Raw genomic sequence first — 48,328 nt, 5'->3', positions numbered from 1 at the left:
AAGGCAAAAGGCAAAAGGCAAAAGGCAAAAGGCAAAAGGCAAAAGGCAAAAGGCAAAAGGCAAAAGGCAAAAGGCAAAAGGCAAGAACAACAGACAAGGTTTTAGTGTTGGGATCAACCACTGTATCCCATTGCGATGAAATAAATATGACTTTTCACTCATATTTTCTCTACTATGAAGGCAATTAATCCTTATGGGTTAATTATAAAATCGAAATCACTCTTATTAACCCCTTATATTAGCGTAATGATATTTACAAAAACGCCTACAAGCTGCTATTCCTTTATCCTGCTATTTGGTTATTTGGCTATTTCATCAACTAATGTAAAGAGTAAATTATGAGTAAAGGCACAGTAAAGTGGTTCAATGCAGATAAAGGTTTTGGATTCATCACCCCTGAAGATGGCACAAAAGACCTTTTTGTACACCATTCAGAAATTAGAAACGGTGGTGGTTATGCCACGTTAAATGACGGTCAGGCCGTTGAGTTTGAAGTCGGCCAAGGACAAAAAGGTCCCTGTGCAAATAATGTGGTCGCCGTATAACCTTAGGCGGTTACCTGCAAATAAATGTCATGCCACAAACAGTAACAGGCTATTTGTGGCACTGCTCTATCCATCTTTGTCTTGCGATTTAAGAACAATAATTTAAGAACAATCATTTAAGAGCAATAAGTTAAGAGCAATCATTTAAGAGCAATAAGTTAAGAGCAATAAGTTAAGAGCAGCAATCACGTCGCCACCAATTTTTAGGCAATTTAGCCAGTAACACTCTTAACATTAACACCGCCAAAATCATTCCTGAACCATAAACGATCCAATCAGGTAACAAACGATAATGCTCACCAATTTGCGGTTCAACGATAAAACCAAAGTGTGCCACTAAAGCATCCACTAGCATGCCAAATGCTAAGGCCACTCCCAATACGCCGCCTATATAACCCAACAAGGCCCTTTTACCTAGCTCTTTGCTCACCACACCTAAAGTTGCAATATTGGTTGCAGGCCCCGCCAACATAAATACCAAAACAGCCCCTGGAGAGACGCCCGCCAGCAATAAACCCGCTGCAATCGGCGTGGATGCGGTCGCGCAGATATACATAGGAAAAGAAATGATCACCATGACCAACATAGCCAATAATCCGTTACCCCAGGTCACAAGAAAGTCGCTGGGCACATAGGTTTGCACAGCAGCGGCGAACAATAATCCAATTAATAACCAGATCGTCGTGTCACGCACTAAATCCGTTGCAGCGTAATTTAAGCCTTTCACAATACGTATTAATATTGGGCTGTTTAACATTGAACTGTTTAATACAGAGCTTTGCTGCAATGTGGGACTAACTTCATCTTTTTGACTGCAACATGCCTCACTCTTACTGCTGTTACTCTTGCTAATATCATTCTTGCTGTCGCCATTTAAACAGGTCTCCTTCGCTGTCGCTTTACTCACATCAGGCTTGATCACAGAAAAGCCATCACTGGCACAACAGCTCTGTTTGCCCGTTTCAGTTTGCGAGCTTGAACCACAACCCGCCTCATTTTTTGGCATAACAGCCGCTTTCCCTTGAGAGCTGCAACATGAACTTGCTTGCCCTGTATCTTGCTGTGCGTCAGTTACGAAAGACTTAAGCACCTCCTCATCACGCCCCACCAGCATTCCGGCCACAATGGCACTCATAATGGCTGCTATCGGTCTAATTATCGCCATAAAAGGCCCCAGCAACACATAAGATACAGTGACGGAATCCACTCCGGTTTCAGGCGTGGATACTAAAAAAGAGGTGGTCGCCGCTTTTGACGCACCAGAGCGCCTCAGTCCCACCGCAGCAGGAATGACACCACAAGAACATAGCGGCAAAGGCGCTCCTAACACGGCAGCTTTTATCGTTGATTTCAATCCATGACCCCCTAACTGCTTTTGCATCCAAGTCATAGGAACAAACATTTTTAACATCCCCGCCAGCACTAAACCCAATAACAACCAAGGCGCAGACTCTAAAAATAAATCGATAAAATTGACAAATAACATTCTTATGGTTCACCTAATGTAAAATGACGACAGGAGTCAAGAATAACGCATCTTATTGAGGGGATGATTATTTATGAGTATTACAATGCTTAGTATATTGCTTAGCATCATGATGGTGCTCAGGATTTTCACATTGTATTGTTGTGCTACTCGATTCTAAAGCTTCGAGAATAGAACAATGTTCAGCGCTTTCAGGTCCTCCACAGCAGGCATTAGATAATCGCTGCAAAGAGAGCTGAAAATGCAACAATTCATTAATTTTATTATTCACACTTTCCAGTTTATCATCAACTAACGCTTTCACATCAACACAAGCCCAATTGGATTTATCCAATTCAATTGACAATAAATCGATAATTTCAGATAAACTAAAACCCACCGCTTTTGCCCGCAAGATAAAACGTAAACGCTCGGCATCGGGCTCGGTATACATTCTATAGCCCGCTGTACTGCGAAATGAAGGCGACAATAAACCGTGCTTTTCATAAAAACGTAAGGTATCTGTTTTCACTTCACATAATTTGGCAAGCTCACCAATTCGGTACATAGGCCATTTATCCTTCACCCCAAATGATAACCTCATTATACTCAAGCAAGTCTCAGATGCGAATTCAGATCATGTTATATCTCTATCGTTGTTCTGATTTACGTATTGTGAATACACGTATAAAAAACAGTTTTGATGATCATTTTACGATAGAATACGCGCGCTTTTAAAAATAGCCTGCGCTAAGTGGTCCCCGAAACAACTTATGCAAACACCTTAGGTAAACCACTTAGGCAAAAAACTTGGCCAAATAATTTAAATAGCGTATTGAGAACACGAGGCTCATCATGATTAAGCGGTTACGATTGATTTGAGGGGCTTTTGGAAAACAAGATAAAAGACTATTCTGCTCCTTTGATGCTTTTTTTCCTAAAGATCCTTAAAAAATAACCACTGGACCTCTATCCAATGAATGATGTCAAACCGATCCGCCGCGCACTATTAAGTGTTTCAGATAAAACAGGGATCCTTGAGTTCGCTCAAGCCCTTCACGCTCAAGGTGTCGAACTGCTGTCTACTGGCGGTACGGCTCGTTTACTCGCAGCAAATCATATTCCTGTAACAGAAGTCTCTGATTATACTGATCATCCAGAAATAATGGATGGGCGTGTCAAAACACTTCACCCCAAAATTCATGGCGGTATTCTGGCTCGCAGAGGCGTAGATGAAGCCGTTATGAGTGACAACAATATCAACCCCATTGATTTAGTCGTCGTTAATTTATATCCTTTTGCCGATACTGTGGCAAAAGAAAATTGCAGCCTTGAAGATGCCATTGAGAATATTGATATTGGTGGCCCTACTATGGTGCGTGCCAGCGCAAAAAATCATAAAGACGTCACGATCGTCGTCAACAGTAAAGATTACACCAAAGTACTGGCCGAAATGGCAGAAAACCAAGGCAGCACTTATGCTAACACTCGCTTTGATTTAGCCATTGCCGCTTTTGAACATACTGCAGCCTATGATGGCATGATAGCTAACTATTTCGGTACTATGGTCCCTGCTCACCATAGAGGTGACACTGCAGTTGAATCAAAATTCCCTAGAAGCTACAACACGCAACTGATTAAAAAACAAGATTTGCGCTATGGCGAGAACAGTCATCAAAGTGCCGCATTTTATGTCGACACACAAATTGATGAAGCCTCTGTCGCCACAGCCACACAGCTTCAAGGTAAAGCACTGTCTTATAATAACATTGCCGACACGGATGCGGCCTTAGAGTGCGTTAAAGAATTCCAGCAACCCGCCTGTGTCATAGTCAAACATGCTAATCCTTGTGGTGTCGCATTAGGTGACAATTTGCTTGAAGCCTATGAACGCGCATTTCAAACTGATCCCACTTCCGCTTTTGGTGGCATCATAGCCTTTAACCAAGAATTGGACGCCGATACTGCAAGCGCCATTATTAAACGTCAATTTGTCGAAGTCATTATTGCGCCTTACATTAGCCAAGCGGCACGTGATGTTCTCGCTGCAAAAGTCAATGTACGCGTTCTTGAGTCTGGCTTGTGGAAGACGAGAACCACCAGCTTAGATTACAAGCGTGTTAATGGCGGCTTATTAATTCAAGACAGAGATCAAGGTATGATCAATCTTGATCAAGCCAAAGTGGTATCTAAACGTCAGCCCACTGCGAGCGAAATCAAAGATCTGCTGTTTTGCTGGAAAGTGGCTAAATTTGTCAAGTCCAATGCCATTGTTTACGCCAAAGATGGCATGACTATTGGTGTAGGGGCGGGACAAATGAGTCGAGTCTACAGCGCTAAAGTCGCCAAGATTAAGGCGGCCGATGAAGGTTTAGTCGTCGAAAACTCTGTGATGGCATCGGATGCCTTCTTCCCCTTTCGAGATGGTATTGACGCCGCTGCAGAGGTAGGGATCAGCTGCATTATTCAGCCCGGTGGCTCTATACGTGATGAAGAGATTATCGCTGCAGCCGATGAGCATAACATCGCCATGATTTTCACTGGCATGCGTCATTTCCGCCATTAACAATACTGAATACATAAAGCGCGAAGCCTAAACTTATCGACTTTAGGCTCGTCTTCAGTGTGGTAATGAAGGACAAAAGATAAGGTTATTGAAATGAAAGTATTAATCATTGGTGGCGGTGGCCGCGAACATGCCCTTGCTTGGAAAACCGCTCAATCCAAACAAGTTGATACCGTTTTTGTTGCACCAGGCAATGCGGGAACGGCTCTTGAACCTAAAATAGAAAATGTGCTCATCGATAACAAAGATATCGACGCCTTAATTCAATTTGCAAAAGACAATCAAATCTCGCTCACCATTGTCGGCCCTGAAGCGCCGCTTGTGGCGGGCATAGTCGATGCCTTTAATCATGCCCAGCTTGCCATCTTTGGCCCAACCCAAGGCGCGGCACAATTGGAAGGTTCAAAAGCATTTACCAAAGATTTTCTTGCTCGCCATCACATTCCTACGGCAGCTTATCAAAATTTCACAGAGATAGCGCCAGCCAAGGCTTTTGTCAAACAAATGGGCTGCCCTATTGTGATTAAGGCCGATGGATTAGCTGCTGGCAAAGGCGTTATCATCGCACAAAATCAAGCTGAAGCTGACAGTGCTATTGAGGATATGCTTGAAGGAAATAAATTCGGTGAAGCGGGCGCGCGCGTGGTCATCGAAGAATTTCTTGTTGGCGAAGAGGCGAGCTTCATTGTGATGGTAGATGGTAAAAATATCTTGCCTCTAGCCACCAGCCAAGATCATAAAGCACGTGATAATGGTGATAATGGCCCAAATACAGGTGGAATGGGCGCTTACTCCCCTGCACCTGTGGTTACACAAGCGGTACATGATTGGACCATGGAGCATGTCATTCGCCCCACGGTAGATGGCATGGCAGCAGAAGGCCATACTTACACAGGTTTTTTATATGCGGGTCTGATGATCTCCCCCGATGGCAGCGCAAAAGTATTAGAATACAATTGCCGTTTTGGCGATCCTGAAACTCAACCTATCATGATGCGATTGCAATCTGACTTAGTGGAGCTTTGCTTAGCCGCTACGCGAGGAGAACTCGATACTGTCACTGCAGAATATGACCATCGCGCCGCCGTCGGTGTTGTACTTGCTGCTGGAGGCTATCCAGAAGCATATCGTCAAGGTGATATCATTCAAGGCCTTAGCTTAGGTGATAACAATGCCAAAGTCTTTCATGCGGGTACCGCATTGCAAGATGGCCATACAGTGACAAAAGGGGGCCGAGTATTATGCGCAACCGCACTTGGAAACACTGTCACTCAAGCGCAAGCAAATGCTTATCAATTAGTTGAGAGTATTCATTGGAACGACGTCTATTATCGTACCGATATCGCTCACCGCGCCATTAAGCGCGAACAATCCAAAGAGTAACACCGCTTAAACAAGACACACAAACCATACTTATAGTTTGTGTGTCTTAAGTTTTACTGATGATATTGCACTGACAACTGATTTACGGCTTTAATAAAAGCGCCAGCGTGCTCTGGATCCACATGTTGATGAATACCATGACCTAAATTAAAGACATGGCCTGTGCCATTGCCGTAACTGGCTAAAATTTGAGCCACCTCTTGTTCAATACGTTCGGGCGAAGCATAAAGCATTGACGGATCCATATTACCTTGCAGCGCCACTTTATGCCCAACACGGCGACGCGCATCCCCAATATCCACAGTCCAATCAAGTCCTAGTGCATCACAGCCCGTTTCAGCCATGGCTTCAAGCCATAATCCCCCCCCCTTTGTAAATAGCGTTACAGGCACTTGGCGACCGTCCGCAAAACGCGTTAACCCATCCACAATTTTTTGCATATAACGCAGTGAAAACTCACGATAAGCATGGTGGGATAAGGCTCCACCCCAAGAATCAAAAATCATCAAAGATTGGGCACCATTGGCTACTTGTGCATTTAAATATAAAATCACCGAATCGGCTAACTTATCGAGTAACATATGTAATGCAGCGGGTTCGGCGTAAGCCATTTTTTTAATTTTTTCAAATGTTTTACTGGATCCACCTTCCACCATATAAGTGGCAAGAGTCCAAGGTGATCCCGAAAAACCTATGAGTGGTACTTCACCTTTTAACTCTCGTCTAATGGTGCTAACAGCACGCATGACATAACCCAGCTCATCTTCTGGATCAGGAATGGCTAATTTCTTAATTGACTCAATGGTATCGGTAGGACGTTCAAAACGTGGGCCTTCTCCCGTTTCAAAATAAAGTCCTAACCCCATGGCATCGGGAACGGTCAGAATATCAGAAAACAAAATCGCCGCATCTAAGTCATAACGACGCAAAGGTTGTAATGTTACCTCACAGGCTAGTTCTTGATTTCGACATAAAGACATAAAATCACCAGCCTGTGCTCGAGTGGCTTTATATTCAGGAAGATAACGACCCGCTTGACGCATCATCCACACAGGCGTTCTGTCTACTGGCTGCTTCAATAAAGCACGTAAGTAACGATCATTCTTTAATTCTGCCATTTGGCTCTATTCCTAAACTAATTATGGGATCCACTATGTGTGCTAGTTTAGCATTTACGCAGATAAAGTAACCTTTCTCAACGAATTTATGTGATAGCTATCGATTAATCCAGCCACATAAAAGCGCTAAATTAGAATATGCTCAATATTAAGTCAATGTACGAAAATATTACAAAAAGGTTGCACGAAGCTCTCAGCTTTGATATAAACTTTCTGCGCTAGCAAAAACAATCAAGAGCTCGTTACATCGAGCCATTACAAAACTTACTCGCCCAGAGATAGCTTGCTACCTCTGGGCATTTTATTTCCCTTTCGGCGCTATAACTTTTCGATATAATTCCAATAACAATTTCGACTAAAAAATAATCAAAAAACAGTTGATAAACCTTGTAGATCTCTCTACATTAGAATTTATGGAAACCGTGTAAAATGGGAACGAAAATGTTAAAAAAACTCGAAAGAGCCCAAAAAAAATGGGGTGGTTCCAATACACTCATAGATCAATGGCTTAATAACCGTAGAAATTTATTAATTAACTATTGTAAAATTGCAGGGCTCCCTCCCTACGATCCTATTGAAAACACACTGCCCACTTTTGGTTCCATTAAAGCATTTTGTGATCTATTGATGGACTATGTATCCGAAGGGCATTTCGAAATTTTCGATCAAGTTGTCACCGCTTGTGAAAAAAATGGCACTTCAAGCCAAGCCCTTGCCCAGCAATTGGTTCCTCAAATTAGTGAAACCACAGATACCGCTTTAGATTTTAATGATAAGTATACCGAAGCTGTCGATGATGATGATAATGTGCTCTATCATCTAGACAAAGATCTGTCTTCTTTGGGTCATGCGATGGAAACACGCTTTGCACTAGAAGATAAATTACTCGAAGTGTTACACACAAAATATTCTTAATATTAAAATTGCTTTGGCTCTGCTCTCAACTCATCCATAAAAAAGCCATAAAAAATCACCCATAAAAAGCCTATAAAAAAGCCTGCTAGATAGCAGGCTTTTTACATCACACCATCAATTAGACGGCTGACTGAAAAATCACCTTGCCCGCTTTTTCAGTATAAGCAGGTAATTGATCGAAGTTTAAGTAACGATAAGTATCGGCAGCTGTGGCATCTAACTCTTTCGCATAGGTTTGATACTCTTCAGCTGTCGGTAAACGCCCTAACAATGCAGCTACAGCGGCTAATTCAGCAGATGCTAAATATACATTTGCCCCAGTTCCCAAGCGATTTGGGAAGTTACGAGTGGATGTCGATACCACAGTCGCTCCCTCAGCAACACGTGCTTGGTTCCCCATGCATAATGAACAGCCAGGAATTTCAATTCTCGCCCCTACACGGCCGAAAATGCCATAATAGCCTTCCTCTGTCAGCTGATCTCTATCCATCTTCGTTGGTGGAGCAATCCAAAGCCGAGTCGGTAAACTCGTCGCAAATTTATCAAGCATCTTACCAGTGGCTCTGAAATGACCAATGTTGGTCATACATGAACCCACAAACACTTCATCAATTTGTGTATTGGCCACATCAGACAGTAATACCGCATCATCAGGATCATTTGGCGCACAAAGAATAGGCTCTTTGATATCGTTTAAATCAATGTCGATAACCGCAGCATATTCTGCATCAGCATCGGCTTCCATTAACTCAGGGTTGGCTAACCACTCTTGCATAGCAATAATGCGACGCTCAATGGTTCGACGATCGCCATAACCTTCTTCTATCATCCATTTCAACATGACGATATTTGAATTAAGGTATTCAATAATTGGCTCTTTGCCTAATTTAATGGTACAACCCGCAGCACTTCGCTCAGCAGATGCATCTGAAAGCTCAAAAGCTTGCTCAACTTTTAATTGCTCAAGACCTTCAATTTCAAGTACTCTGCCCGAAAAGAAATTCACTTTGCCTTTCTTCTCAACCGTCAATAAACCTTGCTCAATCGCTTTATGTGGAATCGCATGCACTAAATCACGTAAAGTAATGCCTGGTTGCATTTCCCCTTTGAAACGCACTAATACAGATTCAGGCATATCAAGCGGCATCACACCAGTTGCTGCAGCAAAGGCCACTAAACCTGAACCTGCTGGGAATGAAATACCAATTGGAAAGCGTGTGTGAGAATCACCGCCAGTACCCACAGTATCTGGCAATAGCATGCGATTTAACCAAGAGTGAATAACGCCATCACCCGGACGTAATGACACGCCACCTCGATTCATAATAAAATCAGGCAATGTATGATGTGTATTCACATCAACAGGCTTAGGATAAGCCGCCGTGTGACAAAAAGACTGCATAGTCAAATCAGCACTAAAACCTAAACAGGCTAAATCTTTCAATTCATCACGAGTCATTGGCCCAGTGGTATCTTGTGAGCCCACAGATGTCATTTTAGGCTCACAATATTGCCCAGGACGGATCCCCTTCACACCACATGCTTTACCCACCATTTTCTGTGCAAGGGTAAAGCCTTTTCCTGTATCAGCCACATCTTGAGGACGGACAAATTCAGTGGATGCCCCCAAATTTAAGACTTCACGAGCACGGTCGGTTAAGCCGCGACCAATAATTAAGGGAATACGGCCACCTGCACGCACTTCATCCATTAATACATCGGTTTTCAATGTAAACTCAGAAATCACTTCGTCAGTATCATGACGCTTAACTACGCCTTCATAGGGATAGATATCAACAACATCTCCCATTTCCATCTGGCTGACGTCAAGCTCTATCGGTAATGCACCTGCGTCTTCCATTGTATTGAAGAAAATAGGCGCAATCTTGCCACCAAAACAGAAACCACCGCCTCGTTTATTCGGCACATTAGGAATATCATCTCCCATGAACCATAACACTGAGTTAGTCGCAGATTTACGAGAAGATCCCGTACCGACCACATCACCCACATACACCAATGGGAAACCTTTCGCTTTCAATGCTTCGATTTCTTTGATTGGACCGACAGTCCCTGCTACATCAGGAACGATTCCGTCACGAGCATTCTTTAACATGGCTAAAGCGTGCAGTGGAATATCTGGACGAGACCAAGCATCGGGAGCAGGAGAAAGATCATCAGTATTGGTTTCACCTGAGACTTTAAAAACCGTTAATGAAATTTTCTCAGCCAATTTAGGGCGACTCAAGAACCAATCAGCATTCGCCCAAGACTCAACCACTTTTTTAGCGGCTGCATTACCTGCTTGCATTTTTTCCACCACATCATGGAAAGCATCAAACATCAATAATGTTTTAGATAGTGCACTTACAGCCAAATCAGCCTGCTTCTCATTATCTAATTGCGCAATTAATGGCTCAATGTTATAGCCACCTTGCATTGTACCCAATAGTTCGACGGCGCGTGCAGAAGAAACAATGGGAGACTGCGCATCACTTCTTGCTAGCGCATCTAAAAAGCCCGCCTTTACATAAGCGGCTTCATCAACACCAGGGGGGATCCTATTTTCGAGCAAATCAAGAATAAAAGCTTCTTCACCTGCGGGGGGATTTTTGACTAACTCAACAAGTTCTGATACCTGTTGGGCATCGAGTGGTTTAGGGACTACGCCCTCTTCAGCACGTTCTGCGACGTGTTTGCGATATGCTTCTAGCACGGCAACATTCCTCTTTTTTGGCGTTCGAACAACGATACTGCATACGCTTTGATAATCTCTATCGATTTAGGCAGGCTCGCGCTCATTTCGAAAGCATTATACTACATTCCACTCAAAAAGTCGGTGAAGGAGTCGAAGACATTTCAAGCTAAAGTCAGCCCCCTTTATCGTACCAACCAATAAAAAGCAACAAACAAAAAACAATTTAGAGCAACAACAAATGCATACAACCCCATCTAAAACAGCACGTTAAACACAGCAAAACCATTAAATAACTTTTTATAAACAAAACACAATACTTTAATAAACATATAAAAAAGCGGTATTTAGGCCTACTATTCATCAAAGTTATAATGAAGATAACTCAGAACCGTCTGGCTATGTAACCAGCCATAATCAGAACATTGAACGTGCTAACTTAAAGAAAATGGATGCCATTATTCAATGAAGATTGATAAGATAAATTTAATCTATATGAGGGATCTTTAATCTCTAAATAGGACAATATTTAAACTCGCTGTGGTATCCTTACTTTCCGTCGCACATAGAGTCTAAATGCCACATAGACTCTAAATGCTAGGTATGGACTACTCTTTTTTCCAATAACGATAATAATAAAGGTTCACAGTGCTAGACAGTCATATTTCACCTCGATCATCTTCAGGTATTTCTTTTTTAAAGGGCCGCAAGCGATCCATAATATGGAAGATTTACTTTTATGCATTTCTGACTATGACACTCTTCAGTTACATCGGATTATTGGGAAAAGAAGCTCGTTTTATTGACGTCTTAGATACATTAACCACCAGTGCTATGTTGTTCGCTTTATTCAATTATACTTACAAAAAAAACCTACTTTCGGCTTATAGTTGGATTTTTATGGGAATATTTTGTCTCAGTGAAAATATTCTCTACACTTACTTAACAAACATCTTTCTGCATGAAAACTCACCAAGCACAAGCTACACATTTGGCACACTATTCATTTGGTTGATAAACCTACCCGCTTTAATCACTCTCTTTTTAAATGCCAGAAAAAATTAACCTTTTCATTCTAGAAAAAAATCAATTATTCTATATTTAAACCTTTCTTAACAAGGAGCCCAACTCAGTGAGTGGTTTTGGAATATTAACCTTACTTTACACCATTGCATGGATTGCACCAATGGCCTTTATTGCCTGCTCTTCTCAAATAACCAAATATGAAAAAATAGCTTGGATTATTGCCATCACTTTTATCTCTTGGTTTGCTTTTATCATTTACTTATTAGTCAGAAAAATAAAAATCAATCGACTCAAAATATCTTAAAAAACGATCATCATTTAAGGCAATGATATCGCTATAGTCAGCCCATTCGTTGCCATTAACAGCAAGGCAGCTCATGCAAAGCGGTTAATGATGAAAACTCACCATGACACAACATTGATCGTTATGGGTTAGCGATGTCGACACTCGATCTGGCATCATGCCTCTCAAGTAGATTTTTAACCCTTCGATAAACATCTCTTCATCTAAAATTTTTTCCATATTTACCGTCTGCAATGGCATCATTTTATAAGGGGCGCCAGTGTAAGATAAAGACACACAAAACTCGATGCTATTATCTTTTGCTTCAACAATAATATCACTCTCAGCCAAATTAGCATGGTGTATATCATGAGCTATTTCCTTTGCAATCAAAATGGTATCTTCCACTAAATCTTGCTTTAGCCCCCAGGAATTACCATAAGTGTGAATGTTTTCACGAATTTTCCTATCGGGATAATTTTCCATTCTTAATATAAATCGTGCATTTCTTCTTGAACCAATGGAAAAAAACATGTTCAACACCACAGCAGAAATCAGCCCTAAAGCTAAACTTGAGCGACCAAACACATTCAAAGGGGCAGGCAAAACTTGGTAAGCTTGAGGAATAATATAAATGCTAATCGCCACACAAAAAGAAATCCCAATGGTAAAAGCTTGTCTTATACCAAAAGATTGCGCCCCAATCGTTCTGATCCCTCCGGTAAAAATAAATGCTGCGTAATACAACAATAGGGCAGCCACAATAGGCAAAGGTGAGTTCGCAATATAAACCAGTAACCCTGTACAACAAGAAAGTAGAAGGAACACAATGCTCATTGCATAACTTAACACTACATCTGTACACCTAAAGGCTATCGCCATCGTCGTCGATGTAGGAGAAACATTGATACCATTGACCCCTAGCATTCCGGCAATCATAGCCGCCAAACCATCGGTTCTTATAGCGCGTTGAAGTGAAACGTAATTCGGTTTTCTCCATTGAGGATCATTCGCTTGTTGCACGCTCATGGTTAAACCTAAGCTTCGAATCGTAGCGGCAAATCCAACAAGAAAAAACGGTAAACTAAGCGACCAATTAAAACTAATACTTTGCTCTGTAATGGCACTTAATGGGGGAAAAGTAAAAAAAGCAAGATTAAACTCATTGACATTACCGACCCCCTGAAAATATAAAGTCGCAATAAAACCAGTAAATACGCCAATCATGCTACACACATGACGTATATAGCCTTTCCCCCAAACGCTTAGCACAACAATAGGCAATAAGGTCGCCAGCAAAATTGCACCATTAATAATATAAGGGGCCTTTGCTCCTGCTTGAATACTGGTGATGCCGAGCTCCAATCCCACCAATAGCAAAACCAAACCACAAATTTCTGGCGGAAAAATAATACGCGTTCGCCGTAGAATAAATGACAGAATAAACTCACAAAGTCCTGCGAAGATAGTCATACCAATCAACAAAGGTAATCCACCAATGGCGATAGCAAGAATAGAGGGCTGTACATAAATTGCCCCACTAATGGGCGGCAACATTAATCCCGTTCCTATACCGATTTTTTTCCAATATACAGCTTGTAATAAGGTGCCTATGGCATAAGCAATTAACACCCATTGCAGTTTTTGAACAATTAACTCGTCACTTAATCCACTTTCGCGAAAAATCACTACCGAAAACGCCAAGCCTAAAAAACCTATCAAAGACTGCTGTGCAGTCATACTCAACAATTTTGAACGTGAAAGCGTCATTGCACTCCATGCCTAAAAGTTTGTGGGTTTATAATTTGAAGACTCCAATATGGATCATCATCACTGTGATGAAAACCAAACATAACAAACCAATAAATATAAGACTTTTATTTTTATTTCAATAAATTAAATATCAAAAAACCTAATTTATTACTTCTAGTATAGCAGATATAAACTCATAACTTTGGTGTTAACTATACCCGTGATACTTCAAGGTACCTGTTTTCAGAGTGCGTAAAAGTACCTAATTCAAGGCGTACTCTTTTGCAAGAAAAGGGGCCGAAATGCTTATTGCCTTTTAGAATGATACAACGTAGAAATAGGGGCTTTTATACACTCCCAAAGGACTGACTCATATTAGTAAAGAGGAAAGCCTTTTATACTGTGTTATTAAACATCGGCTTAGAATAACTAAGCTCGATGATCATCAAGGATGATGGAAATGTCATTTATGCAGGAGCAATTAATGCCTCAAAGTAACCCTCTTTTATTAAAATATTGCTAAGATAAAATGAGTAACAAAATATTTAAACCTGCTTGCTCTTCCAACGAAAGTAGGGTATTGAATACTGTATTAGCATTAGACGCCGCTAAAATAATGACGAATGGTGGTTCAATGAAAGAAAAAATCTACTTGCTTCCAGGCACTATGTGCAATGCTAAATTATGGGACAAGCTTTCTGACCTCTTACATAAAGAATATGAACTACTTCATATTCCCATTTTAAGTGGCCTAGATTTGAACAGCATTACCGATTCATTAGAAGAAATTATTCAAGAGCAAAAAGTCAATATCGTAGGCTTCTCATTAGGTGGATATATTGCCGCCCACTTTTCGACTAAATTCCCACACAGAGTGAACAAAGTCTTTATTATATCCAACTCACCTTGCCCATTATCCTCCAATGAAATCTCGGGACGTGAGGAGACCTTAAAATATATCAATACTTATGGCTACAAAGGGATCACTCGCCAAAAAGCTAATAGCATGTTAAATACTCAAAATGAAGAAATTATTGACACTATTATGCGAATGGATATGGAACTTGGAGAAAAAACACTTAAAAGTCAGCTAAAATGGACCACCCATAGAGAAGACTTATTTGAAAAATTAGCCAAGCTTTCTATCAATATCACCTTTTTTTATAATACTCTCGATCCATTAGTTGACACAAAATGGTTGACCAAATTTGCCGACATTTATCATAATTGCACATTGCTGCCCAATGAAAGTGAAGGACATATGCTTCCTTTAGAAGAGCCGTCGATACTATCTAACCATCTTATGAATTGGCTCAAAATAACCTAACATCCTCCCTTACAACTGCTTTAGTATATCAGTCGCTTTTATCAAGGTGGCATCATCCTTGGCAAAACAAAAACGTAAATATTTTTCTTTCGTCGGTTGCATTGAAAAAACAGAAACAGGAATACCGGCTACTTTCTGATTGATGGTTAATGCTTTCGCAAAATCCACATCATTTTGTGTAGTAATCGCTGAGTATTCAAGTAGCTGAAAAAAAGTCCCTTGAGATGGTATCAAGGAAAACTTGGATCCAATTAATAATCGGCAAAACAAATCTCTTTTTTGTTGATAAAAATCAGGTAATGCCAAATAATGCTGCGGACAGCTTTTCATAAAGTCGGCTAATGCGTACTGTAGGGGCGTGGCAGTATCAAAAGTCACAAATTGATGTACCTTTCTAAACTCACTCGTTAACTTAGGTGGCGCAATACAATACCCCACTTTCCAGCCCGTCACATGATATGTTTTTCCAAATGAGAAAACAGCAAAACATCGCTGATATAAATCAGAATATCTGAGCACACTTTGATGCAATTTTTGATCAAAAATAATATGCTCATACACTTCATCTGATAATACAAATAAATCATTCATCTTTACGATTATAGATAGCTGTAACATATCTTCATTAGTGAGCGCTGCACCTGTAGGATTATGTGGACTATTGATAATGATCAGTCGAGAACGCTCATTCACCGATTTTTTTACCACTTCCCAATCAATATGATAATCGGGTGCGATCAGAGGTAAGTGTACCGCCTTTCCACCCGCTAATAGAATGGCAGGCTCGTAAGAATCATAACAGGGATCGAAGACTATGACTTCATCTCCTGGTTTTATGACAGTATGAATCGCACAAAATAATGCTTCAGTCGCACCAGAAGTCACAGTGACCTCATCAGATGGATTAATTTTTAATTGGTATAAATGACCAACTTTATCAGCAATCTGCTGCTGTAATGCAGGTAATCCTGCCATAGGCGCATATTGATTCTTCCCCTGTTTCATATAAAAGTAAACGCTTTCCATTAATTCACTAGGACATTGAAAATCTGGAAAACCTTGGGACAAGTTGATCGCATCATGCTCATTAGCCAATTGCGTCATCACTGAAAAAATCGTCGTGCCTACATTAGGTAACTTACTGTTCATTGCTCCCCCCATTAATAATATCCGCTGATAAAGCATAGCTTGATTTTATATCCACCAAAGGGTTAGTATTAATACCCTCTCAAACACACAGATGATGCCAAGATGAACAACTAAGCCTGTTATCCATTTTTGTTTTTTATTTGGACTAATAGGATTAGACGCGGTTTCATGATGATCTGTATGTTTATTTCATATCGATAGAAGCATCAGTTTAACTATTCTCTTAATGACACACTAAACTCAAACATAGAGTTTATCAATCAGCGTCTTATCCTCTATAACTTTGGAGGATGATTATGCCTTTATTACAAGCCAGTCAGCTTTCTTATCAATTTGAGAATGGCAACTACATATTCAGCAACATTTCTTGTAGCTTACAGGCTCGTCTAACGGGCTTAATTGGGCGAAATGGCTCAGGAAAATCCATTTTAACTGAGCTATTGTCCTTGCAGCGCAGCCCAACATCAGGCTCAGTCAATCTCAATACTCAAGTACACTGCTATCATCAATTTGCATTAAATGATATTGCTCCTCAACTCACCATTGCCCAATATCTGAATGTTGAGAGTATTCTTAACGCTCTTAATAAGGTTAAGCAAGGCCATAGTGAGAATAAATGGTTTGATATTATTGCCGACAACTGGCTTTTAGAAGATGAACTTTCACAGTTACTCCGCCAACTTAAACTACCCAATAATCCTCATATGCTTTGTTCACACCTCAGTGGAGGTCAACTGTCTTGTTTAAGATTATGGAAACTATTCCAATCCGATGCAGGCTTATTAATTTTAGATGAGCCGAGTAATCACTTAGACTCTAGCGCCAAAAAATGGCTCATCAAACAACTTCACCTCTTCACGGGATCAATTTTGCTGATCAGCCACGATCTTTTACTACTCAGAGAAATGGAACATATCTGGGAACTGAACTCTCTAGGACTCAAAGCATATGGCGGTAATTTCGACTTCTATTGTAAGCAAAAAAAACAACAGCAAGAATCAGTTGAGCGTCAATTATTCAATATTCGAAAACAACAACAGCAATTACAAGCACAACATCAATTTAATAAGGAAAAAGCAGATAAACGAGCCATTATGGGTAAAAAAATTCGACAAAAAGGCAGTCAACCCAAAATGTTACTCAATGCAAAAAAAGATAAAGCCACTTCAGGAACATCTAATCGCATGAAACAATACCAATCCCAAAATGCGTCTTTGCAGCATACTCTGAATCAACTTAACGCACATACTGAGACAACTCAAAAACAACACTTATATTTACCCACCCCCTCTAGCAAGAAAGGCACATTATTGCATATCGATAATGGCATATTACCCTATGGCGACAAGTTGCCGATCCAACTCATCCTCCATTCAAATGACAAAATTCACTTACAAGGTGCAAATGGCTGCGGCAAGTCTACTCTATTTCAGGTGTTACTAAAAAAAGCGCATCTCAAACAAGGCTATGTCAATATCAATACATCACTGTTTCTTTTAAATCAATACATTGAATTACCCTGTCAACAACAATCTGTTTTAAACTATGTTCAACATCACTGTAATAAAACCGATGAAACACAGATCCGTACGTTACTGGCGGGTATCGGCTTTAGAGCAAATACGGTTTATCGAACACTCAAGCAATTAAGCGGAGGCGAAAAAGTCAAACTCGCCTTACTCACAGTGAACTTACAGATCCCAGCTCCTCTCCTTCTGCTCGATGAACCTGATAATCATCTCGATATTGAGTCAAAACACATACTGGCGAATATGTTAGCCGCTTATAAAGGCGCTTTTATTCTCATTAGTCACGATGAGGATTTTATTAAGCGATGCGGGATCACACAATCTCTGTCATTAGATCACACCTAAGCAACAATATGATTTGTAACAAGTAATCCCAAAATTGCTATTTTGGGATCCATTATTTTTTATACTACTTTACACTCGGCTTATTCATTTTATCAATAAGCTGATTAACCGCCCTTAAATGATCAGGCTCTTGATGCGCCATGCCTTGAAAGGCTGCACAGATCGTTAAAAAGTCAGGTAATTGGGTACGTTGAGCCATTTTCATCAACCTTTTCGTTAATCGTAAGGCTGCCGCCGGCTTATTAGCCACTTCTAAAGCAAGTTCATTCACTGTCTCCATCAATAACCTAGGCTCAACCACCTTTAATACTATACCTAACTCCTTAGCTTCTTGAGCATCGATGATCCTTCCTGTAAAAGTCAGTTCTGCCGCTTTTTGATAACCTATTAAACGTTGCATAAACCAAGCCCCCCCATCACCTGGGATCAAGCCAAGATTAATGAAGGTTTCTCCAAATTTGGCCTTATTCGAAGCTATTCGCAAATCACACATATTCGCTAAATCAAATCCAGCTCCCATTGCAGCACCATTAACGGCTGCGATGACGGGCATTTCAGCTTGCTCCATAATCAATGCAAGTCGTTGTATTCCTCTGCGATATTTTTCTTCAAGCTCACTGACATTACCCGCGAAATCGCCTTTACGCTCGGCCATATCTTTCACATTCCCCCCAGAGGAGAAAGCCGTTCCGGCCCCAGTCATAATAACAACGGCCACTTCTAAACAAGTATTTGCCCAAGTAATGCTTTGCACAATATCATCCACGATATGTGTACCCGTCAATGCATTGCGCACATCATGGCGGTTAAAGATTAACGTCAGTATTTTATTTTCAAATGATAAAGTTGAATCTTTGAGTTCGGGTAATGTAAACATGTATTCCCTTATTTATTAAAATATCCATTCATCAACCAAAAAGCGCATTCCACTGAATGCGCTTTTTTATTTTAAACCAAACAATCACATGTCAAGGCTTACCAGATCTTAACCCGCTGATCCTGAGGTAAATACATTTTATCGCTGGGCTGCACATCAAAAGCTTGATAAAAAGCAGGAATATTTCTTGGTGTTCCCATAGCGCGGAAATGACTCGGCGAATGAGGATCCACCAGCAAACGGCGTTTTAGCTCTTCATCTCGATAATTACGGCGCCACACTTGTGACCATCCCATAAACAAGCGCTGCTCTCCGGTTAAGCCATCGATCACAGGTGAAGGCTCGCCCTTTAAACTTAAACGATATGAACGCTCAGCCACCGTTAAGCCACCTAAATCACCAATATTTTCACCTAACGTCAGCTCACCGTTGACAAATTCACCGGGCAAGGCTTCATACTTTGAATATTGAGCCGCCAGTTTTGCAGCACGCTTTTTAAACTCCTCTCGGTCTTTATCTGACCACCAATCACGCAAGTTACCATCGCCATCATATTTAGCACCTTGATCGTCAAACCCATGGCTGATTTCATGACCAATAACCGCGCCAATGCCACCATAATTCACCGCATCATCAGCCTTCATATCAAAGAAAGGCGGCTGTAAAATAGCGGCTGGAAAGACAATTTCGTTCATCACCGGGTTGTAATAGGCATTCACTGTTTGTGGTGTCATATGCCATTCAGTGCGATCGATGGGTTTGCCCAGTTTATCGATCATTTTAGCGTATTCGAACTTTGCATAGCGCTCATAGTTTCCCACTAAGTCATCCGCTTTGATGGTAAGTTTACTGTAATCTTTCCATTTATCCGGATAACCAATTTTATAGGTAAACTTTGATAATTTCTCTTGGGCAGCAACTTTTGTTGCAGGTGTCATCCATTCCAGTTCATTAATACTCACTTCAAAGCCTTTGATCAAATTCTGGATCATCACTTCCATTTTGGCTTTGGCTTCGGGCTTAAAGTATTTTGCCACATATTCTTGCCCAACTAACTCACCAAGGACTTCATCTTCTGCATCCACCGCTTTCTTCCAGCGTGGTTTTTGCACTTCAATACCCATTAAAGTTTTGCCATGAAAATCAAAATGCAAATTAACAAAGTTTTTGCTGAGTAACTCAGCATAAGCATCCACTAAATGAAAAGCCATATAGTCTTTCCACTCTTCTACACTAAATGAGTCAAACTGTTTACCTAAATCGGCAAAATAAGAAGGTTGCTCAACAATCATCTCTTTGGCTTGACTAAAACCAACCGCTTTTGAAAATTGAGGAAAATCAAAGTCCGCTAACTTAGTATTAAGCTGCTTAGCACTCATTTTATTATAGGTTTTATGAGCATCACGGGACTCAACACGACTCCATTGACTCTTCGCGATAAAAGTTTCTATTTTTGACACACTTTCACTGGCTCGCTTCGAATACACGTAACCTGCCTGCGCCATAATGTCTTCAACATATTGCTTAAGTTCGGCTCTATTTTTCTTAAACTTTTTCGTGTCTTTTAAGTAATAATCTCTATCAGGTAAGGTTAATCCTGACTGAGCTAAGTATACCGCATTTTGTGTTGAATTTTTGGCATCGTTGCTCACATAAAAGCTAATTGGCATGGTGACACCATTGATGAGTAATTCCCCCATCATTCCTGCGACTGCATCATGATCTTTTGCCATATCAATTTGCTTCAGTAAGCTTTTAAGCGGCATAACCCCCATACTCTCAATTAATGAGGTATTCATATAACTTTTATAAAAGTCACCTACTTTTTGCTCTACCGAGCCAGCAGCCACATGCTTTTTCGCTGCCGCTTTTTCGATGATATCTTTTAGCGCAGCTTGGCTTTGCTCATAAAGCACTGAAAAAGCACCATAGTTTGATTTATCTGCAGGAACAGGATGCGTCGCGAGCCAATGGCCATTGACACTATAATAAAAATCATCTTGAGGACGAATAGCAGTATCAAAATTCGCTTTATCAATGCCAGACACTAAGTTAGATTGACTTTTCTCAGTCGCACTATTGAATAACCCGCTACTACCACAAGCAACTAACCCTAAGCTCAGCGCTACGGTTATTGCTAAATGACTCACTTTTTTCATTATCGTCCCCAAATTTTATTCTTCTATATAGAAGCAACTTAACACTATCTGGTTATAAGTCGCTCAAATATACATGTTATTCATATAAAAAATCATACGCATGTTATTCGATAGTCATATAATAAACAACTTGCACTATGTAACCAAAGATTTACAAAAAAACGAATATGTTAGGATAATACTCTGTATTACCATGTATTTCCCATAAATAAGAACACACTTTGCTCACCCGTATTGGTAAAACCAAAGCCGAGTGCCGTAGGACCAATACCTGTATTCGTCCCTAAAAATAAACTTCCCGAATAAATTAAATCACCTAAATCAACGGCATCTCGTTGCTCCCACACATTACCAGCCTCTAAACTTGTGCCTAGATAGAGCGGATATTGAGTCAATCCCAACACATCTCGCCCTAAATCGTATTGATACACTAGCGCACCAAACACTTTGTGTGAGCCATATAAAGCATCTTGATGGTAACCCGATAGATTTAAAAAGCCACCTAAAGATGAAGTATTCACCGTAAAGAAAGTATCGGTATTGACCGTCGCAAAAGAAGCCTTACCCATGAACACATGATTTCTTATCCTAATCGCTCCACGCCAATCCGCTTCAATTTGAAATGAATATCCTTCGTTATTCACCACAGTTTTTTGTTCGTAATCTTCATGACGTAGATACATATTCAATGTTAATCGATTTCCAGTAGTAGGAAAGTTGATACTATCGAGATCATCAAAACCAAACTTCAAGTAAGCACCATAGCTAGTGTAATCCAATTCAAACGCATCTACAGTATCATTACTCAGTGAGCCAATTTCACCCAGCCCTCCCAACTCGATACTGCCGCCATTGTCATAATTAAATCCTAGACCCATCTCACCACTGTAAGTTTTCTGTATGACTTCTAAATATAAGTTATTATCCTGATAATATTGTATATGTGTAGAAGAGAATGCCAGGCGTGCTCGACTGAAATAACGCTCTTTAGGATCTAAAGGCTGATAAAATTCAGTCGCTATTCTCTTGTTATATCCGAGTAAAAGCTCATTGCGCCACTGCCCACCATTTGCAGTTAAATTGGTCAAAGTATATGCCAAGTCCACTTCAAAAATGGAATCATTATTAAAATCATCTTCCCAACTAAACCCCAGTTGAAAATAATTTGGCCCCCAAGATTTATCACGAGTAATCAGCGTTAATACCCGCCCTTCGTCAGTATCTGTGAATTCGGCATCAACATGTTCAAATAAATCCAGTGCGTACACACGCTCGATCCCTTCCTCTAACTGCTGAATGGTAATATCTTGTCCAAGTTTTATATCAAAAGTGTCTCGAATAAGTGAATCATTCACGCGCGCATTATTATCAATGACGATACGAATGACAGGTTTGACTAACTCTTGACGCCATAACTCGCTTTTTAACCGCTTTCCTTCTAGATAAGCGGCATAATCATTCTCACTCACTTGAAAAGCGAGTAGCTGCTCAAGATGTCCCACAGCCGCTTCTTTTCCTAACAATAAAGCTGTCGGCATAATTGAAAAATCCGTGGTACTCAAATCATCAATTTCGGGCCGAATTAACACATCTTTTTCAGTAAGTAATTGCTTTTGCCTCATCGAACTGGCATTGGTGAGCATAGTAGATAGCTGAGTCAACACATCCACGGTATTATTCAGTTGTTTTTTATCAACCAAAGGCGATCCAATATCAACTGCAATAATAATATCGGCATGCATAGATTTAGCCACATCGACAGGTAAGTTATTCGCAATACCACCATCAACAAGCAATTTTCCATTGATGACAGTTGGCGCCAACGCACCAGGAACCGACGCTGATGCTTGCATCGCCTGTACAAGACTACCAGAATCTAGAATAACGGCATCACTGGTTTCAAGGTTAGTCGCGACAGCGCGATAAGGGATGGATAAATTGTCAAAACTTGAAAATTCCTGAACAAGATTTGTCGACTTTCGCAATAACTGCGACATGCTCTGCCCACGCAATAAACCTGCGGGAAACTTAGCCGTATCATCACTATATCCCATATTAATGGGAATATTATATTGATCTCTTAATTCTTTATTACGATAGCTTAGCGCTTCTCTTGGTATGGTATCAGAATAGCCTTCACTCCAATCGGTATTCATCATGATTGATTCAATTTCTGCCGCACTGTAACCCAAGGCATACATACCACCAACGTAAGCACCAATACTCGTTCCAGCAATGTAGTCAATGGGAATACGATTAGCCTCAAGGACCTTTAAAACGCCAATATGAGCGGCACCTTTAGCTCCCCCACCACTTAACACTAAACCAATAGTCGGTCTTTCTTGGGCTGGCAAGAAAAATGAAAATACCAGTAAATACATCAATAGCAATAAACGAGAAGTCATAAAGTAATCTTTATATGTTAATGAATATGACAATGTTAAGGCGTAAAAGAAAAGCGTTTCATATAAGCCTGCATACCATCAAATGTGAGGGGTTTAGAAAAATAATAACCTTGAATTTGATGACAGCCCCGGCTGAGTACTTGTTGTAATTGCTCGCTTGTTTCCACGCCTTCGGCGATCAAATTTAATTGTAAGTTATTCGCCAATTCTATAATACTACTCACAATGGCCTGATCAGCCTTATTAACTGTAATCTGCTTTAAAAAAGAACGATCAATTTTAAGACCACTTACATCAAAATGCCGTAAATAAGCTAATGATGAATATCCTGTTCCAAAATCGTCAATGACCACATTAACGCCCAATTGCCTCAAAGCTGATAAATGCGCCTTAGCCACATTCAGCTCTTTCATCAACACCCCCTCAGTAATTTCAAGTACAATATCAGATGGGTTGCATTCAGTTTGATTAAAAATATCTTTAATTGAATCAATAAAATCACTCTGTAAAAAGTGGACGCCCGAAATATTGATCGACAATTTTATCTGACCATTTTTTGGCTTATCCCATTGCCTATATTGAAAACACGCTTGTTTTAATACCCAGCGTTCAAGGTCAATAATTAATCCACATCCTTCTGCTACCTTAATAAAGAGTTCTGGCTGAATATACCCCTCTTTAGGATGTTTCCACCTCAACAAAGCTTCCATACCAATCAAGTATTCGCCTTGTGCTGTATCTATCTGGGGCTGATAATGAAGCTCTAACTCATCGCGCTCAATAGCCTTACGTAAATCAACCTCTAATCCCATGTAATATAGGGCTTGCTCATTACGCTCGGCAGAATAATATTTAATGTTGCCTCTTCCCTCTTCTTTTGCATGATACATAGCAAGATCGGCATTTTTGATTAAGGTCTCAGCTTGGTTTGCATCTTCAGGCCATAAACTCACACCAATACTCGTTGATATGAAAAACTCTCGACCGTATAAAGAAAAAGGGGATGCAATAGCTGTCAGTAATTTTTGGCATACCTGATTAACCTCATCAATATGCGTAATGTTAGGCAATAGCAATACAAATTCATCTCCACCAAAACGGCACAGTGAATATTCAGAGGAAACACACGATTGCAGCCTTTTAGCAGCCTCAACCAATAAAGCATCTCCCATACTGTGGCCGTATGAATCATTGATGTGCTTAAAACGATCCAAATCTAAAAACAATAAAGCTAATTTTTCATCTTTACGTTGAGCATGGTAAATGGCTTTAGATAATCGGTTTGAAAATAAAGCACGATTTGGCAATCCCGTCAGCATATCAAAATTGGCTAATTGCCTTAAATTAGCTTCGACGCGTTTTCTTTCTGTAATATCAGAAAAAACAGCAACAAAATGCGTGACTTCATCGCTTTCATCTATAATTGCTGAAATATTTAACCAAATAGGACAAGGTGAATTGTTCTCGCGCACTAATTCACATTCCCCTGTCCAAGTGGTCTCTTCAAAGAGTAATTCAGCAATCGTGCTAAAGCGCCCGTTATAAAGTAAAACGAATTCAGAAAAAGACCAGCCAATCAAAGACTCTTCAGCTCCAATCAATTCTTTAGCCGCTTTATTAGCCACTTGAATTTGTTCTTGGTTATCAAGAATAAGCACACCTTCTGAGGTATTTTCAAAAGCTTGAGCCAGCAACTTAATGTCATCCTCTAATTGTCGTTGCTGCGTAACATCCGTAAAAATACCAGCCACGCGAGTAATATCACCTGACACCTCACTCCATTCTACAGGGCGTCCTCGCACTTTCATCCACCCCCATGAACGATCTAAGCGTCGATAACGATATTCGCAATCAAAACGCTCTTTTTTTCCCGCTAACATTTCATGCCAAGCACCAATAACGGCACTTTTTTCTTTTTTATGAACCGGAAATTCACTTTCTGTTAAATAAACCAGCTTTTCTTCAACACCCAAGACACCACTTTCATTTCCAAGGCGAAATAAACCGGTTTCACGTCGCCACTCCCATAACTCAGAATCACTTCCTTTGAGAGATTGACGCAATCTATCCTCACTTTCTAAAAGAGCATCATTCACACTTCTAAACGCCAATCCATGCTGACGACGCAATCCAAATCCTATGAGGCAAACCCCCAATAAAATGCATACCACAAACCCAGTAAACCAAACTGACTGCCACCAAAAATCCTCTACAGTAAAAGAGAATAGCAAAGGACGGCTCGCCCAAATGCCATTTTGCTGCACCAAAACTTCAAGTACGTAATCCCCAGCTTTAAGCCCTAAAATATTCAGCTGGGGCTGCCCTTCTAACAATAAATAATCCGTATTTTTTCTTGTACCGGCCTGCATCAAGCGATATTTCAACACCATTAAACTGTCATCTAAATAATCACTACGGCTTAACTGAAAAGTAATCAACTTGGCGCCAGGGGCGATGATATTGGCTTTCTCCGGTAACAAACTTAATTGCACTCGGTCGTCATAATGCACATTAATCGACTCTATGAGTGCGCTACTTTGCTGAACCCTGTTCTTCAGTGCGTTGGTATCTAATAACATTGCACCATTAGGCGTCCCCACGTATAAACCTTCATTAGGCTCGTAAAAATAAGCGCCTTGATTTAATTCATTACTGATCAAACCATCGTTATCGTTAATCACTAACACATCATGTGTGATCTTATCTTGACGAATTATAGAAGATGAACAGCCAATAATACGTGCTTTATCAGTTTGTTGAATAAAAAAAACACTTTGACAAGAAACCCCCCATAACTTCTCTAATGAACTCGCTTTTTGCGTGTTTAATTGAAATTCAATTAAACCATTTACAGCAGTCCCTAACCACAAAACACCAGGTCTTATTTCTTCGATAACATCCACACTGGAAGGCATATTATTGATTGAGATTTCATTCAAATAAGAGTGGAATTGATTATTTTCATCTAAATAGCCAAACAAATCATCACCACCGATCCACAAACGTTCATTATCCCGATAAACAATATTAACTTTATACAATCCTTGGTTATTTTCAGATAAGCCTAATCTTATTTTTTTAGGCTTACCTATATGCGGCTGCCACAAAAATAAACCTGTATTGGTTGCTATCCACCAATTATCAGGAGACAGCGGATCTTGATAGCTACTGTAAATGACTTTGTTTTCTAACAAGTGACGCTGCCCCTGCAATGAACTTTTTGTCTCAAGGTCATCGTTTTTGTCAACCACAATCAGGCCATTGGTTGTCGACAGAAGCAATTGCCCATCCATAAAATGATGAATTTGATAAATGCTATCACTGACGTTCAACCCCTTAGGCATCACCATTGAACTGGAATCATTTTGCTTATCGACACGAATTAGCCCGCCATCCGTTCCAAGCCATAAGGTATTTTCGTCTGATAATATTGACCAAACGAGTTGATTTGAAAGTTGATAGGGCGCGTCACTAGAGATCACATTCAACAAAAAGTCAGGAGATTCAGCTAAAATAGCAACACCATCACCTGAACCTCCAACCCAAATTAAACCATTCGCATCAATATTAATGGCATAGATATAATCTAAATCAGTGGCTTTTCGTAACTCACCATTAAAAGTTGTTACCTCAATTTGACTCGAATGCCACTTTAGCAAGCCTACTCGTGTGGCCAACCACAAAAAGCCTTGATCATCTTCAGTGATTTTTGCCACATAATAAGGCAATTGAGTAATCGGTTTCACACGATAATTTTGACTATCGAACTGATACAGGCCATGACTTGTCGCCATCCAGACTTGACCTTTAGAATCAGTAAATAGTTGTTTAATAGTGCCTAGTGTCTCATCCCATCCAACTTGTACTTCCCGTGCACCTAATTTATCTCTAACCTGTAAGCTATGTTCCGTCGCAACAAGAATTTTATCCCCCATACTTGTCATGTAACGCCAGGGAATATCAGGATGAAAAGGCAAGTAGCTCAGTAATTCAAGAGAAAGGTCTTGGCATGAAAATTCAAGTAATTCGCCATCATAAGTCAGCAGTAAATAACGGCCATCAGAGCGCTTAACAAAGTCAACAACCCCATCGGCTTGATATTCTGGAAAGAGCGCCTTTGAACCAAAGCGCAGAAATTTATCTTGGAGCACATCGTATAAATACACTTGATGCGCGGTACTCACTAATACATATTGCTCATTTAACGGCTCGACCAAATAAAAAATATTTCGATCTAAATTTAAACCTGCTTCACGCTTATCTATACGCCTGACCTTAGTATTACTAACCCTGTACAGCCCCTCATCGGTGGCGAGCCAAGTAAACCCATGCACATCAAAGCTAATATCTCTAACAGTTGTACTGCTCAGCCCATCACGATCACTAAACACTCGCTGCACTAAATCATCAGCCTTTACAAAATTGAACAGACCCATAAAAACGCAGATCAGACCTAATGCTATTTTTATTATTCTCTTTTTCATACAACTGACAGCAAACGTAACTATGATTCAAATGTATCATTTAGCGGTTCTTTATTCACCTTTATATTAAATATGATATACATTTTAAAAACATTGAAAAAAGGTCAAAAAATGCCACCGCGCATAAAACAGGCAAATCCACCTTTAGACCACGCAATACCAATAAGAAATTTTATACAGAAAAACAGCCAGTTAAGCCATAATAAAAAGGTCGTTTAAAATAAAAAAGCATAATAACTCAATATAATATGCTCTAAAATACAGTAACGTAAATTTTTGTCACTTAATGAAAAAACTTTAATTTTTAGCATCAACAATAAAAAAAGCAAAGTTAAATCAACATTAAAACAACTTAAACTTGAGAGTTAACTTCAAGGTTAACGAGAATGAATCTTAATTAAAAAATAGTTTTCGAGTAAAGGTCTATCAATACAAAAAAGCGCTCTATGAGCGCTTTTTACTATATAGTCCTAACTAAATATTACTTTTTCTTTTTTGCCTTAGGGTTTGGCAGATCAGTAATTGAACCTTCATAAACTTCAGCAGCTAAGCCCACTGACTCATGTAAGGTAGGATGTGCATGGATAGTTAATGCTAAATCTTCCGCATCACAACCCATTTCAATGGCTAAACCAATTTCACCCAATAGCTCACCACCATTCACACCGACAACAGCACCACCGATCACGCGATGAGTCTCTTTATCGAAGATAAGCTTGGTCATGCCTTCGCTTGCATCTGAGGCAATCGCACGACCACTTGCCGCCCAAGGGAAGTTAGCCGTTTCATAAGCAATACCTTGCTCTTTGGCTTCTTTCTCGGTCAAACCAACCCAAGCCACTTCAGGTGCAGTGTAAGCAATGGATGGGATCACTTTAGGGTCGAAGAAATGCTTAAGACCTGAAATAACTTCAGCAGCAACATGGGCTTCATGAACCGCTTTGTGTGCCAGCATAGGTTGGCCAACAATGTCACCAATAGCAAAAATATGAGGGACATTAGTACGCAACTGTTTATCGACATTGATAAAACCACGTTCATCAACATTAACGCCCGCTTTATCAGCATCAATCGCTTTACCATTTGGCGTACGGCCAATAGCCACTAATACAGCATCGTAACGTACTGGCTCACTTGGTGCGCCTTTACCTTCCATTGAAACATAGATGCCATCGTCTTTTGCTTCAACTGCGGTCACTTTTGTTTGTAGCATTAAGTTAAATCTGTCTTTAACTTGCTTAGTGTAGCTACGAACAATATCTTTATCAGCCGCAGGAATAAGCTGATCAAGCATTTCCACGACATCAATTTGGCTACCTAGAGACGAGTAAACCGTTCCCATTTCAAGACCAATGATACCACCACCCATCACCAGTAGCTTACCAGGCACTTCTTTGAGTTCTAATGCATCTGTAGAATCCCAAATACGTGGATCTTCATGAGGAATGAAAGGTAATTGAATTGGACGAGAGCCCGCCGCAATAATCGCATTTTCAAACTGGACAACTGTCACAGTGCCATCTTTTGCAGTCACTTCAAGTGTATTAGGACCTGTAAACTTACCAAAACCTTGAACAGTATTGACTTTACGCATTTTAGACATGCCCGCAAGTCCGCCAGTCAACTGCCCAACCACTTTTTCTTTAAAGCCACGAAGTTTATCTAAATCGATCTGTGGCTCACCAAAAGACACACCGTGATGTGCCACTTCTTTGGCTTCTTCTATCACTTTAGATATGTGTAACAAGGCTTTAGATGGGATACAGCCAACGTTTAAACAAACACCACCTAAGGTGTCAAAACGTTCAACTATGACAGTCTCTAGGCCTAAATCGGCTGCGCGAAAGGCTGCTGAATAACCGCCTGGGCCTGCGCCTAGTACGACGACCTGAGTTTTGATTTCGTTACTCATGTTTTCCTCTATTCTTCTCATTACGTTGACGGCACCAAAGATCTGATATCAACATTAAGATATTGCTAAATCTTGTAGGGTGGCCGCATTTTAACCTGTGTTTGATACTGATCACAATCTTTGACTGAGCATTAAAAAGGCGACCCTCGTAGAGTCGCCTTTTTTTCTATAAAATCAAGGTGCGAATGTCAGATAAACACCCATTTAAATATGTAACAAAACGCGCACCATCAGCACCATCGATAACACGATGATCATAACTCAGTGATAATGGTAACATTAGTCTTGGAATGAAATCACTGCCGTTCCACACAGGCTTCATTTCAGACTTAGACACACCTAAGATAGCCACTTCAGGTGCATTCACAATCGGAGTAAAGGCCGTACCACCTAATCCACCTAAGCTTGAAATGGTAAAACAACCACCTTGCATATCTGATGCAGTAAGCTTACCTTGACGCGCCTTCTTAGACACAGTCATAAGCTCAGCTGACAGCTCATGAATGCCTTTTTTATTCACATCTTTAAAGACAGGAACCACTAGACCATTTGGCGTATCCACCGCAATACCAATATTCACGTACTTCTTCAAAATCAGGCTTTCACCGTCTTCCGATAAAGAAGAATTGAAATTAGGAAAGGCTTCTAATGCCTTTGCAGCCGCTTTCATGATAAACACCAGAGGGGTGATTTTCATGCCTGAATCTTTCTTCGCTTCCGCAGCATTCTGCGCCTTACGGAAAGCTTCTAGTTCAGTAATATCAGCGTTATCCCACTGAGTAACATGGGGGATTTTTACCCAGTTACGGTGCAAGTTTGCGCCAGATATTTTTTGAATTTTAGACAGCGGCTTAATTTCAGTTTCGCCAAACTTATTAAAGTTCACTTTTGGCCATGGCAACAAGCCTAACTCGCTGCCTTGTGCTTGCCCTGCAGGCGCTTTGCCTGATTCTACTTGCTTAACCGCTGCTTTAACGTAATTTTGTACGTCTTCTTTAAGCACTCGATTTTTACGGCCTGTCCCTTTGACTTTCGCTAAGTTCACACCGAATTCACGCGCTAAGCGACGAATAACTGGCGAAGCATGGGCATATTCTTTGTTTTCAACAAAGTCATTACTCGATGTACCCTGACTTTGTGCCGCTGGAGCCGTTGGCGTTGTGGCAACTGAAGGAGTAGGAGTAGGAGTAGGAGCAGCAGCCGCTTGAGGAGCTGGGGCAGCACTTTCCACTTCAAAGACCATGATCAATGAGCCTGTAGACACTTTATCGCCCACCGACACTTTGATGTCTGTCACTTTACCAGCAAAAGGCGCTGGCACTTCCATTGAAGCTTTATCGCCTTCAACAGTGAGCAGGGCTTGCTCTTCTGCAATGACATCGCCAATAGCAACCGTGATTTCAGTCACTTCGACTTCATCACCACCTATGTCTGGCACATTGACCTCTTTTACGCCTGATGTCGCTTGCACCGATGGCGCAGCGGCAACTAGCGATGAAGCAGGTGTTTCAACTTGAACACTCGAGCCACCAGCAACTTCAAATACCATGATTAAAGAGCCTGTCGACACTTTATCACCTTGACTGACTTTGATTTCTTTCACTACACCGGCTTGTGGTGCAGGCACTTCCATTGAAGCTTTATCGCCTTCAACAGTTAATAATGCTTGCTCTTCTGTGACCGTTTCACCTACGACCACCAAAATCTCTGTCACTTCAACTTCATCGCCACCGATATCCGGCACGAATATGTCTTGTAACGCACTGCTTGTCGCTTGAGGAGCCGCTGCTACAGCAACCTCAGCTGCTGGCGTATTAACCACTTCAGCTTTCTGTGCACCAGCATCCGCCTCAAACACCATAATGAATGAGCCCGTTTCGACTTTATCACCCACAGAAACTTTAATTTCTTTCACGACGCCTGCTTGTGGTGCAGGTACTTCCATCGCAGCTTTATCGCCTTCGACAGAAATCAACGCCTGTTCTAACTCAACAGTATCACCAACATTCACCAAAATCTCAGTGACTTCAACCTCATCAGCACCAATATCCGGTACATTAATTTCGATTGTCATTCTTTTTGCCTCTTATGCGTAAAGTGGATTGCGCTTATCAGCATCAATATCAAACTTAGCGATAGCGTCGCTAACCACACTGGCTTCTATCTCGCCTGATTTCGCTAATTCAGATAAAGCAGCCACAACAACATAACCTGCATTCACTTCAAAATGACGACGCAAGTTTTCACGGCTATCTGAACGGCCAAATCCATCCGTACCTAATACTTTAAATGATTGAGCGGGAATAAAGGCACGCACTTGCTCAGCATAGTTTTTCATGTAATCGGTCGCCGCAATGGCTGGCGCTGAACTCATCACTTGTGCAAGGTAAGACACTCTTGGCGCCTGCGTTGGATGCAACATGTTGTAACGCTCAACATCTTGCCCTTCACGTGTTATTTCATTAAATGAAGTCACTGAGAAAATATCCGACCCCACATCATAATCTTCACTGAGAATTTGCGCCGCTTTGCGTACTTCATTCATGATAGTACCCGAGCTCATTAACTGCACTTGCTTAGTCCCTGCATAAGACTCAAGCTTATAAATACCCTTACGAATGCCCTCTTCAGCGCCTTCAGGCATCGCTGGCATGGCGTAGTTTTCATTCATTACCGTTAAGTAATAAAACACATTTTCTTGCTCACCATACATGCGACGAATACCGTCTTGCATGATGACCGCCACTTCATAGGCAAATGTCGGGTCATAAGAGACACAGTTAGGCACAGTGTTCGCAAGAATATGGCTATGGCCGTCTTCGTGCTGTAGACCTTCACCATTTAGCGTAGTACGGCCAGCTGTTGCCCCTAATAAGAAACCACGAGCCTGCTGATCGCCCGCCATCCAAGCCATATCACCCACGCGTTGGAAACCAAACATAGAATAATAAATATAGAATGGGATCATAGGAAGATCGTTAGTACTGTATGACGTCGCCGCAGCCACCCAAGATGACATCGCCCCTAATTCATTAATCCCTTCTTGTAAGACTTGACCTGAAGTCGCTTCTTTATAGTAAGACACGACACCTCTGTCTTCTGGTGTGTATTCTTGCCCATGAGGATTGTAAATACCGATTTGACGGAATAAGCCTTCCATACCAAAAGTACGGGCTTCATCGGCAATGATAGGTACGACATTTTTACCGATATTTTTATTTTTCAACAAAATATTAAGCGTTCTAACAAACGCCATTGTCGTAGAGATATCACGCTTCTGCGCTTCTAATAACGGCTTAAACTCTTCCACTTCAGGGACAATCAATTCTTGAGTGAAATTAGGCAAGCGTTGTGGCGTGTAGCCATGGAGTGCTTGACGGCGAGCATGTAAATATTCGTACTCTTTTGACCCTTCTTCAAGCTTCAAATAAGAGAGATTATTCACATCTTCATCAGAAATTAAATGATCCAATCCAAGACGTGAGCGCAACTGACGCACGTGAGTCATGTCCATCTTTTTCACTTGGTGCGCAATGTTTTTCCCTTCGGCCGCATCACCCATGCCATAACCTTTAACGGTTTTAGCAAGAATCACGGTAGGCTTGCCTTTAGTCTCTTGGGCGTTCTTAAATGCCGCATACAACTTAGAAGACTGATGACCACCACGCTTAAGGGCAAAAATTTGTGCATCTGTCATATCGGCAACTAAAGCAGCCGTTTCAGGATACTTACCAAAGAAATGCTCACGAACATAAGCACCATCTTTTGACTTAAAGGTTTGATAATCACCATCAAGGGTTTCATTCATTAGCTGTAACAACTTACCTGAATTGTCTTTCGCTAACAGAGAATCCCAGTTATTGCCCCAGATCACTTTGACAACATTCCAACCCGCACCTTTAAACAGGCCTTCAAGTTCTTGAATAATTTTACCGTTACCCATCACTGGGCCATCAAGGCGCTGTAGGTTACAGTTCACCAAGAAACATAAGTTATCTAGCTTCTCACGGGCAGCAAAAGAAATCGCTCCTCGTGATTCAGGCTCATCCATCTCACCGTCACCTAAGAAGGCATAGACTCGCTGTGCACTGGTGTCTTTCAGTTCACGACCTTCAAGATACTTCAAAAAGCGGGCTTGATAAATAGCAGAAATCGGGCCTAAGCCCATAGATACAGTTGGGAACTGCCAAAACTCTGGCATTAATTTAGGATGTGGATAAGACGGGATCCCTTTACCATCAACCTCTTGACGGAAATTATCTAACTGCTCTTCAGTTAAACGTCCTTCAACAAAGGCACGAGAATAAATACCGGGAGAAATATGCCCTTGATAATAAACTAAATCACCACCGTCAACCTCATTGGGCGCACGGAAAAAGTGGTTAAAGCACACTTCATAAAAAGCGGCTGATGACTGAAAAGACGCCATATGCCCGCCCAGCTCAAGATCTTTCTTTGAGGCGCGCAATACGATCATGATGGCATTCCAGCGAATGATAGAGCGAATATTATGCTCTAACGTCGTATCGCCTGGGTAAGCAGGCTCTTGTGCTGCCGGAATGGTATTGATGTAATTGGTAGTGATGCCTGTAGGCATATCCACACCATCTAAGCGTGCTTTATCAAGTACTTGCTCTAGTAAATATTGTGCACGTTCAACACCCTCTTCACGAACAACTGACTCTAAAGCGGCTAGCCATTCTTGGGTCTCAGATGGATCTAAATCTTGTAGCATATGTTCAGACATGACACTGTCCTTTCCTATATACAGGGTTATCATTGGAAAATTAAGTTAAGTTTGGTTACTCAAAACCTTTGGAAAGACTGCATTCTATGGGCATCGCCTTTCCAAATAACTTGAATATCAACTAATTTTCGCTCTTTAAACGACGCAGACTACGCTGCAACCGACTATCTTCTTCCCGCACAGAGAGCATGACTTCTTCAATGTAGCTTAAATGCTCATTAGAAGCCGCTCTGGCTGCATCAGGATCACGACGAACAATGGCAGCCAATAAGGCACGCCTATGTTCATTTGCCATCGTCGAGGCTTCTTCTCGACGACGAAGCAACGCCAAATTCTGTTCCACATTCTTATGCAGCACAGGCGTCAAACTTAAAATTAAGTGCAGCATCGCCACATTATGTGAGGCTTCGGCAACCGCACGATGAAATTGTACGATCGCCCCTGCTTGCTCAGTGATTTCTTGTGCAGCTTCTACTTCCATTATAGAGCGCTTAATATTTTGCATGTCGGCATCCGTACCTCGTAATGCAGCAAAATACGCCATCATACCTTCTGTGGCATGACGAAATTCTAGCAGATCATACTGACTTTCAGAGTCATTATGCATCAGCTCAACAATAGGATCTGCCAAGCTTTGCCATAGCTGTTGCTTGACATAGGTTCCACCGCCTTGGCGACGAAACAGCAAACCTTTCGCCTCAAGCTTTTGAATCGCTTCTCGTAATGAAGGTCGGGACACTTCAAACTGCAAGGCTAATTCTCGCTCAGGGGGTAACTTTTGCCCAGGTTGAATGCTTCCTTCTAGGATCATTTGCTCTAGTTGGCCCATGATCACATCTGAAATTTTTGGCTGGTTTATTTTACTATAAGCCATCGGCCTTTCAGCTCCTATTGTAAATTGGTCTTACCAATTTAATTAAATTGAGCAAACTTTAACAAATCAAGGTTTATATGTCCAGCCAGTCAAAAATGAATGTAATGGGGCTCAATGGCGAAAGGATAACCGACTCAGGTCAACAAAGGGGCCCGACCATTACACCTAACGAAGGGTAAAAAAATCTATCAAACTGATTATTAATATAATTGTCTAGAACTTGTTAGTAGCCAAACACACCAATTAACTTAAAAATAACCCATATCAATAAACAAAAATAAGCATGGGCGCTCTTATCATAAGCACCCATTGATTAAGAGATATGCAAAATATTTCGTGTTATTTAATCACGCCAAAAATAGTCAAAAGGGCGACAACAATAATAAGTAAAATAAAATTACGCTTACTCAGCTGTAATAAAGATAAGGTCGTTTGAACACAAACCGATTCTTTTGACTCTTGTGGTACCGTTTCTGCAGCCGAGGCCACTTTAGTCACCATATCTCTTGCTGAACATTTAACATCCATTGCAGTCGATAACCACATTGAAAAGCCTTGGCTAAATTTGCCACTTAACACATAACCAAAGGCGAAAATACGACTTGGAATCCAATCTAACACGAATAATAAACAATCAACCCAAGGTAAATTCAAGGCATGACGTTTATTTAACTCACTGTAAAACCTTGTAGTACCATAAAATAACGCGCCTATGGGCCCACAAACGATAAGATAAAGTGCAATAACACCAAAATAGCGATAATTGATCCAGGCAACACTTTGCCCCACTTTTGCTCCTAGTTCATACTCAGTCACAGCCTCCAGACTCTGACTTGGTTCCAACTCTTCAGCATGATGAAAGCAAGCCTGTACATCGTCTCTACAGGCTGACTGCATATATTCTTTAAACGCCTTTCTTTGATCTTGATGGCTAAAACAAATAACAGCCACGATTAACCATAAGAGTAAATTTAAACTGCCCCAGAGAAAATCACTGATCAACCAACTGATTAAGGCCACCACTAACGCAGGAAATATCACTGCCAGTACTAACATGACTTTTGATTTTAATTGTTCATCACCGAATAACATCCCATGATAACGCGCCATCAAAGGGTTAAACTGCCAAAAGGCAGGCAAGATTTGAAAACGTTCAATCAAAATTGCCACTAATAATACAAATAGTGTCATAACGCTACCTATCCCATAGAAGCTACGACTAAAAGAGCGATTACATTGTTACCACTTAACAAGCAGCAATGCTGCATTCAGCGCGTAGAGCAAATTGCTTAAAATAGATTATTAGACTCATGACGGTATTAAGCCCGCTAAATAACGATTCCAGTCAAAACTCTGCCCTGGATCCGTTTTTCGCTCAGGGGCTATATCACAATGTCCAACAATCCGTTCTTTATTGAGTTTAGGATAAACTGCCATTAATGTGTTACTGAGAGCCATCAAAGTACAATATTGTTCATCCGTATAAGCGATATCATCTGTACCTTCAAGTTCAATGCCTAATGCAAAATCATTACAATTATCACGCTCCTCAAACTTTGACACTCCAGCATGCCAGGCTCTGTCATCACAAGACACATACTGAACAAGCTCACCGTCTCGGCGAATAAGAAAATGTGCCGACACCTTAAGCCCTTCAAGTGCTTGAAAGCTGATATCCTCATCACAATTAAGACAACCTAAAAATAAATGATCAATATAAGGCAAGCCAAAGCACCCTGCAGGTAAACTGATATTGTGCACAACCAGTAAACTCACCTCACCATTAGGTCTGGCATTAAAATGAGGAGAATAAACACGCCGAGCCTCCTTTACCCAACCTTGATGAACTTGGTATGGAGTAGAACCCTTAGCTGCGGTTAATTGAACAGCCACTTTATTTAAATAAGACATGAAAAAAACCACAATGATTTTAAATTACTCTATCAATAATCCTCACATAAGACAAAGCAAAAAGGAGAATAAATCCGCCTGAATTCAAATTCATTCTATGATAATCTACCCTCCAATATTTCGCCTACAACTGCTTTTATATTGCAAGGACACTTCATCATGCTTGAAAATGACATTCGACTTTCAGTCAAAGCCGCACTTGACGAAGACTTAGGTCATCAAGATGCTCATCATCGCAGTCAAGCCGATATTACGGCACAACTGATCCCAAGTGACAAACATGCACAGGCAAAACTCATCACTCGAGAAGAAGGCGTCTTTTGTGGTAAAGCTTGGGCGGAGCAAGTTTTTAATCAACTCGGTGGCGAAGTCGCTTTACTTTGGCATGTTGATGACGGTGATTTACTCATTCCCAACCAAGTGCTGTGCGAGTTATCAGGCCCTGCCAGAACCATATTAACGGGCGAGCGCACGGCAATGAATTTCATTCAAACACTATCAGGTGTCGCCACTATCACTAAAACTTATGTGGATAAACTCGCCGGAACCCACGCCCAGCTACTTGATACTCGAAAAACTCTTCCAGGTTTAAGAACAGCACAAAAGTATGCGGTAACTTGTGGTGGCGGCGTTAACCACCGTATCGGCCTGTATGATGCATTTTTGATAAAAGAAAACCACGTTATGGCTTGCGGTACCATTAAAAGTGCGGTGACATCGGCAAGAAACTTACATCAAGATAAAGCCGTGGAAGTGGAAGTGGAAAATATTGATGAACTGAGCCAAGCACTCGACGCTCAAGCAGACATCATCATGTTAGATAATTTCGATATTAACATGATGTTAGAAGCCGTTGAGCTCAACAATCAATATAAAGATGCAGATAACACAAAAGGTTACCAAGGGGCAAAATTAGAAGTCTCTGGCGATGTGACCTTAGACACAATAGCAAACTTTGCTAAAACAGGCGTAGACTACATTTCCGTTGGTGCGCTCACCAAACATGTTCGCGCATTAGATTTATCATTACGATTACAAAGCTAATACCAAACTCATACAGAAATAACCATGATATCCATAAACAACCCCTTATCAAATATGTGGTTGTTTATGGAATAAAATAATATGGATTCGGTAATTTATAAATCTTATCAGCATACCCCCCCCAACAAATCACTATATTGATCACCAATAGAAAAAAGAATTCGATATCCTTTATCTACGATTTGCTGGCGAATTTTTGATTTATAAGGGATCGCTGACGATTTATCATAGTCGCTAGGCTTCATATATAGCGCTTTCCAGCCACTGTAGCCTAAATGGGTTAATTTTTGCGTCGCAAATGGGCGATAGGTTTCTTGATCGCCCGTAATAATAAATATACTGATACCATGACTTTTAACCGCATTAAAAAGCCGTTGAACAGGCGGAATAACACGAGGTGCTATTTTATTGTTATAGGACATAGTGACTGTCTTACCGTCGTGCAACAATGCCATATTGACTAAAAAATCATTTAAGTACTGTTTAATATTGTCATAATTTGACACCATAGTTTCATCGACGTCAAACACAACCGCAAACTGTTGAGGTTCACTGTACTTTTGCTCAACTTGCTCTCGCAAATTTCTTTCGGCCTCTTCCACCACCATAGTTAATTCATACAAGTACTGACCAGAATCATGGTATTCAATCAATGAATCTATGAAATCATGACTATTTTCAGGCGTAACGGCACCGAGGTTCATAGACGTCAATATAAGGCTTAAGGATAATAAAACAGTCTTAACACTCTGCATATGGCTCTCCACTGGCTCGTTCTTATGAACAAACTATAGTGGTATTTGAGCTACATTGACCTTAATACGCCTTAATTGATGATAAAAAGTCAATAAAAAATCAATAAAAAGCTAAATGAACCTGCTCTAATGACATCAATATCAGCTTAGCCTTGCCAGAACCAAGCTAAAAACGATAAGAAGCACGCACACCGATTAAGGTATTGGCCGGAATGTAATCATTCGCCGTTTGATAAGTTGCCGATAATCCCAATCCCACATGATTTCTAAAGTTATACTCGATTCCCGTTCCCGCAATACCCACAACACGAGTCTGATTTTTATCGATAACCGCATCCGACAATACATATTCATCATGGACATCGGCATAATAAATACCTAATCCCGCTTTCGCAAACGCACTAAAATGATTGGCCAGTGGGTAGTTATAAATAAAACTACCATCGATACCTTGCACTTGATAATGCCATTGAGCGCTATTATCACCCCAAGTCGCATTGCCACTCATATCAACGGTATTGTTATAACCCACTTCAAAAGCATAATTTTGATCGAATCGATAACCCGCAAACAAACGGCCACCAAGATTATCAGAACCAAACAAGTTTAACTCTGCATTATCGATACTTTGGTAAGAGGCATTGGTTTGACTATTATTGGAATATCCCAGCTCAGTCCCAATATAAAACCCCGCATTTGAGCCACCACCATTTAAGCCACCACAACGCGGCCCACAATGAGGATCAGCTTCAAAAGGCCGATTATCGCCAGGCCGTGCCATACTGGGCAAAGACACACACATCATCAATAACATGAAAAGCAGTTTAAATTTCATCACATCATTCTTCTGTTTATTAATATTAGTGACCTAATTTAATGACTTTTTTTCTCTATCCCTACTCTATTTTCTGTCTGAATCGTTTCAATGACTTATTTATTGTTTAATGAATAACCTTGATTTATTATTTTTAATAAATTCACTTCATAAAAGACGTAAACTCAGCAAATTTTCAACAAGAATTAATATTAGCCATCAAGCTGAATATCACAGATAAAAAATGAGCACATATCCTTTCACCTCTATGCCCCTCATGTTACGCTCCTCATTCTAGTGTAATAGAGTGTAATAAATTCTCCTCTATCAAATATAACAATAGCTATTGACTATCAATTCAAACTTATAGCTAAATCTTATAGCTATAACTAACTCTTATACCTACTAAATCTTATAACTAAGTGTGCGTCCATCAATGAATTTTCAAAGCCAATGGATCAACTTTGAATGCTCAATTAGATAAATAAAATTGTTCAATATTTCTCTTTTTGTACTACCTTTATACTATTCCAAGTGCTTGTTACCTACTTAAGTGGAATACAAGCATGAATATCGAGCTAAGCCTTGATTCAGAGTAACCCGCTCACTGACACAGTGAAGCTAATGTAACTGGAGAGAGAACTATGAGTATACACGTCACGGATGACAGGAAGATCACACCTGATCATTCTCATTGCGCCATCAAAACATCTGCTACTGACAATGGCATTCAGCTTGATTTAGCACCTGATTTAGAGCCTGATTTAAAACACAAGCGTACTCATACACAAGCCCATCGCCAGCAAGGCTTTACACTTATTGAGCTCATGATAGTGGTCGCCATTATCGGTATTCTCGCCGCCGTGGCTCTACCTGCCTATCGAGATTACACCGCGTCCGCTCATGGCGCAGCAGCGATGAAAGGTGTGGCTTCTTATGCAACTAAAGCTGTGAGTTGTGTGCAGTCAGGAATTGGCTGTTCTTCACTTGCTGAAGAGATAGCAGCTGATGATGAAGATGGTGATAAACTCACTGTTTCAGCAACACTTTCTGAAGGTAGTGGTGGTAATTTAATGTTTAATGAAGGCACTTGTATCGTTACGGCACATATTTCAGATACTGGTATATTAACCTATACCTCTGTAGCAAGTAGTGAAGATGCTGCTGCCGATGATGGTCAATGCCAAGAAGGTTCAGGTGCGGATGCACCAGAAAGTGAAAGTGGAGGTGAAGGTGGAGGTGAATCTGAATAGTTACTAATTCATCACTCAAATATTGGCTCTATCGCTTTACAAGCCAATATTTGAGCTTTTAATACAAAATAACAGGTATTAATCAATGCCCACTTCCGCGATTAATTCAACACAAACCGCTACCTCAAATAATCTTAGCGCTCACACTCGACTGACTCCAACTAGCAATAAAGCAAACACTTTTTCTGGCCTTGCTGGCCTCTTTATTCGTCATAAACTCATTGAAGAAGCATCACTCACCCAAGCCCAGCAGCAAGCAAAAGCGGAGCAACAAAACCTGATCCGTTATTTAGTGCACCATGAACTCATGAGTGCTTATGATATCGCCCAAGTGTTACATCAAGAATACGGCACCCCTTTATATGATCTCAATGAGCTAAAACTCGACAGCTTAGATGATGACATTCTTAATAAAAAACTCATTGAAAAACATAATTGCTTACCTCTGTACAAGAAAAATAACCGCCTGTATTTAGCCATGTCAGATCCCACTAATATTGCCGCACTAGAGGATTTTCAATTCAGCGCCAGCATGCATACTGAGGCCATTTTAGTTGAAGAAGACAAGCTCACACTCAGCATCAATCGCTTATTGGATCTGGACATAGAAAACCATTATTTAAGCCAAGTCGATGAGGAAGCCTTACTCAACTTAGATGCCTTTGATAATAATGCTCACGTTGCTCAAAGCGATGATGAGCAAGATATTGCTGACGATACAAAAGATGATGCGCCCATTGTGGTTTATCTCAATAACACTTTAGCTAAAGCCATACATAAAGGCGCCTCAGATCTGCATTTTGAGCCTTATGAGCATAGCTATCGTATACGATTTCGCATTGATGGCATTTTACACCTCATTGCCGAGCCACCTGTGGCGCTTGCAGCGCGCATTGCAGCCCGTTTAAAAGTCATGGCAAAACTGGATATTGCCGAGCGACGTCTACCACAAGATGGCCGCATCAAGCTCAGTCTCACTCCCCTAAAAGATCAGCATAACAAACGAGGGAAAACACACGCTATCGATTTCAGGGTTAGCACTTTACCCACCCTCTGGGGTGAAAAAATCGTTATGCGTATTCTCGACTCTTCTTCGGCCCAGTTAGGTATTGAAAAACTCGGCTTTGATGATAAACAAAAACACTTATACCAAACCATGCTCGCCAAACCCCAGGGCATGATCTTAGTCACAGGCCCCACAGGCTCTGGCAAAACCGTCTCTCTTTATACTGGCCTTAATAAACTCAATACTCAGGAGCGCAATATCTCTACCGCCGAAGATCCCGTTGAAATCAATCTTGAAGGCGTAAATCAAGTGCATATCAATCTCAAGGCTGGGCTCACTTTTGCCTCGGCGTTGCGCTCTTTCTTACGTCAAGATCCGGATGTCATCATGGTTGGGGAGATCCGCGATCTTGAAACCGCTGAAATTGCCATAAAAGCCGCTCAGACAGGCCATTTAGTGCTATCTACCTTGCACACGAACTCGGCTGCAGAAACCCTCACACGCCTGCTTAACATGGGCGTGCCAGGTTACAATATTGCCAGCTCTGTTTCACTCATTATTGCTCAGCGGCTGACAAGACGTCTCTGTCCACACTGTAAACAAGAAGAAGTGATCCCTAAGCAGGAGTTACTGAGCTTAGGCTTTACTCAAGCACAAGTACAGCAAGGCGTGCAGTGCTTTCAAGCCATAGGATGCGAACATTGTGCGGGAGGATATAAAGGGCGTGTAGGGATCTATGAAATGTTACCTATGTCTGATGCCATTGCCGACACTATCATGCAAGGAGGCAATTCTCTCGATATTGTCAATCAAGCTAAACGCCAAGGCATGCAAGACTTACGCTTATCAGGATTACTCAAAGTCATAGAAGGTGTCACTAGCCTTGCTGAAATTAATCGCGTCACACAGAGTACTTAAGGCAATACCATGAGTACAACTAATAGCCTCAGTGCTAAACAGCAGTCAAAACCCGCCCCCAAAATTACCCTTTATGAATGGCAAGGGCTCAATAAACAAGGTGACAAAGTCTCTGGCCATTTACGCGGCAGCAGCATGGCGGAAATTCGCAGTAAATTAAAATCTCAAGGCATCACCCCTAAACGCGTTCATCGGCAATCTAAACCCCTTTTTAAACTTCCGCCCCCTAAAGTCACAGCCATGGATATTGCCATGATGACTCGACAGATTGCCACTATGCTCACCGCAGGCGTACCATTAGTGACTAGCATTGAGCTTATTGCAAGGGGGCATGAAAAAATAAAAATGCGTGAGCTACTTGGACAGATCCTTGATGATATTCAATCGGGAACTCCTCTTTCAGATGCACTTCGCACCCATCGACTTTATTTTGATGATCTATTTGTCGATTTAGTGGCTGCAGGAGAGCATGCTGGTGCGCTTGAAACGGTATTTGATCGCATCGCGCTTTATAAAGAAAAAGCTGAGCAATTAAAATCAAAAATAAAGAAGGCCTTATTTTACCCTATCACTGTCGTCATAGTGGCTATTGCTGTCACCTCAATGTTGCTCTTGTTTGTGGTACCACAATTTGAGGAAATATTTAATGGCTTTGGTGCCGAGTTACCCGCATTTACACAAGTTGTTATTCACATATCGAAAGGCCTACAAGCCTCTTGGCACTTTATCCTCATAGGCGTTATTATCGGCAGTATTATATTAATACGACTGCATCGTAACTCATCACTTTTTAGGGATAAACTTGATGCCCTTATATTAAAAATACCTGTCATAGGTCAAATTCTTCATAAAGCCGCCATGGCCCGTTTTGCCAGAACACTGGCCACGACCTTTGGCGCAGGTGTGCCACTCATTGATGGATTGGCGTCTGCAGCAGGTGCGTCAGGCAATGCCGTATACCGCCGTGGCGTTTTAAAAATGCGAGAACAAGTGATTTCAGGTATGCAAATGAACACTGCGATGCATACCACAGGCTTATTTCCTGATATGCTGGTTCAAATGGTCATGATTGGTGAAGAATCAGGCTCTTTAGACAATATGCTCAATAAAGTTGCCAATATTTATGAAATGCAAGTCGATGATGCCGTAGATGGTCTCGCCAGTTTAATTGAGCCTGTCATGATGGTTGTCATCGGCACTTTAGTCGGCGGCTTAATTGTGGCTATGTATTTACCTATTTTTCAAATGGGAAAAATCGTCAGCTAACTTGCTCTAAAGTGCTCCAAAACTCAGTTAAAAATAAATCATGGCAACCCATATTAGAATGATCACAAGATAGACATAAGAAAATAATGACCGAATTTGTAGCGCTACTCAATCAATATCCTTGGCTTTTTATTACAATTAGCTGTATCTTTGCCGCCATTTTGGGCAGCTTTTTAAACGTTGTCATCCACCGTTTACCTGTGATGATGAAAAGACAGTGGCAGCAAGAATGTAACGAGTACCTCGCCCAATATCATCCCGCTATTTTCAAGCAGCACTCACAAGATTTAGCCCGTTCAATAGATAAGTACCCACCTCGCTATAATTTAGCCGTTCCTCCATCCAGTTGCCCCAGCTGTCATACAGACATCAAACCTTATCACAATATTCCAGTACTTAGCTGGCTAATGCTAAAAGGGCGATGTGTGCAATGCAAAACTCCGATATCCACTCGCTATCCCCTTATTGAAGCGACAAGTGCAGTACTGATCGGTACCTTAGCTTGGCATTTTGGCCCAACTAATCTCTTCATTTTTGCCAGTATTTTCACATTGAGTTTGATCGTACTCACCTGTATCGATCTTGATGAAATGTTACTTCCAGATCAAATTACCTTGCCACTCCTTTGGTTAGGTATTATTGTTAATATAAACATGGGTTTTGTTTCGTTATCAAGTTCCATTATTGGCGCAATAGTCGGTTACCTTAGCTTGTGGTTTGTCTTTTGGGGATTTAAATTACTGACGAATAAAGAAGGGATGGGATACGGTGACTTTAAGCTCTTAGCAGTACTGGGGGCTTGGATTGGCTGGCAAATGCTTCCTATTATTCTCATATTATCCTCGGTAATTGGTGCAACAATAGGCATAATAATGATATTAATAAAGCGAAAAAAATATCATCAAGCCATTCCTTTCGGACCTTATCTTGCCATTGCAGGCTGGATAGCCATGATCTGGGGCGAACCGATACTCAATGGATACTTGTCTTATTTATCACGATAATAATCACAATAAGAATAATAATTATGTCAAAATTTATAGTAGGCTTAACAGGTGGAATAGGAAGCGGTAAAACAACTGTTGCCAACCTTTTTGCTGAGCTTGGGATCTGCCTTATTGATGCGGATCTGATAGCAAGACAAGTTGTTGAGAAAGGATCAACAGGATTAGCTCAAATTTGCGCACACTTCGGCAATGATATGTTATTAGAAACAGGTGAACTCAATAGAAGTCTATTAAGAGAAACTATTTTTAATCATCCATCAGAACGCCAATGGCTAAATGCTTTATTGCATCCAATGATCCGCATCGAAATGCAACAGCAAATGACACAAGCTCATTCCATTTATTGCATAATGATTGCACCATTGCTGTTTGAAAATGGTTTAGACAAGAAAGTTAATCGCACTTTACTTGTTGATTTATCAGAAGAACAACAAAAGAAACGCACTCAGCTTAGAGATAATGTAAGTGAAAAACAAATAGACAATATCATCGCTAGCCAAATGAGCCGAAATGAAAAGCTGTCAAAAGCGCATGATGTTATCAACAACCAAGGACCTCAATCTGCACTCAAGGAACAAGTAGCACAATTGCATAACCAATATTTGAAGTTGGCAAACAGTGCAGAGCATACATCATGAATACACTCATTTTTGAACACCCATTAAATGAAAAAATACGTGGCTATTTACGTCTAGAGTACCTAGATCAACAATTACAACAAAACTTAGTTGAGGATCATCAGGCACGGTGTTTTGATCCTTTGTTCTCCCTATGTGAGCTAACTGAGCGTTGTGACTATAGTGGAGAAGTCTTAAAAGATATCGACAGACAACTAGCACAATGGTCAATTGATGGGGTACCTGTTATCGATACTATCTCCGATCCTATTGCCGCACTCAAAGAAAGTCGTAATAAGCTCAAAATAGCACAACGACCAGGCCTCAATATAAAAAATGATCGTTTTCTCAGCACGCTAAGACAGAGATATAACATGCCAGGTGCTTGCTGTAATTTTGACCTACCTCAGTTGCACTTTTGGCTTGAAAAGCCTTGGGAACAAAGACAAGCTGAATACCTTGGCTGGAAAGAGCAATTCTCCGATCTATTAACACCCATCAAGTTACTTTTAACCATCACCAGACAATCCAGCCATTATGAAGAGTGCTCCGCCCACGATGGTTTTTTTCAGGCTCACAGTGAGCGGCCACTTTCATTAGTTCGCATCAAATTGAGTCCCAAAAATCAATGTTATCCTACAATTAGCGGGCATAAAAATCGCTACGCGATTCATTTTATGCAATTTGATAGTCAAAAACATGCCAATGAAAATATTCCTTTTCAATTAGCAGCTTGCTAATTAATAACAAGTGATTGCTTCCTCGTAAAAGTCAATCGCCTACAATAAATAGTTAAAAGGTCTTTTTGAGTTATTTTAGGTATAATACTCTTCAAGATCTTTTAGCGATTATTGAGTTTAACGAAATATGCCACTTACCGTTACCTGCCCAACATGCCAAGATACTGTCAATTGGAATGATAGCTCACCGTTTAAACCTTTTTGTAGTGAACGTTGTAAACTCATTGATTTGGGTGATTGGGCTTCAGAGAAACATAGCATTCCCGTAAAACCTGAGTTTGATCCCGAGACATTAGATGGCCTAGGTTACGATGAAGCCAATTTTTTTAAACAAGACTAAAACCAAATTATATGAATAATAGAATACATGTTGCTGTTGGTGTGATTGTCAATGAAGCACAACAGATCTTAATCGCTAAACGTCATGCACATTTACATCAAGGTGGAAAATGGGAGTTTCCAGGAGGGAAAGTTGAGCAAGGTGAAACTGTCACTCAAGCTTTAAGTCGAGAATTAAAAGAAGAGATCGGCATTAATATTAAAGAAACACAAGCATTAATGGAAATTAGTCACAATTACCCAGACAAACAAGTCAAACTTGATATTCACTGGGTAAAAGACTTTGAAGGTATCGCCACCGGATTAGAAGCACAAGAAATCATCTGGGTCGACAAAAGTGAGCTGCTAAACTACAACTTTCCAGACGCAAACAAACCTATTATCGAAAAGATCCTCGAAGATCCTTCAGTATCAGCCTAATTATTTTCAATCCAGTTGATATAGACTAAATCAACTGGTCTTCATTTAATCCAATTTAGTTTGAGTACCAGTCGCCACATCATAAATCGCATAAAAAGAGCTTTTATCTTGATATAAGTGCCCCACTCTCTCTTTATCAAGATCGTGCACACTGAATTTACACATATAAATGTCTTTTTTGTATTTCTTCGCGACCTGCACTTTTATATCACTATAATAGCCATTGTAATCATAAAACCTTGCCAATTCTGAACAGGCTTGATCAGCAGCAGACCACTCGTCATGCGCAGCGGATAATGCTGTTAGTGGTAATAGAGACATTGCAGCAATTATTAATTTTTTCATAAATTTGACGTTAAATACTCTGTTTTTTAAAGCAACTCTTCACCTCGGTTATTCGACAAAGAAGCCCTTTAAGTATGAATTTAATGTCACTATGATAAATAGCAGGCTATTTAAAATATTCCAAAAAGATTAAGAATTGTTATTTTAATTCATATACTTTGGTTTGATATTCTTCAAGTCTTAAAAACAAAGTACAGAAATAGTACAGAAATAAAACATGTACTCTGAAAAAGCCCAGCTTCGAGTCCATCAATCTGCATCCTGCATCAATGGCATTCCCTATATCCATATAGGTCATCACTCTCCGCGTTGACTCACAGCGATGTGAGAAATGTCG

General features: G+C 40.7%; 36 protein-coding genes. 17 read left to right on the top strand and 19 right to left on the bottom strand.

Annotation, left to right across the window (positions count from 1 at the left end; translation table 11 throughout):
* Positions 1–188, top strand: a 188-nt coding sequence (locus Q0791_RS11335) for a hypothetical protein (RefSeq protein ID WP_299006215.1), incomplete at its 5' end; no start/stop codon positions are given.
* A 150-nt stretch (positions 189–338) separates the two neighbouring features.
* On the top strand, positions 339–545 hold the full coding sequence (locus Q0791_RS11330; RefSeq protein ID WP_299006212.1) for a cold-shock protein: 207 nt from the start codon (positions 339–341) through the stop codon (positions 543–545).
* A 172-nt stretch (positions 546–717) separates the two neighbouring features.
* Here Q0791_RS11330 and Q0791_RS11325 read toward each other — a convergent pair whose 3' ends face one another.
* Positions 718–2,031 carry an SO_0444 family Cu/Zn efflux transporter gene (locus Q0791_RS11325; RefSeq protein ID WP_299006210.1) on the bottom strand — a complete coding sequence of 438 codons (1,314 nt, stop codon included), beginning with the start codon at positions 2,029–2,031 and terminating at the stop codon, positions 718–720.
* 67 nt (positions 2,032–2,098) lie between these two features.
* Positions 2,099–2,578: a Zn(2+)-responsive transcriptional regulator gene (gene zntR / locus Q0791_RS11320; RefSeq protein ID WP_299006208.1), complete on the bottom strand. Its 480-nt coding sequence runs from the start codon at positions 2,576–2,578 to the stop codon at positions 2,099–2,101.
* Positions 2,579–2,986: 408 nt separating this feature from the next.
* Between zntR and purH the strand changes: the two genes are divergently transcribed.
* Entirely contained in the window at positions 2,987–4,576 is a 1,590-nt protein-coding gene (gene purH / locus Q0791_RS11315; protein WP_299006207.1) for a bifunctional phosphoribosylaminoimidazolecarboxamide formyltransferase/IMP cyclohydrolase, read from the top strand.
* Between the two features lie 93 nt (positions 4,577–4,669).
* A complete protein-coding gene (gene purD, locus Q0791_RS11310) occupies positions 4,670–5,959 on the top strand; it encodes a phosphoribosylamine--glycine ligase (protein ID WP_299006206.1) in 1,290 nt (429 codons plus the stop codon).
* A gap of 53 nt (positions 5,960–6,012) precedes the next feature.
* Here the strand turns inward: purD and hemE are convergent, their stop codons facing one another.
* A complete protein-coding gene (hemE, locus tag Q0791_RS11305) occupies positions 6,013–7,077 on the bottom strand; it encodes a uroporphyrinogen decarboxylase (protein WP_299006205.1) in 1,065 nt (354 codons plus the stop codon).
* A 441-nt stretch (positions 7,078–7,518) separates the two neighbouring features.
* Here hemE and rsd point away from each other — a divergent pair, with 441 nt between their 5' ends.
* Positions 7,519–7,992: a sigma D regulator gene (gene rsd / locus Q0791_RS11300; protein ID WP_299006204.1), complete on the top strand. Its 474-nt coding sequence runs from the start codon at positions 7,519–7,521 to the stop codon at positions 7,990–7,992.
* Between the two features lie 118 nt (positions 7,993–8,110).
* Here the strand turns inward: rsd and acnB are convergent, their stop codons facing one another.
* Positions 8,111–10,708, bottom strand: coding sequence for a bifunctional aconitate hydratase 2/2-methylisocitrate dehydratase (acnB, locus tag Q0791_RS11295; protein ID WP_299006202.1), 2,598 nt, complete (start codon positions 10,706–10,708; stop codon positions 8,111–8,113).
* Positions 10,709–11,819: 1,111 nt separating this feature from the next.
* Between acnB and Q0791_RS11290 the strand changes: the two genes are divergently transcribed.
* Positions 11,820–12,017 carry a hypothetical protein gene (locus Q0791_RS11290; protein ID WP_299006199.1) on the top strand — a complete coding sequence of 66 codons (198 nt, stop codon included), beginning with the start codon at positions 11,820–11,822 and terminating at the stop codon, positions 12,015–12,017.
* An 84-nt stretch (positions 12,018–12,101) separates the two neighbouring features.
* On the opposite strand, the gene Q0791_RS11285 is transcribed toward Q0791_RS11290, so the two are convergent.
* Positions 12,102–13,766 (bottom strand): solute carrier family 23 protein, encoded by a 1,665-nt coding sequence (locus Q0791_RS11285; protein ID WP_299006198.1) that lies wholly within the window; start codon positions 13,764–13,766, stop codon positions 12,102–12,104.
* A gap of 511 nt (positions 13,767–14,277) precedes the next feature.
* Here Q0791_RS11285 and Q0791_RS11280 point away from each other — a divergent pair.
* A complete protein-coding gene (locus Q0791_RS11280; protein ID WP_299006196.1) occupies positions 14,278–15,075 on the top strand; it encodes an alpha/beta hydrolase in 798 nt (265 codons plus the stop codon).
* A gap of 9 nt (positions 15,076–15,084) precedes the next feature.
* Here Q0791_RS11280 and Q0791_RS11275 read toward each other — a convergent pair whose 3' ends face one another.
* Complete coding sequence (locus Q0791_RS11275) at positions 15,085–16,224, bottom strand: methionine aminotransferase (protein WP_299006194.1); 1,140 nt, start codon at positions 16,222–16,224, stop codon at positions 15,085–15,087.
* A gap of 296 nt (positions 16,225–16,520) precedes the next feature.
* On the opposite strand from Q0791_RS11275, the gene Q0791_RS11270 reads away from it, so the two are divergent.
* Positions 16,521–18,098 carry an ATP-binding cassette domain-containing protein gene (locus Q0791_RS11270; protein ID WP_299006192.1) on the top strand — a complete coding sequence of 526 codons (1,578 nt, stop codon included), beginning with the start codon at positions 16,521–16,523 and terminating at the stop codon, positions 18,096–18,098.
* A gap of 64 nt (positions 18,099–18,162) precedes the next feature.
* Here the strand turns inward: Q0791_RS11270 and Q0791_RS11265 are convergent, their stop codons facing one another.
* From Q0791_RS11265 to ampD, 10 genes are all read right to left on the bottom strand, one after another.
* A complete protein-coding gene (locus Q0791_RS11265) occupies positions 18,163–18,975 on the bottom strand; it encodes an enoyl-CoA hydratase-related protein (protein ID WP_299006190.1) in 813 nt (270 codons plus the stop codon).
* Between the two features lie 98 nt (positions 18,976–19,073).
* Positions 19,074–21,134, bottom strand: a complete 2,061-nt coding sequence (locus tag Q0791_RS11260) for a M13-type metalloendopeptidase (RefSeq protein ID WP_299006186.1) — start codon at positions 21,132–21,134, stop codon at positions 19,074–19,076.
* A 188-nt stretch (positions 21,135–21,322) separates the two neighbouring features.
* Positions 21,323–23,515, bottom strand: a complete 2,193-nt coding sequence (locus tag Q0791_RS11255) for a patatin-like phospholipase family protein (RefSeq protein ID WP_299006218.1) — start codon at positions 23,513–23,515, stop codon at positions 21,323–21,325.
* Between the two features lie 59 nt (positions 23,516–23,574).
* Positions 23,575–27,975 carry an EAL domain-containing protein gene (locus tag Q0791_RS11250; RefSeq protein ID WP_299006183.1) on the bottom strand — a complete coding sequence of 1,467 codons (4,401 nt, stop codon included), beginning with the start codon at positions 27,973–27,975 and terminating at the stop codon, positions 23,575–23,577.
* 529 nt (positions 27,976–28,504) lie between these two features.
* Positions 28,505–29,935 carry a dihydrolipoyl dehydrogenase gene (lpdA, locus tag Q0791_RS11245; RefSeq protein WP_299006180.1) on the bottom strand — a complete coding sequence of 477 codons (1,431 nt, stop codon included), beginning with the start codon at positions 29,933–29,935 and terminating at the stop codon, positions 28,505–28,507.
* Between the two features lie 166 nt (positions 29,936–30,101).
* Complete coding sequence (gene aceF, locus Q0791_RS11240) at positions 30,102–32,009, bottom strand: pyruvate dehydrogenase complex dihydrolipoyllysine-residue acetyltransferase (protein ID WP_299006177.1); 1,908 nt, start codon at positions 32,007–32,009, stop codon at positions 30,102–30,104.
* 12 nt (positions 32,010–32,021) lie between these two features.
* On the bottom strand, positions 32,022–34,682 hold the full coding sequence (aceE, locus tag Q0791_RS11235) for a pyruvate dehydrogenase (acetyl-transferring), homodimeric type (RefSeq protein ID WP_299006174.1): 2,661 nt from the start codon (positions 34,680–34,682) through the stop codon (positions 32,022–32,024).
* Positions 34,683–34,803: 121 nt separating this feature from the next.
* Positions 34,804–35,556, bottom strand: a complete 753-nt coding sequence (pdhR, locus tag Q0791_RS11230; protein ID WP_299006171.1) for a pyruvate dehydrogenase complex transcriptional repressor PdhR — start codon at positions 35,554–35,556, stop codon at positions 34,804–34,806.
* A gap of 339 nt (positions 35,557–35,895) precedes the next feature.
* Positions 35,896–36,747, bottom strand: a complete 852-nt coding sequence (gene ampE, locus Q0791_RS11225) for a beta-lactamase regulator AmpE (protein WP_299006168.1) — start codon at positions 36,745–36,747, stop codon at positions 35,896–35,898.
* Between the two features lie 117 nt (positions 36,748–36,864).
* On the bottom strand, positions 36,865–37,467 hold the full coding sequence (ampD, locus tag Q0791_RS11220; protein ID WP_299006165.1) for a 1,6-anhydro-N-acetylmuramyl-L-alanine amidase AmpD: 603 nt from the start codon (positions 37,465–37,467) through the stop codon (positions 36,865–36,867).
* A 159-nt stretch (positions 37,468–37,626) separates the two neighbouring features.
* Here ampD and nadC point away from each other — a divergent pair, with 159 nt between their 5' ends.
* Complete coding sequence (nadC, locus tag Q0791_RS11215) at positions 37,627–38,511, top strand: carboxylating nicotinate-nucleotide diphosphorylase (protein WP_299006163.1); 885 nt, start codon at positions 37,627–37,629, stop codon at positions 38,509–38,511.
* Positions 38,512–38,618: 107 nt separating this feature from the next.
* Here the strand turns inward: nadC and Q0791_RS11210 are convergent, their stop codons facing one another.
* Together Q0791_RS11210 and Q0791_RS11205 are read right to left on the bottom strand one after the other, a co-directional pair.
* Positions 38,619–39,266 carry an HAD family acid phosphatase gene (locus tag Q0791_RS11210; protein WP_299006160.1) on the bottom strand — a complete coding sequence of 216 codons (648 nt, stop codon included), beginning with the start codon at positions 39,264–39,266 and terminating at the stop codon, positions 38,619–38,621.
* Positions 39,267–39,432: 166 nt separating this feature from the next.
* Positions 39,433–40,101, bottom strand: coding sequence for an outer membrane beta-barrel protein (locus tag Q0791_RS11205; RefSeq protein ID WP_299006157.1), 669 nt, complete (start codon positions 40,099–40,101; stop codon positions 39,433–39,435).
* Between the two features lie 623 nt (positions 40,102–40,724).
* On the opposite strand from Q0791_RS11205, the gene Q0791_RS11200 reads away from it, so the two are divergent.
* The 8 genes from Q0791_RS11200 (at position 40,725) to mutT (ending at position 47,646) form a co-directional block, all read left to right on the top strand.
* Positions 40,725–41,333, top strand: coding sequence for a prepilin-type N-terminal cleavage/methylation domain-containing protein (locus Q0791_RS11200; RefSeq protein ID WP_299006154.1), 609 nt, complete (start codon positions 40,725–40,727; stop codon positions 41,331–41,333).
* Between the two features lie 85 nt (positions 41,334–41,418).
* Positions 41,419–43,257: a type IV-A pilus assembly ATPase PilB gene (gene pilB / locus Q0791_RS11195; RefSeq protein ID WP_299006151.1), complete on the top strand. Its 1,839-nt coding sequence runs from the start codon at positions 41,419–41,421 to the stop codon at positions 43,255–43,257.
* A 9-nt stretch (positions 43,258–43,266) separates the two neighbouring features.
* The gene (locus Q0791_RS11190) at positions 43,267–44,523 is read left to right on the top strand and encodes a type II secretion system F family protein (protein ID WP_299006148.1); all 1,257 of its coding nucleotides are present in this window, start codon (positions 43,267–43,269) and stop codon (positions 44,521–44,523) included.
* A gap of 86 nt (positions 44,524–44,609) precedes the next feature.
* Positions 44,610–45,527 carry an A24 family peptidase gene (locus Q0791_RS11185; RefSeq protein WP_299006145.1) on the top strand — a complete coding sequence of 306 codons (918 nt, stop codon included), beginning with the start codon at positions 44,610–44,612 and terminating at the stop codon, positions 45,525–45,527.
* 23 nt (positions 45,528–45,550) lie between these two features.
* Complete coding sequence (coaE, locus tag Q0791_RS11180; protein WP_299006142.1) at positions 45,551–46,168, top strand: dephospho-CoA kinase; 618 nt, start codon at positions 45,551–45,553, stop codon at positions 46,166–46,168.
* Positions 46,165–46,887, top strand: a complete 723-nt coding sequence (gene zapD / locus Q0791_RS11175; RefSeq protein WP_299006139.1) for a cell division protein ZapD — start codon at positions 46,165–46,167, stop codon at positions 46,885–46,887. Before coaE ends, zapD begins: the two co-directional genes overlap by 4 nt.
* A gap of 127 nt (positions 46,888–47,014) precedes the next feature.
* Complete coding sequence (yacG, locus tag Q0791_RS11170) at positions 47,015–47,227, top strand: DNA gyrase inhibitor YacG (protein ID WP_299006136.1); 213 nt, start codon at positions 47,015–47,017, stop codon at positions 47,225–47,227.
* 11 nt (positions 47,228–47,238) lie between these two features.
* The gene (gene mutT / locus Q0791_RS11165; RefSeq protein WP_299006133.1) at positions 47,239–47,646 is read left to right on the top strand and encodes an 8-oxo-dGTP diphosphatase MutT; all 408 of its coding nucleotides are present in this window, start codon (positions 47,239–47,241) and stop codon (positions 47,644–47,646) included.
* A 45-nt stretch (positions 47,647–47,691) separates the two neighbouring features.
* Here the strand turns inward: mutT and Q0791_RS11160 are convergent, their stop codons facing one another.
* Positions 47,692–47,991: a hypothetical protein gene (locus Q0791_RS11160; RefSeq protein WP_299006130.1), complete on the bottom strand. Its 300-nt coding sequence runs from the start codon at positions 47,989–47,991 to the stop codon at positions 47,692–47,694.
* Between the last annotated feature and the right edge of the window lie 337 nt (positions 47,992–48,328).

Origin of the sequence: uncultured Shewanella sp. (assembly GCF_947495455.1) — a bacterium.
GTDB lineage: Bacteria > Pseudomonadota > Gammaproteobacteria > Enterobacterales > Shewanellaceae > Shewanella.
This window is presented reverse-complemented; position numbering and strand designations above follow the sequence as displayed.

Excerpts from the sequence above, each read along its gene's own strand:
- nadC (WP_299006163.1), top strand. The coding sequence starts at position 37,627 with ATGCTTGAAAATGACATTCGACTTTCAGTCAAAGCCGCACTTGACGAA.
- pdhR (WP_299006171.1), bottom strand. The coding sequence starts at position 35,556 with ATGGCTTATAGTAAAATAAACCAGCCAAAAATTTCAGATGTGATCATG.
- Q0791_RS11325 (WP_299006210.1), bottom strand. The coding sequence starts at position 2,031 with ATGTTATTTGTCAATTTTATCGATTTATTTTTAGAGTCTGCGCCTTGG.
- Q0791_RS11250 (WP_299006183.1), bottom strand. The coding sequence starts at position 27,975 with ATGGGTCTGTTCAATTTTGTAAAGGCTGATGATTTAGTGCAGCGAGTG.
- Q0791_RS11275 (WP_299006194.1), bottom strand. The coding sequence starts at position 16,224 with ATGAACAGTAAGTTACCTAATGTAGGCACGACGATTTTTTCAGTGATG.
- Q0791_RS11285 (WP_299006198.1), bottom strand. The coding sequence starts at position 13,766 with ATGACGCTTTCACGTTCAAAATTGTTGAGTATGACTGCACAGCAGTCT.
- ampD (WP_299006165.1), bottom strand. The coding sequence starts at position 37,467 with ATGTCTTATTTAAATAAAGTGGCTGTTCAATTAACCGCAGCTAAGGGT.
- mutT (WP_299006133.1), top strand. The coding sequence starts at position 47,239 with ATGAATAATAGAATACATGTTGCTGTTGGTGTGATTGTCAATGAAGCA.
- Q0791_RS11190 (WP_299006148.1), top strand. The coding sequence starts at position 43,267 with ATGAGTACAACTAATAGCCTCAGTGCTAAACAGCAGTCAAAACCCGCC.
- ampE (WP_299006168.1), bottom strand. The coding sequence starts at position 36,747 with ATGACACTATTTGTATTATTAGTGGCAATTTTGATTGAACGTTTTCAA.
- zntR (WP_299006208.1), bottom strand. The coding sequence starts at position 2,578 with ATGTACCGAATTGGTGAGCTTGCCAAATTATGTGAAGTGAAAACAGAT.
- Q0791_RS11265 (WP_299006190.1), bottom strand. The coding sequence starts at position 18,975 with ATGTTTACATTACCCGAACTCAAAGATTCAACTTTATCATTTGAAAAT.
- aceF (WP_299006177.1), bottom strand. The coding sequence starts at position 32,009 with ATGACAATCGAAATTAATGTACCGGATATTGGTGCTGATGAGGTTGAA.
- Q0791_RS11185 (WP_299006145.1), top strand. The coding sequence starts at position 44,610 with ATGACCGAATTTGTAGCGCTACTCAATCAATATCCTTGGCTTTTTATT.
- Q0791_RS11200 (WP_299006154.1), top strand. The coding sequence starts at position 40,725 with ATGAGTATACACGTCACGGATGACAGGAAGATCACACCTGATCATTCT.
- Q0791_RS11210 (WP_299006160.1), bottom strand. The coding sequence starts at position 39,266 with ATGCAGAGTGTTAAGACTGTTTTATTATCCTTAAGCCTTATATTGACG.
- aceE (WP_299006174.1), bottom strand. The coding sequence starts at position 34,682 with ATGTCTGAACATATGCTACAAGATTTAGATCCATCTGAGACCCAAGAA.
- lpdA (WP_299006180.1), bottom strand. The coding sequence starts at position 29,935 with ATGAGTAACGAAATCAAAACTCAGGTCGTCGTACTAGGCGCAGGCCCA.
- Q0791_RS11270 (WP_299006192.1), top strand. The coding sequence starts at position 16,521 with ATGCCTTTATTACAAGCCAGTCAGCTTTCTTATCAATTTGAGAATGGC.
- purH (WP_299006207.1), top strand. The coding sequence starts at position 2,987 with ATGAATGATGTCAAACCGATCCGCCGCGCACTATTAAGTGTTTCAGAT.
- rsd (WP_299006204.1), top strand. The coding sequence starts at position 7,519 with ATGTTAAAAAAACTCGAAAGAGCCCAAAAAAAATGGGGTGGTTCCAAT.
- yacG (WP_299006136.1), top strand. The coding sequence starts at position 47,015 with ATGCCACTTACCGTTACCTGCCCAACATGCCAAGATACTGTCAATTGG.
- Q0791_RS11280 (WP_299006196.1), top strand. The coding sequence starts at position 14,278 with ATGAGTAACAAAATATTTAAACCTGCTTGCTCTTCCAACGAAAGTAGG.
- coaE (WP_299006142.1), top strand. The coding sequence starts at position 45,551 with ATGTCAAAATTTATAGTAGGCTTAACAGGTGGAATAGGAAGCGGTAAA.
- Q0791_RS11160 (WP_299006130.1), bottom strand. The coding sequence starts at position 47,991 with ATGAAAAAATTAATAATTGCTGCAATGTCTCTATTACCACTAACAGCA.
- Q0791_RS11260 (WP_299006186.1), bottom strand. The coding sequence starts at position 21,134 with ATGAAAAAAGTGAGTCATTTAGCAATAACCGTAGCGCTGAGCTTAGGG.
- purD (WP_299006206.1), top strand. The coding sequence starts at position 4,670 with ATGAAAGTATTAATCATTGGTGGCGGTGGCCGCGAACATGCCCTTGCT.
- pilB (WP_299006151.1), top strand. The coding sequence starts at position 41,419 with ATGCCCACTTCCGCGATTAATTCAACACAAACCGCTACCTCAAATAAT.
- zapD (WP_299006139.1), top strand. The coding sequence starts at position 46,165 with ATGAATACACTCATTTTTGAACACCCATTAAATGAAAAAATACGTGGC.
- Q0791_RS11205 (WP_299006157.1), bottom strand. The coding sequence starts at position 40,101 with ATGAAATTTAAACTGCTTTTCATGTTATTGATGATGTGTGTGTCTTTG.
- Q0791_RS11255 (WP_299006218.1), bottom strand. The coding sequence starts at position 23,515 with ATGTATTTACTGGTATTTTCATTTTTCTTGCCAGCCCAAGAAAGACCG.
- Q0791_RS11330 (WP_299006212.1), top strand. The coding sequence starts at position 339 with ATGAGTAAAGGCACAGTAAAGTGGTTCAATGCAGATAAAGGTTTTGGA.
- hemE (WP_299006205.1), bottom strand. The coding sequence starts at position 7,077 with ATGGCAGAATTAAAGAATGATCGTTACTTACGTGCTTTATTGAAGCAG.